Below are 57,671 nucleotides of genomic sequence, written 5' to 3' on the forward strand. Positions count from 1 at the left end.
TTTGCAGGGCCATGTTCTCCCCGATTGTGTAGTCCAACACAAGTCCATGTTTATGGCGATCCTGCGGAATGTGCCCGACGCCTGACTCGGTAATTTTTCTTGTCGGCATGGATGTTAGTTCCTCATTTTTTAATTGGACAGAACCGGATTTTGCTTTTCTCAAACCTGTGATGGCTTCAATCAATTCTGTCTGGCCGTTTCCGTCAACACCGGCGATTCCTACAATTTCCCCTGCACGAACGGCTAAATTTAGCCCATTAATCGCTTTTACTCCGCGGGCATCTTCCACCGTGAGATCTTTAATGACCAGCACATCTTCTGTTGGTCGGGAGTCTGACTTCTTCGTTTTAAAGTGCACTTCCCGTCCGACCATTAGAGCGGCCAGTTCGTCCGGATTTGTTTCGGCCACATTCACCGTACCAATTCCGACTCCCTTACGAATGACCGTACAACGGTCGCAAACCTCCATAATTTCCTTTAATTTATGAGTAATAAGGATAATGGATTTTCCTTCTTGAATCAAACGCTTCATAATCTCAATAAGCTCTTTAATTTCTTGCGGTGTTAAGGCAGCAGTTGGTTCATCAAAAATTAAAATCTCTGCACCGCGATACAGCGTTTTTAAAATCTCAACACGTTGCTGCATTCCAACTGAAATATCTTCGATTTTCGCATATGGATCAACCGCGAGACCATATTGCTTTGATAGTGCTTCAATCGTTTTCGCTGCATCTTTAATATTGATTTTACCGCCCTTTGTCGGTTCGCTTCCTAGAATGATATTTTCCGTGACGGTGAAGTTTTGCACCAACATAAAGTGCTGGTGCACCATTCCGATTCCAAGACGATTGGCCACATTCGGATCAGTAATTTTCACTTCCTGTCCTTTTACTTTTATCTGACCTTTCTCCGGCTGATAAAGACCGAACAATACATTCATTAGCGTAGATTTTCCTGCACCGTTTTCCCCTAACAGTGCATGAATTTCACCTTTTTTTACTTGCAAGGTAATATTGTCATTTGCCACGATTCCCGGAAACTCTTTCCGAATGTTCAGCATTTCGATTACATATTCCAACCTACTCACTCCTCATAGGTTACTTGGCTAAAATAGAAAAAAAGACTCTAACAATAAAAAACTCAGCAGATGCTGAGTCTCTTAAGAAACACTCTTAACTACGTGATAAGCTCAGTCTCCATCAACTATCCATACTGTCCTATTAGAAACAAATGAGCTTTTTATAAGCTAGTTAAAGCCTCTTTACATAAGGGATTGGCAAGCCCCCTTACGGGTTCTTGCCAATCCCTTGGAATTACTTTACTGAAAAGCTTGCAAACTCTTCATCTGTTGCAGGAACTTTCACTTCACCCTTTAAAATTTTTTGTTCCCACTCATCTACTAATTTCAATGCTTCTTCGCTTACGTTCTCAGTTGTAGGAGCAATACCCACGCCATCTTCTTCAAGACCGAATACTACTTCTTTACCTCCCGGGAAGTCACCCTCCATTGCACGTTTTGTTACATCATATACGGCTACGTCTACGCGTTTAACCATTGATGTTAATGTTACGTTTTCCGGCATACCTTCTTCATGCTGATCACGGTCAACCCCGATAACCCATACTTCTTTTCCAGCCTTTTTACGGTTTTTCGCTTCCGTGAATACACCATTACCAGTGCCGCCGGCAGCATGATAAATAATGTCTGCACCTTTGTCATACATCGCAGAAGCAATGGTTGCACCTTTTTCAGGAGCGTTGAAGTTTTCTGCGTATTGGACAAACACTTCAGCTTGAGGATTTACGGCTTTTACACCTGCTTTAAATCCATTTTCAAACTTTTTGATTAATGGAGAGTTAACACCGCCAATGAAGCCGATTTTGTTTGATTTTGTATGCTTCGCAGCTACAACCCCTACAAGGAATGAGCCTTGCTCTTCACGGAATGTGATATTCGTTACGTTATCTAAAAAGACTGGTTGGAATTTGTCATCCATTAATAAGCTGTCCACTAATGCGAAGTGTGCATCTTTATTTTGTTCTGCCACTTTTTGAACCGCATCTTCTAATAAGAAACCAATACCATATGTTAAGTCATATCCAGCATCGGAAAATTTCGCCAAATTCGGTTCATATTCAGCTTGTTCAGTAGATTGAAGGTATTTATACCCTTTTCCTTCTTCCAAGTTATTTTCCTGGCCGAACTTCGTTAAACCTTCCCATGCTGATTGGTTGAATGATTTATCATCAACACCGCCTGTATCTGTTACCATACCGACTTTAAAGTTTGCAGCTTTTTCACTGCCTCCGGATTTCGCTGCCTCTTCGCTTGATCCACATGCACTTAATAATGTGCCTGCTGCTAACACAAGCGATAAGGCTAAGCCAGCTTTACGTTTTTTCATTTGTATGACCCCCAGAAATAGTTGGATTAAGTGTTACAATCATAAAAAAAATGAATCCATTTATTTACTTATGTAACATTCACCTCCTTCAAAGCGCATCCACTTCCAATTATTAATCTTCTGATCATTCTTATTAAAAAAATTAAACTCTTTTTCTTAAAACATGGAAACTAAACTTATCCGCTTTAAAATAGTTTAATGAATACAAAATGGGCTCATCATTTTGATCATAATGCATTTGCTTCAACGCCAGCAATGCCGTTTCCGGTTCACATTCCAGCACTGGCGAAACCTTTTCATGATAACCAAGAGGCTCAATTTGTGCGACCGCATAGGAAATATATTTACCTGACTGATCATTTAAAATATCTAATAAAGATTCTTTTTCATGTGAAAATTGTTTAGGTAAATACTTCTTCAATACTTTGTCAACACAATATACAACAGGCTCTCCGTCGGCTGTTCTCACACGCTCTACGTACAAGATGTCATCATTTTCTGAACAATTAAAGCGGCGCATATCATCTTCAGTGGGCCTTTGAACATGTGACGAGATAAAAACTGTCCCCGGTGTCATCCCAGCCTGCTGAATCATATGTGTAACACTGTTTAATTGCTCAATTCCTGATGTGAAAGTAGGGCGGGTATTCACAAATGTACCGACACCGTGCCTGCGGACTACAATATTTTCTTCTTCCAAAATCCGCAATGCTTCTCTTAAAGTTGCACGGCTTACTCCTAATTGCTTTGATAAATCAAACTCTGAAGGCAACTTTTCTCTTTCTTTATAAGTCCCTTCCTCAATTAATTGTTTAATTCTGTCAATCACTTGCAAATACAAATGTCGACTATCTGCCTTAATAGACATATAGTTTCCCCCACTATCGTTTTATGTCATCAGACCTCTGATGTTTGACTAGTACTTTTAATCGAAAATACTATATCATTTTTCAACACATAAATAAATAGGTTATATTCATTTTGTTAAAAAAACCTTAACAATGTTGCATATTTGTAAAAAGGGTATTTTCTTTTCCTCTAAAAACTTTTATAAAATATCATTTTTTCATATTTTCGACACAAAAGAGGTACGTACATCTATTTTTCGGAAATACAAATCTTAATTAGTATAACACATTTAGATTTCATACTTTCACTATCATTTTGTCGCTTACCCTGTCTTAGTATAAAAAAGGTGTTGAAAAAGAGCAAATCCCTTTGTTCAACACCTTAACCATTATGAGCTCACTTCTTCATTTGATGGAGAAATGAGTACGGAACGCGGCTTGCTGCCCTCATAAGGACCGACGACACCGCGGACTTCCATTGCATCGATAAGTCTTGCAGCCCGGTTATATCCGATTCGGAAGCGGCGCTGCAACATTGAAACAGACGCTGTCTGCATTTCCACGACGAGCTGAACCGCTTCATCGTATAAATCATCCTCAAAGTCATCTTCCGATTCCGGTGTATCTTTCGGAATCATATCTTCTTGGTATTGTGCTTTTTGTTGAGAGATGACAAAATCTACAACTTCTTCCACTTCTTCATCTGATAGAAAGTTTCCCTGCACACGGACGGGTTTGGATGCCCCGACAGGAAGGAACAGCATATCTCCTCGGCCGAGCAGTTTTTCTGCTCCGCCCATATCTAAAATTGTACGTGAATCCGTTTGAGAAGAAACACTAAATGCAATACGCGACGGAATATTCGCTTTAATGACCCCTGTGATCACATCTACAGATGGACGCTGTGTTGCAATAATCAAATGAATCCCGGCAGCGCGTGCCATTTGCGCTAAACGAGTGATTGAGTCTTCTACATCAGAAGAAGCAACCATCATTAAATCGGCGAGCTCATCCACAATCACGACAATATAAGGTAATAATGGCTGTTTGGCTTCCGATTCTTGATTATGTCGTTTCACGTGTTCATTGTATCCCTCAATGTTACGTGTGCCGGTATGGGAAAACAGCTCATATCGTCTCTCCATTTCACTTACCACTCGTTTTAACGCCTGTGACGCTTTCTTTGGATCAGTGACAACCGGAGCTAACAAATGCGGAATGCCATTGTACATGTTCAATTCAACCATCTTCGGATCAATCATCATCAGTTTGACTTCATGAGGTTTTGTTCGCATTAACAAACTGACAATAATCCCATTAATGCACACACTTTTTCCGCTTCCCGTTGCACCAGCCACAAGTAAGTGGGGCATTTTGTTTAGCTCAGCCAACACGGCTTCACCTGAAATATCACGTCCAAGGCCAATGAGGAGCTTTGCATCTGGACGGTTGTTTTCTTTCGATTCCAACACTTCCCGGAGCGAGACCATCGCTACTTCTTCATTTGGCACTTCAATTCCAACTGCAGATTTACCAGGGATCGGAGCCTCAATACGTATGTCTTTTGCCGCGAGCGCCAAGGCTAAATCATCACTTAAATTAACGATTTTACTCACTTTTACCCCTACGTCGGGATATACCTCATATTTCGTAACAGCCGGACCAAGATGAACTTTTGCCACTTTTGCCTTTACTCCAAAGCTTTGAAAAGTTTTTTCCAATTTTTGGGCATTTGAATATATATTTTTATGCTCTTTTGCCTGGTTGCTCTTTTTCGGCATCTTCAATAAGTTTATCGGTGGCAGTTCATACTTGGTGTTCTCCTCTTCGATAAAGCTCATGACTGGGGGTTTCTCTTCCTCCTTCGGCTCTTCATGTTTTGGAACAGTCTTCACTTCTGTTATCTTCTCGGCAGGAAGAGGCTGCAGATCTTCTTCTGTTACAGATTCTTTATCAAAGTGTTCAATGATAGGGGGCTGTGAAACTTCCAACTGCTCATATGCCTCGTCCGTTTCTTCCTCTACCTCCGGCTCTTTAGGAATGGACGGTTTCTTTTTGCGCTTTGGTTTCTTCCGTTTGTTTTTCAGCCGCTGCAGCCAATCTTTTATATCAAGCAAGCCTTCTTTTGTTTCGCTTACAAGAAATGAAAGGACCGGGGATAACAGCTTATAAAGTGTTTCACGCAGCGATCTTCCTGTAACAAGGATAAAACCAATGATTATCATGATAAAGGCAAAAAACTCGGTGCCTAATGAATCAAATAAGTAATAAAAAGCCGCAAACAAAACAGCCCCGATCATTCCTCCTCCAAGATCACGGGGAACAGACTGACCTTTTGCCTCCAGCAAGAACAAATCCCATGTATTTAAAATAACAGACGGATGGGCAAAAGCCCCGTCCCTTGATAAGTTTTCAAACAACTTCACATGGCTTAATAATAAAATAGCGGCGAATATAATATATACGCCTATAAGCTGCCTTGTCACGAGCCTTGGCCAGCGCAGCTTGAAAATGATAAAAATTGATAAAATGAGTAAAGCAAGCAAGCTTACCATGTACCATTCTCCTGTAAATAGGCGGAAGAACAGCGCGAGGGAACGGCCGACAACCCCGAGGTTTGCCATCGCAATACAAGAGATGGCAAACAATAATAAGCCCGTTAATTCAAAGCGAATTATTCGTTTCCATTCCTCTTTCTTTGCTTCACTTCTCTTTTTTTGTTTTGCCATTCTTTCACTCCAATCACTTCATGAGGTTGTCTCATAAATCTAAAACTTCCTATTTTTATTTTCTCGTTATGTATGGAATAGACCTTCCTATTTGAGCCGACAATTTATATACAAAAGAAGGCCCGTCTCATCAGGCAGCCCCATCGTTATCTGGTTTTGAGACAACCGCTTCTTAATAAAGCCATGTTAAGATATGTCGCACGAATGAGCCAAAAATAGCGAACACCTACATGATACTTTAACAAATCCTTTAATAAAAAAAACAGCCACTTAAGGCTGTATAATGAGACTGTTTATATGTTATTATATCATAATTTTCCTCATGTTACATGTAGAGACGATTAGAAAGATGCGTTTATAATCTGTCCAGGATAGTATCGATTATTTAAATAATCCTGCGGGTTTGTGCTCAACAAGCGAACCACTTCATACTGCTTTTGATCATTTTCCATGACAATCATAGACAAACCATTGATATCAATGACTTTTTGCTTGCCATATATACTCATATCCATCGGAAACACCAGTTCTTGAGGCATCATCGTATAAAGTATCATTGTAATAATTGATTCCCTTCTTTCAATTGTCCATGTTGTTCAATTAATTCATTGAGCTTTCGGATGGCTTCACCCACTCCTCCAACTTCATCAATTAATCCATATTCCACCGCATCAGATCCCACAACATTTGTCCCGATGTCCCGTGTTAAATTTCCTTTTGAAAACATTAACTCTTTAAACTTTTCTTCTGAAATATTTGAGTGTTGAACGACGAATTGCACGACACGCTCCTGCATTTTATCTAAATACTCAAACGTTTGAGGTACTCCAATGACTAAACCCGTTAAGCGAACAGGATGAATCGTCATTGTCGCCGTTCTGGCAATGAACGAATAGTCGGTAGAAACCGCTATCGGCACCCCGATGGAATGTCCTCCTCCCAATACAATGGAAACCGTCGGCTTTGATAGAGAAGCAAGCATTTCAGAAATTGCTAAACCAGCCTCCACATCGCCGCCGACGGTATTTAAAATAACAAGCAGTCCCTCGATATTTGGATTTTGTTCAATGGCAACAATTTGTGGAATAACATGCTCATATTTTGTTGTTTTATTTTGAGGCGGTAACTGTACATGGCCTTCGATCTGGCCTACAATCGTTAAGCAGTGAATTTTAGAATCCTGTGACATTTGTGGAACATTCGTCTGTCCAAGCTGCTGAAGCTTTTCTACGACTTCGCTTTTATTTACTTCCTTCTTTTCGGGATTTTCTTGCTGAGGTTGCATATTTGGTTGTTCAGTCATGCTTTTTCCCCTTTCCAATCTTAATATTGTTATTATGGGCTTCAATTACTTTTTCATACTTGTCCCTTTATCGTTAAGATTGATGAAACATGCCGGTTTCCATCCTTTCAATAAGCTAAAGCAAAATGCGCATAACATATCCGTTCATCAAAATGATCCAAAAACAAACGTTGTTCTCTAAAAAACGTATGAAACAATAAAAAAGGGATTTAAAAAGTGTCTGGCTGACACTTTTTAAATCCCTTTTGACTTTGAGCTTTCTTGCTTACACTTCCATAATGATTGGTAGAATCATTGGTTTTCGTTTTGTTTTTTCAAATAAAAATTGATTGAGAATTTCACGCATACTTGACTTTAAAGAAGACCATTCAATCATTTGCTCTTTCATGCATTTATCTAATATTTGTTTCACAATGCCGGTAGCTTCTTCAAGCAATTGTTCCGATTCACGAACATATACAAATCCGCGGGAAAGGATTTCAGGACCAGCTGCAATTTGCTTACGCTGCTTATCAATCGTCACCACGACAATTAAAATTCCATCCTGGGAAAGAAGGCGGCGATCTCTCAACACGATATTCCCTACGTCACCGATACCAAGACCATCAATTAATGTGTTGCCAGCCGGCACTTTCCCTCCTGTATGGACTTGGCCGTTCTTAAATTCTACTACGTCTCCTTTTTCCAGTACAAACACATGGGATGGAGCTATGCCTACCGATTCTGCCAATCTAGCATGTGCTGTTTGCATGCGATACTCCCCATGAACTGGAATAAAATACTTTGGTCGCATTAAATTGAGCATAAGTTTAAGCTCTTCTTGATGGCCATGATCGGAATGCTGCACGAGCTTTTTGCTGTATAGAACATTCGCCCCTGCACGGAAGATTAAATCAATCGTTTTTGAAAAAGAAGTTTCATTACCCGGAACAGGCGTTGCCGCTATTAATACCGTGTCCCCTTCTTCAATATTCACTAATTTATGCACTTGCTTAGCCATTCTCGCCAAAGCAGCAATCGGCTCTCCTTGACTTCCCGTCGTTAAAACAGCCACTTCGTGCTTCGGATATTTCTCGATATCCTGTGGGGAAATGAACATATCTTTTGTTTCCTCTATATGGCCAAGCTCCATTGCAATTTCAATCACACGCCACATGTTTCGGCCAACGACCGCTATTTTACGTTCATGTTTTTTCGCTGCTTCAATTACTTGTTGAATGCGGTTTACATTGGAAGCATGGGTCGCAATAATCATTCGGCCTGTCGCATTATAAAAAGCATCTGAAATCTCTTGTCCCACAATGGCCTCTGAGCTTGAATGGCCGGGACGTTCTGCATTCGTACTATCAGATAACAAGTATAAAACACCTTTATTTCCAATCTCAGCCATCCTGCCGATATCTGCTTTATACGCTCCTACCGGTGTTTGATCGAATTTGAAATCTCCCGTATGTACAATGGCACCTTCCGACGTATGAATACATATTCCAATAGAGTCTGGAATACTGTGATTCGTTCGAAAGAAAGAAACATCCACTCCATCGAAACTTATAACCTCATCCGGATCAATGACACGCAGTAAATGATTTTTCGTGACCCTGTACTCGTCTAACCGCTCTTTTACCAATGCAATCGTCAATTTCGTTCCGTAAATAGGCACGTCCAATCTCTTAAGAATGAAAGGAAGTCCGCCGATATGATCTTCATGGCCATGGGTAAGAAAGATGGCTTTGACCCGCTCTTTACGCTCAATTAAATAGGTAATATCAGGAATGACAATATCAATACCGAGCATCTCATCTTCAGGAAACATCAATCCCGCATCCACAAGAAAAATGTCACCGTCTACTTCAACCCCATACATGTTTTTTCCGACTTCCCCTACTCCACCTAGTGCATATACTTTAATATTTTCTGTCTTTTTCATAATGAATACTTGCCCTCCTAGAATGACATAGCCCGCTCAAAGTCACTTGATATCATTATAACTGATGAAATATTTAGAATACAAGACAATAATCCCCCGTTTTATAAAATGGGGGATTATTGTCTTTTCAGACTTAATGGCCTGATGTATGATGGTAGTCGTTTCGCTATCATTATAAGAAAAGAATGTTTCTAAAAAGAAAGAAACCGTCAAAGAAGCGTATGACACCTGCTTCTTATGACGGTTCCTTTTTAGAAGAACTACTTATTTTAAATGGATTGAAGAATACCTGTTAATACCGTGCGCTCTTCCTCGGATAACGGAACAAGCGGAAGACGGACAGAGCCAACATCTAATCCTTTTAACTGTAAAGCTGTTTTAACAGGCGTTGGGCTAGGTGCCGCAAATAGTGCCTTCATGATCGGCAGCAGCTTTTGATGTGCCTTCGCGGCTTTTGCTAATTCGCCGTTTTCAAAATCTTTGATCATCTCTTGCATTTCATTGCCGATGATATGAGAGGCCACCGATATAATTCCATTACCGCCAATCGCCAATACGGGCAATGTCAAAGCATCATCGCCGCTGTATAACGCAAAATCCTCGTCTGTGTTAGCAATGATTTCAGTCATCGCATCAAGGTCACCGCTTGCTTCTTTAACGGCTACGACATTTGGGAGTTTAGATAGCTTTATAACCGTATCGGCAGCAATATTTGTGACAGCACGCCCCGGAACGTTATAAAGCATGACAGGCAGGGATGTGCTTTCGGCAATCGTTTTAAAGTGTTGATAAAGTCCTTCCTGGTTTGGCTTATTATAGTATGGTGCCACCAGCATAATGGCATCCACACCGGTTTCTTCCGCTTTTTTTGTCAATTCGATGGAGGCATATGTGTTATTGCTTCCCGTACCCGCAATAACAGGTACTCGTCCGTCTACTACCTCTACAACATGGCGAAATAAAGCTAATTTTTCTTCTGTTGATAAAGTAGGAGATTCACCGGTTGTTCCAGCAATCACCAATGAATCGGTGCCGTTTTCAATTAAATAATTGACAAGCTTGGTTGTTTTAGGAAAATCGATATTCCCTTTATGGTCAAAAGGCGTAACCATGGCGGTCGACACTTTCCCGAAGTTAATCATATTTCCACTCCCTCATTATTCGTTTCCTGCCTTTGAGAGTTCAAAAGCAGCGTGAAGGGCATTTACTGCTTCTTTTAAGTCGTCTTCTTTTACCAATACCCAAATCGTTGTATGGCTGTCCGCAGATTGTAAAATTTGAATGCCTCGTTCTGATAAAGCACCTACAATTTTAGCTGCTACTCCGGGCATTCCGGTCATCCCTGCACCCACGGTCGATACTTTCGCACAATGTCTCGTGACAACAGGTTCATAACCAAGTTCTCTTAAAACACCAATTGCCCTATCCGTAACGTCATTGGTAACAGTATACACAACGCCTTTCGGCGAAATGTTGATAAAATCTACACTGATTTGTTCATTTGCCATTGCTTTAAACACTTCTGCCTGCAAGTCATAGTGACCTTCTTTGGCAAACACTTTAATTTGGGTCACGCCTAATACATGAGCGATACCTGTGACCAGTCGTTCTTGAACATCGCTTCCCCTTTGTCTGGCGTTTGCCTGGGATGTCACTAGTGTCCCTTCAGACTCCGAATAAGTAGAGCGTACACGAATCGGCACTTTCGCCTGCATCGCAATCTCTACTGCACGCGGATGAATCACTTTGGCTCCTTGATAAGCCATGTTACAGATTTCATTATAGGTGACGACGGAAAGAGGCCTTGCATCTTCCACAATGCGCGGATCCGCCGTCATCACTCCTTCTACATCTGTAAAAATATCAATAAACTCTGCATTCAAGGCTGCACCAAGCGCTGAAGCAGATGTATCGCTGCCTCCTCGTCCTAGCGTTGTCATATCCCCATTTTCAGTTGCTCCCTGAAAACCGGCGACGACCACAACATCATGGTATTCTAATTCTTCCAATAAACGGCCGCACTTCATCTCAATGATTTTAGCATTGTTGAAATCGCTGTTTGTCAAAAAGCCAGCCTGTGCACCGTTTAAAGCTGCTGCTTTAACCCCGCGACCATTTAGAAGGTTTGTAAACACAACTGAAGAGATTAATTCTCCACACGACATTAACATATCGAGTTCTCGTTTACTTAACAACGCTTGATTTCCGCCTACAAGCGAAAGGAGTGTATCCGTTGCATACGGCTCGCCTTTTCTTCCCATGGCTGATACAACTACGACTACTTTATATCCTTCACTTAGCGCTCTTCGGATGTGCTTATAAGCTAAATCACGTCCTTTTTCGTCGCGAACTGATGTACCACCAAATTTCTGAACGATGATTTTCATACTTGCTTACACCTCGTTAGCCCGCTTCATGTTTTATTATACAAGTCCGAGCTTAATTAATGATTCGGCAATCTGTACAGAGTTCCATGCAGCGCCTTTTAATAAGTTATCAGAAACAACCCACATATGAAAGCCATTATCTTTATTTAGGTCTTTTCGGATACGTCCAACAAATACTTCCCGTTTTCCTACACAGTCAGCAGGCATTGGATATACTTGGTTTGCCGGATCGTCTTGTAATACGATACCCGGCGCGTGGGCAAGCAATTGTTTTACTTGTTCTACCGTTACACCATCTTGCTCTAATTCGATATACACAGACTCGGAGTGGCCCGTCACAACCGGTAAGCGCACGCATGTCGCTGCCACTTCAAGTTCAGGCATATGCATGATTTTTTTCGTTTCATTAATCATTTTCATTTCTTCAAACGTAAAACCGTTATCTTGGAACTTATCAATTTGAGGGATGGCGTTAAAAGCAATTTGATAATGCTTTTCTTCACTCTTCACAGGTAATACTTCCGGAGTAAACGGTTCATCGTTTAAAATTGCTTTTGACTGTTCTTTTAATTCTTCGATTGCTACAGCACCTGCACCTGATACCGCCTGATAAGTGGAAACAATAACTCGTTGTAACCCAAACTCTTGACGAAGCGGTTCTAAGGCCGCTACCATTTGAATGGTTGAGCAGTTCGGATTGGCAATAATGCCGTTATGCTCTTTAATGTCCCCTTCGTTTACTTCGGGCACAACAAGCGGTGTATTTTCATCCATACGGAATGCACTTGTATTATCTACTACAATCGCTCCACGTTTAACGGCTTCCGGCGCTAATTCTTTCGAAATACTGCCGCCTGCGCTAAATAATGCAATATTGACTCCTTCAAAGCTCTCTGGCTTCGCTTCTTGAACTGTTACTTCTTCCCCTTTAAATAAGACTTTCTTTCCTGCTGAACGCGCTGACGATAACAGCGTTAGTTTACCAATAGGAAAATCTCTTTCTTCTAATGTTGCAATCATTTGCTGCCCAACCGCACCTGTTGCTCCTACTACAGCTACATGTAACCCGGATTGTTTTGTCATATCATTCGCCTCCAACTGTTTTCATTCAACAGCAACTAGATTTATTATCATTTAATTTTAAAAATAATATGGACTATTTTATCATACTATTGCGTTAAAAAAGATGTGATTTTATAAATTTCTCTTCTTTAACGCATGGGAAGCCTCCCACATTACAATCATTGTAACACAGGAGGCGTGTATAATCTTACTATATACTATTCTAACAATATGATTTAGCTTTCGCTATCGCGAAATTTTTCAATAATCACCGGTTGAAGTTGTTTACCTTCAAGTGCAGCTATCACTGTATCGGTTAATAAGCTCATACGTGCCACCATTGAGTTTGGCTTTTGTTCAGGGGCATCTTGGCCGAATGGGATGAAATAAATATTTTTGGCGGCCATTAAACGCATAATGTTTACCCCATTTAAACCAAGGGCGTCATTTGTCGATATCCCTAATACAACGGGCTTATGATTTCTCATGGTAGCTTTTGCCGCCATCAATACCGGTGATTCATTCATCGCGTTCGCAAGCTTACTCAATGAATTTCCTGTCATTGGTGCGATAACCATGCAGTCTACTGGAATTTTCGGTCCCATCGGTTCAGCTTTAACGATGGTATCGATTACTTTGTTTCCTGTAATTTCTTCCACTTTTTTAATCCAGTCTTCACCGTTGCCGAAACGTGTATCAGTCGTTTGGACTGTGTAGGAAACGACCGGTACCACTTCGGCCCCCAAATTAACGAGTTTTTCGAGTTCTGGCATTACCTCCTCGTACGTACAATGAGATCCCGTTAACCCGAATCCAATACGCTTTCCTTTTAACATCATGGCTGATTCCCCTTTCTTTTATCTAAATCCTCAGATAATAATTCACAGAGAACATTTGCCACAATTTGGCCGGCTGTCTTTGGTGCTACAATACCAGGTAAGCTTGGAGCAAGCATTGCTTTGATTCCTCGCTTTTCAGCATAACGAAAATCGGTTCCTCCCGGTTTGGAAGCTAAATCAATAATGAGGGAATGGGAAGGCATCTTGGAAATGACATTGGCTGTCAGTACTTGATAAGGGATTGTGTTAATACAAATATCAATGTTTGAAATTTCATTCGCTAACCGGTCCAAATGAAAAGGAGTTAAGGCCATCTCTGTAATCCGAGCAAGGTGCTGAGATTTTCTCGCTCCAACTTTTACGTTGGCTCCAAGAGCTGCAAAAGTGCGGGCTACACTCATTCCAACTCTTCCCAAACCCAATACTGCAACATTTGAGCCGTGAATGGTAAAATCGGTATGTTGAATAGCTAGCATAATAGTTCCTTCAACCGTTGGAATTGAATTGTAGATGGCAACATCATCTCGCTCAAATAATTGAATGAGTTTACGGTTTGTATTTTGAACAAGCATATTTAAATAGTCATTGCTGATGCCAGAATAAACAGTGCAGTATTCAGGTGTTGAGCCTAACATCTCTTCTTTTAAGTACACTTTTTCATTAGAAAAAATGGTATCGATTTGACCCTCATGGTTTACGCCGCGCACAGGCAGAATGATGGCATCGATTTGAGAGAAATCTACTTCATGGATTTGATATTTAGTCGCTCCAGCAAAACCGTGATCAAGTTGGTCAAAACCGACAAGAGAAATTTTGGCGTCCAATTCTATCAATTTTCGAATTACTTCTAGCTGTCTGGCATCACCGCCGATTACTGCGATGTGCATATCCGTCAACATCTTGTTATCCACCTTCTTTTATGATATATGTGAATGTTCACAAGTGCCCAATAGCCTCTGCTACTTCCACATTGTATGTGTAAACAAAAGAATCGGTGAAACGTTGACTAGCCATTATTGAAAATTAAAAAAGGGATACAGCCCAACCATGGAAAAGCATGTGATTGGGCTGTATCCCTTAAAATATACCATCATGTCATATACACTCTGTCAATCCAACTTAAATATTTTGCATGATTCATTCCGCTTGGACCCATATTCCCGCTACTCTGCCATATAATCCTCAATGTCAATGATAATCATATCAGAGCCAATTTTCTTGATATGGCTCCACGGGACACGAATCTCGTTTCCTTGCCGCTTGAATCCAAACCATTTGACGGACGGAATAATAAGAGCATTAATTTGGCCCGTTTGCTCATTAATTTCCAGGTCTGTCTGCCCGAGCACACCGAGCCGTTCCGCTTTTTTCACATCGACGATTTCTTTTCCACTCAATTCGCTTAAGCGCATATTTACACACCCCTTTTGTTCTTTTATTAACTATTTTATAAAAGAGGCTAACATTTTAAGACACCTTAATTTCATTTCAAGGGGCTCTTTTGAAAAAAGAGCCCCTTGAAATGAAACAGGTACTGTCAGCATTGCAGTACCTGTTCATTAGCTCATCATTTTGTTTGAAGTCCTTTTGGCATTTCCCCGCTCGGACTGATCAACGAGAGCGCAAACGTATCTGTAAAAATATCTCTTGCCAGCTTATCTACACTTTCTTTTGTGACATTGTTTACAAGATCAATAATCTCATCCAATGAACGATGCTGCCTCAGAAGAAGTTCATTTTTTCCGTTCCGGCTCATACGGCTGTTGGTGCTTTCCAGGCTAAGCATGAGGTTTCCTTTTAATTGCTCCTTGCTGTTATGCAGCTCTTTTTCTGTAATTCCCTGATCTTTTAACTGGTAGAGTGTCTCTTGAACCGTGTCATACAACATATCGAGTTGATTGCTTCCCGTCCCCCCATAAATCGTTACCATTCCGGTATCACGATATGCAGAGTGATAGGAGAACACGGAATAAGCTAGGCCGCGTTGTTCACGAACATCTTGGAACAAACGGCTGCTCATGCTACCGCCTAAAATATTATTAAGGACAATTAAGCTGTATACATCATCGGCGCCAATTTTTAGTCCTTTGAATCCAAGGCATAAATGAGCCTGCTCTGTTTCTTTTTTACGCGCGAGCTTATTCGGATGAAATTCCGGGGTCACAAATGTTTTAGGCTCATGACCGGTTTCATAAGAACCGAAATATTGTTCCGCTTTTTTAATGAAGCTCTCTTCCACATTTCCAGCTATTGAGATGACAACATTTTCCGGTATGTATGTTTCATTCATATATTGGCGAAGCGTATCTCCGGTAAACGTGTCTAATGTTTTCTCCGTCCCTAAAATCGGATAACCAAGCGGATGAGACTCATAAGCAGCCTTACTTAACAAGTCATGGACAATATCATCCGGCGTATCTTCATACATTTTGATTTCCTCATAGACAACATTTTTCTCACGCTTCAGCTCTTCTTCGTCAAAAACGGAGTTGAAAAACATGTCTGCCAGCACGTCAAGTGCGTGATCGGCATGCTCATCTAGTACTTTGGCATAATAACATGTATACTCCTTAGACGTAAACGCATTCACTTGACCTCCAATTCGGTCAAAGCTTTCCGCAATTTCACGTGCTGAACGCGTTTTCGTTCCCTTAAAAAACATATGCTCCAAAAAGTGGGAAACTCCATTGAGTTCAGGCGTTTCATTGCGGGATCCCGTTCCGATCCAAATTCCAATTGCGACTGAGCGAACAGTTGGGATATTTTCTAATACGATTCTTACACCATTTTGACAAGTATATCGTTTTATCAAGCTAGTGCCTCCTATCTCTTTTGAACAGCTTGTTTTTTAATGATTCGCTCTTCACTTAACAAAGTCGAAACATCCCCCAGGCTGTAGCCTTTTTGTTTAATTTCATTCACCAATTGATCGAGAGCCTTTGCCGTCGATTCTGTCGGGTGCATCAGTACCAGAGCTCCAGGATGAATTTTTGTGATGACACGTTCGATTAGTATGTGAGGCTGGGGCTTTTGCCAGTCAATTGTGTCTACACTCCACATAATTGTTCCCATTTTCATCTGTGATGCAATATCGACCACTTCCTGGCGATAACTTCCGCTTGGAGGAGCAAACCATTTACACGTTTCTCCTGTGACTGATTGAATGACATCATTCGTTTTCTGAAGTTCATCTTTTATTTGGTTTTCGCTTATTATTTTCATGTTCGGATGAGAAAAAGAATGGTTTCCGATTTCATGACCGGCAGCAACAATCATTTTGGCCATATCGGGATTGTTCTTTGCCCATCTTCCTTCCAGGAAAAACGTTGCTTTTACATGATGTTTTTTTAATGTTTCTAATATTTGCGGAATATATTCGTTCCCCCACGCTACATTGATAATGAATGACACCATTGGTTTTTCCGGATGTCCTTTATAAATGGGTGTCGGCGGCAAATCCTTCAAATGGACGGTTGGAGGAACCTGTTTATAGATCAGCTTCGATTCATCAAATGATCCGGTTTTTTTCATGTTGTCATAGGAAGCCTTTATATCCACCTTTAAGCCATTATACCCCGGAATAAGTTTCCACACTCTATCAACTTTAGCATTTTCAGGTTCAATTTCATAGTTTTTTGCTTTTTCTTTAATTTGTTCATATAAATCGCTCGTCTCCCTGGCGACAGGCAGTGCTTCAGCTTTTAAATCATTGATATAATAGGATGTGTAAGGGTTTTGAACGGTACCGTATGTTATAACCAATACAACGCTAAAAGCGAACAGCTGAATTGTCATTCCCTTCATTTATGCTTCCCTCCTCTTACTAAAAAATATGTATGGAGGGGACAAGGTAGAACATGGACAAGGGAGAAACGACTGAAAGACAGGGTGCCGCTTTTTGACTCTGCCCGAAGAAGCAAAATGGCCGTAGAGGCTCATCCGTACAGTCTCCGCCTTTTATGCAGTCAAAAAAAGCCGGGATTTCCCGACTTTTTGTTTATTATTGTTGAGCTTCTTTTTGCTCTTTTTGTTCTTTTAGTACTGCTTTACGCGATAAGTTTACACGTCCTTGCTTATCGATTTCCATAACTTTGACTAAAATTTCATCACCGATGGACACAACATCTTCCACTTTGCCTACTCGTTCTTCAGCCAACTCGGAAATATGCACAAGACCATCTTTTCCACTGAATAGTTCAACGAAAGCACCAAACTTTTCAATTCGTTTCACTTTTCCTAAATACATTTGGCCAACTTCCACTTCACGAACAATATCTTCGATAATTTTTTTCGCTTTTTGATTCATCTCTTGGTTGACAGAAGAAATGAAAATCGTACCATCTTGCTCAATATCAATTTTGACGCCGGTTTCTTCAATAATTTTATTGATTTGTTTACCGCTCGGCCCAATGACATCGCGAATTTTATCAGGGTTAATCGTCATCGTTAAAATTTTCGGTGCGTATACAGAAAGTTCTGTTTTTGGCTTATCAATGATCGTTAACATATGCTCTAAAATATGCATACGGCCTTCTTTTGCCTGTTGCAATGCTTCTTCTAAAATTTCGCGGGATAATCCTTCAATTTTGATATCCATTTGAAGGGCTGTTACACCTTTGGATGTACCCGCTACTTTAAAGTCCATATCTCCTAAATGATCTTCCATTCCTTGGATATCTGTTAAGATCGTGTAATGCTCGCCGGATTTCACAAGACCCATCGCAATACCCGCAACTGGTGCTTTAATCGGCACCCCTGCATCCATCATGGCAAGGGTACTTGCACAAATACTTGCTTGAGAAGTGGAACCATTTGATTCTAATACTTCTGATACAAGGCGGATTGTATACGGGAAGTCTTTTTCGGATGGGATTACAGGCTCAAGGGCACGTTCTCCCAACGCACCATGACCGATTTCACGACGGCCAGGTCCTCTCATTGGTCCTGTTTCCCCTACGCTGAATGAAGGAAAATTATAATGATGCATAAAACGTTTAGACTCTTCGATTCCAAGGCCATCCAAAATTTGAACATCACCTAATGCACCTAACGTACAAATGCTGAGCGCCTGGGTTTGTCCCCGTGTGAATAGCCCGGAGCCGTGCGTGCGAGGCAATAATCCAACTTCTGAAGAAAGAGGACGAATTTGGTTTATTTTACGGCCATCCGGACGTACTTTCTCCACGGTAATTAAGCGGCGCACTTCTTCTTTCACCAGCTTAGACAAAATTTCTTTTACTTGTTTTAGAGTGTCTTCGTCCGCTTCTTGTTCTTCAAATTTTCCAACTATATCTTCTTTTACAGCATTAATGGCTTCTTCACGCGCATGTTTTTCCACAACCTGAACAGCACGGTTAATATCTTGCTCAGCCATTTCACGGATTTGTGCTTCAAGTTCCTTATCCGTTTCGTATAACCGCACTTTCATTTTTTCACGGCCGACTGCCGCTACAATCTCCTCCTGGAATGCAATTAAACGCTTGATTTCTTCATGCCCAAACATGATTGCTTCAAGCATGATTTCTTCCGGTACTTCATCAGCTCCTGCTTCTACCATGTTAATGGCATCTTTTGTTCCTGCTACGACAAGGTGAATGTCACTTTTCTCCATTTGTTCAACAGACGGGTTAACAACGAATTCATTGTCTACACGACCAACGATTACACCGGCAATCGGACCCTGAAATGGGATATCAGAAATGGAGAGAGCAAGTGATGAGCCAAACATCGCCGCTACCTCGGAGGAGTAGTTTTGATCCACGCTCATTACCACACTAACGACTTGAACTTCGTTTCGGAAACCATCCGCGAATAAAGGACGAATCGGCCGATCGATTAGGCGGCTCGCTAAAATCGCTTTTTCACTCGGTCTTCCCTCACGCTTAATAAATCCACCCGGGATTTTACCAACCGCATAGAGTCTCTCTTCATAGTTTACAGTTAACGGGAAAAAGTCTACACTTTTCGGTTCCTTTGACGCAGTGGCTGTGCTTAATACAACCGTATCTCCGTAACGAATTAATGCAGAACCGTTTGCTTGCTTGGCAAGCTGGCCGACTTCAACCGTCAGCGGGTGGCCTGCTAAATTAATGGAAAATACTTGTTTTTCGTGTTCCATATTCACGAGTGCCCCTCTCTACTATATGTATCTAATCTAAAACAACTATTTGTTATTATGGACAAAATCAGAAATCTATTTCACGTTATGTAAAATGTACATACTAAAAAAGCGGGAAAAATCCCGCTTTTTTACAATTATCGACGTAAACCAAGTTTGTTAATTAACTCACGGTAACGAGTTACGTCTTTATTACGTAAGTAGTTAAGTAAGTTACGACGTTTACCGACCATTTTTAAAAGACCACGACGAGAGTGATGATCCTTTTTGTGAGTACGCAAGTGTTCATTTAGCTTATTGATTTCTTCTGTTAGGACAGCGATTTGAACCTCTGGTGAACCAGTGTCGCTCTCATGAGTTTTGAACTGGCTGATGATTTCGTTTTTACGCTCTTTTGTGATTGCCATCCTATTCACCTCCTTAATTTTAAACCCCGGTTACCTAGCATAGCGTTGGTGAATCGCAATGCCAAGAAACGGTTATCTAACATACATTTGATATCATACTATGTTTATTTTATAAATGCAAGTTTTTTATTTATTTTGTACACTTTTTAGCAATGATTTCCTTAAATTCAAAGAAAAATACGTCTCTGCCTGTTGCTTATCAAAAGAAATTTGGTTAACCAGCTCTTCTATACCGGAGAATTTTCTCTCCGTACGGAGCATTTTGTGCCATTTTACCATCACATCTTGATCATAAATATCTTCCTTAAAGGAAAAAAGGTGAACTTCAATCGTTGGTTTATCCAGATGCTGATGAAAAGTGGGCTTATATCCCACATTACAAACCCCTTCATACCATGTATCGTTTACAAGCATTTCAACGGCGTAAACGCCCACTTTTGGAATCAAATATTGATCGCTCAATTCAATGTTTGCCGTCGGAAAGCCAATGGTTCTTCCCCGTTTGTCACCATGGACGACTTTTCCTTTTACTGTATAATGTCTTCCTAATAAGGAAGGGAGTTCTTCTACTTTTCCTTCTTTCAAACAATCGCGAATAAGTGTGGAACTAACCTTTTCATTATGTTTGCTTGTCAATTTTTCTACTATCGTTTGAGTGAATCGATTCCGTGAATGGAACGGCATGGTTTCCATTGTACCTTTTCCAAGCTTACCGTACGTGTAGTCAAAGCCTGCCACAACATGCTGTATATTTAAACCAATGACATACTGGTCTACAAACTCTTGGGGAAGTAAGCCTGCAAAATCTTTATCAAAATGAATCAAATATAAAATATCGATTCCTAACTCTTCAATTTGCTTTATTTTATCAGGCAGCGGCGTAATCATCTCAACATGCTTGACGTCCCTGCCAAGGACTACTGAAGGATGCGGGTAAAAAGTCATAACGGCGCTCGAGAGACCTTTTTGTTCCGCAATCTTTTTCGCCGTTAAAATAACGTGCTGGTGTCCCAAATGAACCCCGTCAAAATATCCTAACGCCACGACTGAAGGAGACATTGCTTCACGGCTGAAATGATGTGGATGCTGAATTTCGATTGTTACCAAAGTTCCCGTCACCTTTCCTCTTCCCAACAATGAAAGTTAAATCGCTAATACTTTTGTTGGTTTAATTAAGCCTTCCTTTTGTGGATGCTTTTCATAGATGGCTAAACATGTTCCGGTCGAATCAATCATTAAAAATGGGCCTTGCTCTATGTCTATATCCATATCCTCAGGCTTAGGCAGCACTGCGCCATTTTTTACTTTCTCTGCTAATTTATCATTTATTTGCAGTTTCGGCAAATGAAAAAGCGCCTTTTCAATAGGAAGGAGATATTGCTGAATCTCATGCTTTTCCACATATTCTTCAATCTCTTCAAACGTCAGGCAATCATCTAAAGTAAAGGGGCCCGAAGCGGTACGGATTAAATCGGACATATGGGCGGGATAGCCTAGTTTTTCTCCAATCATGACTGCAAGCGTTCTTACATACGTTCCTTTACTGCATGTCACTCGAAAGCGAAACGAAATCGTCTCTCCTTCGAACACTTGCCGCCCATCAAGCAATGTCAGTTCATGAATGGTAATGGCTCTTGTCGGGCGTTCCACTTCTATGCCGGCACGCGCATATTCGTATAGCTTCTTCCCGTTTATTTTTACCGCGGAATACATAGGGGGTGTTTGTTCAATCGTGCCGGTCAGAGATTGCAATACACCTAAAATGTCCTCCTTTGTGATAGGAGACGTTACCGCTTTCTTCTCTACCAATTCACCGGAAGCATCTTCTGTTGTTGTAGAGAAACCGATCGTCACGTCTCCTTCATATGTTTTGGTTGCCGCCGTTAAATATTCCACAATTTTTGTCGCCCTTCCAATACAGATGGGAAGCACACCTGTTACATCCGGATCCAATGTACCCGTGTGTCCTACTTTTTTTGTCCTCAACAGTTTACGTACTTTAAACACACAGTCATGGGATGTGAATCCTTTTGGTTTATTCAGCACTAATACGCCTTCCACTCTGCTGCACTCCTTTTTTATGTATGATGTCATGTATGCTGCGACTTTACAAGATGTATGTACCATGTTCTTTCATAGCTTTCGTTTTTGTTATTTATTTGAAAAGGACCTTTCTCTTAAAACCTGTTTTATCAACAAGTCAACGCGAAAGGTCCTTTTCGGATGGATGATCCTCCTATCCTCAAAGAAAGGATGTAGGGACCATTCCTTTATGTCATTTATTGTTCATCTTGCTCATCATTTTTCTCTTTTTGAATTTCATGGAGCAATGATTCAATACGATTTCCATAGTCGATTGACTCATCAAATTCAAAAATGATTTCAGGTGTTTTACGCAGACGGATACGCTGGCCGATTTCAGATCGAATAAAGCCTTTTGCTTTCGCCAATCCTTTCAACGTATTTTGGCGTTGTTCTTCATCTCCTAACACAGAGATGAACACTTTTGCCTGCTGCAAGTCTCCTGTCACTTGTACGTCCGTTACTGTAACGAAGCCGATGCGAGGGTCTTTAATTTTGCGACTGATGATTTCCCCTAATTCTTTTTTCATCTGTTCGCCAACTCTGGTTGGTCTTAACTTCATCCCTATCACCTCACTTATAACCACTCAAACGATGTCGCCGCACGTTCAATTTCGGGAAAAGAATCAATCATGTTCAACGCTTGCTGCAATTCTTTTTCCGTTGTTTGCCGTGCTGATGAAATGGCTACCATTCCAATCTTGGTGCGTTGCCAGGTATCCTGATAATCCAGTTCTGAGACTGATATATTATAGCGCTGCTTCAACCTCATGATGATTCGCTGAAGAACCGCGCGCTTTTCTTTAAGAGACCCTGCATCATAAATGATGCACTCGCACTCAACATATCCAATCATTTGCGCTCAATTTCTTCCATTACGTACGCTTCAATGATATCTCCTTCTTTAATATCATTGAAGTTTTTAATCGTAATACCACATTCATATCCTTGAGAAACTTCTTTTGCATCATCTTTAAAACGTTTCAGCGCGTCCACTTCACCTTCGAAGATAACGATACCGTCACGAATTAAGCGGATGCTGCTGTCACGAGTAATTTTACCTTCTGTCACATAGCTTCCGGCAATCGTACCAACTTTAGATACTTTAAATGTTGTACGTACTTCGACCTGGCCGATGACTTTCTCCTCGAATTCCGGATCAAGCATCCCTTTCATTGCCGCTTCAATTTCTTCAATTACTTTGTAAATAATGCGGTGTAAACGAATGTCTACCTTTTCGGCCTCCGCTACACGTTTAGCATTTACATCCGGACGGACGTTAAAACCAATCACAATGGCATTGGATGCACTTGCCAGCATAATGTCATACTCCGTAATAGCCCCTACGCCTGTATGGATAATTTTAACGTTTACGCCTTCCACTTCAATTTTTTGTAATGATGCCGCTAATGCCTCGACAGAACCTTGTACATCGGCTTTTACGATCACGTTAAGATCTTTCATTTCACCTTGTTTAATTTTTTCGAATAAATCTTCAAGGCTAACGCGAGATTTCTCGCCGCGCTGCTCTTGTAATTGTTTCTGAGCACGTGATTCACCGATTTGACGGGCTTTTTTCTCATCTTCAAATACCATGAAGCGATCGCCTGCATGTGGTACTTCGTTTAATCCTGTAATTTCAACAGGAGTAGAAGGACCTGCTTCTTTCACACGGCGGCCAAGATCATTAACCATGGCGCGAACACGACCGAATGTGTTACCTACAACGATCGGATCCCCAACGCGCAATGTACCGTTTTGCACTAGTAACGTTGCTACAGAACCGCGTCCTTTATCCAATTGCGCTTCAATTACTGTACCCAACGCACGGCGATTTGGATTTGCTTTAAATTCTTCCACTTCACTCACAAGAAGAATCATCTCAAGCAAGTTATCAATACCTTCACCTGTTAGTGCTGAAAGCGGACAGAAAATAGTGTCGCCTCCCCAAGCTTCCGCAACGATTCCATGTTCCGTTAACTCTTGCATGACACGATCAGGATTAGCCGTTTCTTTATCAATTTTGTTTACCGCCACAATAATTGGCACTTCGGCTGCTTTTGCATGGTTGATCGCCTCAATCGTTTGCGGCATAACGCCGTCATCAGCAGCCACAACAAGGATGGTGATATCTGTTACTTGAGCGCCGCGTGCACGCATTGTCGTAAAGGCTGCGTGACCAGGTGTATCAAGGAACGTAATTTTCTTGCCGTTGACTTCTACTTGATATGCCCCAATATGCTGTGTGATTCCGCCCGCTTCGCCTGCTGTTACCTTTGTATTGCGGATAGAATCAAGAAGCGTTGTTTTACCGTGGTCAACGTGACCCATGATTGTCACAACCGGCGGACGTTCGCGAAGGTCTTTTTCATCATCGATGATTTCAATTGTTTCAAATTCTTGTTCATTGATTACAATCTCTTCTTCTACTTCTACTCCGTACTCGCCTGCAATTAGCTCAATCGCATCTTTGTCAAGCTCTTGGTTGATGGTAGCCATGACACCTAAAAGGAAAAGTTTTTTAATGATTTCAGACGGCTCTTTGCCTAATTTCTTTGCTAATTCTGCAACGGTTAAGCTTTCTGAGAAAGTGATTTTCTCTGGAAGCGGCTTTTCTTTTCGTGGTTGAGGCTGGTGTTGTGTTTGCTGATGCTGAGGTCTTTTGCCCTTTTTATTGTTTCGATTGTTGTTGCCTCTGTTGAAAGGCTTTTTATCGTTAGATGCATTCCCTTTTGCTTGAGGTTTCTTTTTACCGAATTTCTCTTCCCCTGCAGCAGGAACATCTTCTTCTTCATAGCTTTTTAGTGTTTGTTTAACCACACCTTGAGCTGCATTGGAATTCCCTGCTTTTTTCTCTTCTTTATCATTTTTCAAGAAAAAAGAATCCAATTTTTTTACCGCATCCGGCTCAACGGTTGCCATATGATTAGATACTTCTACACCATGTTCTTTTAACTTGTTGATCACATCTTTACTTGAAAGATTATGTTTTTTTGCATATTCGTATACACGAACTTTGCTCATACTTTCACCCCCAAAAAAATTAATCGAGCATTGTCATCATTTTTTTCGAAAATCCTTCATCTACGATCGCAACGACCACACGTGCATCCTTGCCGATTGCCTGCCCAAGTGCATAGCGATCCGGTACTTGTTTGAGAGGGACTTTATAAAACAAACATTTGTCGGATATTTTTTTAATCGTATTAGCCGACGCATCTGCTGACACCAAAACCAATTTGGCTTTGTTTTTCCGCACCTCATTGATAACAAGTTCTTCACCTGAAATGACTTTTCGCGCTCGATTTGCTAGTCCCAAAAAAGATTGCCATTGTTCTTGTGTCATTAGTTCGCCTGTTTCTCCTTTTCCACGAGCTCTAACAGCTGTTCGTAAATCTCATCACTAACCTGAGCACCTAAATGGTTAGCTAAGGTGTTTTTCTTCTTCGCAAGCAAAATGGCATCTTTATCTTTGCTTAAATAAGCGCCGCGACCAGACTTTTTGCCAGTTAAATCTATTGAGACTTCGCCTTCCTTCGAGCGAACGATTCGTACAAGCTCTTTTTTAGGCTTCATTTCTTGTGTAGCCACACACTTGCGCATTGGTACTTTTTTACGATTGTTCACCCGGTTTCACCTCTTATTCGATTTCGTTTTCTATTGTATCGAATACTTCATCTTCTTGCTCAGTCAGGTCTTTTTGTTCGAACATTCTTGGATAAATGCCTTCTTGTTCCGCCTCTGATTCACTCTTAATATCAATTTTCCAGCCTGTTAATTTCGCCGCTAAACGAGCATTTTGTCCTTTTTTACCGATTGCCAATGACAACTGATAATCCGGTACAATAACAGTTGTTGCCTTTTCTCCCTCATCCACAATGACATCGAGCACTTTGGAAGGACTTAATGCATTCGCCACGAATTCGACCGGATCTTTTGACCAGCGAACAATGTCAATCTTTTCGCCTTTCAATTCGTTAACAACTGCTTGAACACGCTGGCCTTTCGGCCCAACACATGCACCTACCGGATCTACATCTGCCAAATCAGAATGAACGGAGATTTTCGAACGGTCCCCAGCTTCACGTGATACAGACTTGATTTCTACTGTACCGTCGTAAATTTCCGGCACTTCTTTTTCGAATAAACGTTTTAAAAGACCTGGATGTGTTCTGGACACATAAATTTGCGGCCCTTTTGTCGTTCTTTCTACTTTTGTAATGTATACTTTAATGCGGTCATGCGGCTTATATTGTTCGTTTGGCATTTGCTCGTTTAATGGAAGCAGCGCCTCGATTTTCCCTAAGCTTACATAAATGAAACGTGAATCCTGACGTTGCACAATTCCCGTCATAATATCTTCTTCACGGTCAGCAAACTCGGAATAAATAACACCGCGCTCCGCTTCACGCACGCGCTGAGTCACAACTTGTTTCGCTGTTTGCGCTGCAATACGGCCGAAATCTTTTGGTGTTACCTCGATTTCCACAATGTCATCTACTTGGTAGTTCGGATTGATTCTTTGTGCTTCCTCCACCGAGATTTCCAATCTTGGATCAAACACTTCGTCTACTACATCTTTACGTGCAAACACACGCATGGTTCCTTTTTCTAAATTCAAGTCAACTCGCACGTTTTGTGCCTGGTTGAAATTTCGTTTATAAGCAGAAATTAACGCTGCTTCAATGGCCTCAATAATGACTTCCTTACCAATGCCTTTTTCTCTTTCCAATAAATCCAGGGCATCGAGTAATTCGCTGCTCATATTTATTCCCCCTTTATGTACTTGATTAAGCTTAGAAAACGACCGCCAGCCTTGCAAGGGCTATTTTCTCATAAGGAATTTCAATCGTCTTCTTTCGCGTTTTGATTTTGATTGTAATAGTGATAGTTTGCCCATCAAAAGCCGTGAGCTCGCCTTCAAACTCTTTTTCTCCACCAATTGGTTCATATGTTTTTATGTATACATTCTTGCCAATTGAACGCTCGAAGTCCACTTGCTTTTTTAACGGACGTTCAGCACCAGGCGATGATACTTCTAAAAAATAATTGTGCGGAACCGGGTCATGTTCGTCCATTTTTTCACTAAGACGCTCACTTACCAGGGCACATTCGTCAATATCAATTCCTGTTTCTGAATCAATAAATACGCGCAAGAACCAATCTTTACCTTCTTTTACGTATTCAATATCTACAAGCTCCAAATTCATATCATTTAAAATAGGTGTCACTAATCCTTCAACAATCTCTGTTACTTTACTCATTGTATTCCTCCTTTTAACGACACCCCATATGCCCTTTTTGATAAAAATTCCCTGCCAAATGAGCAGGGAAACATATTAAACGATAACAATAGGAAAGAGTGGGTTTCCCCACTCTTTGGCTTCGTCATTCTTAGCATTTCCATAATTACTATAACATACTCATCCTTTTTATGCAAATTAGAATAACGATAGCTGGTTCTGATCAGGCAAGGATTCCAGGCAGCCATGGTTATCTAAATACTCGAGAATCGTTTTTGAAACCTTACCGCGTTGCTGCAAGTCCTCTTTTGATAAGAACTCTCCTTCTTCCCTTGCTTTTACGATGTTTAATGCCGCATTTGTTCCAAGACCCGGGATGGAATTGAATGGCGGAATCAAGGAGTTGCCATCAATGATAAAGTCTGTTGCACTTGAACGATACAAATCAACTTTCTGGAACGAAAAACCACGCTCACACATTTCAAGAGCCAGCTCCAGAACCGTAAGCAAACTTTTCTCCTTTGGTGAGGCATCAAGGCCTTTTCCGTTAATTTCTTCGATTTTGGCACGAATGGCTGTAGAACCTTTCACCATCGTATCTATATCGAAATCATCTGCACGTACCGTAAAATAAGAAGCGTAATAAAGGAGCGGATGATGCACTTTAAAATACGCAATACGTACAGCCATCAATACATACGCAGCAGCATGGGCTTTCGGGAACATGTATTTAATTTTCTTACAAGAATCTATATACCAATCCGGTACACCATTTTTAATCATTTCCTCTTCAAACTCAGGAGATAACCCTTTCCCTTTACGTACCGACTCCATGATTTTAAAGGCAAGGGACGGCTCAAGTCCCTGGTAAATCAAGTACACCATGATGTCATCACGACATCCGATTACTTCGGACAGTGTACATGTACCATTCTGAATAAGCTCCTGCGCATTTCCCAGCCATACGTCCGTTCCATGCGACAATCCGGAAATTTGCACAAGCTCCGAGAAGGTCGTTGGCTTTGTATCTTCTAACATTTGGCGAACAAACCGAGTCCCAAACTCTGGAATACCGAGCGTTCCGGTTTTACACATAATTTGCTCTTCCGTTACACCGAGTGATTCGGTACCACTGAAAATTTTCATCACTTCCGGATCATCGGTCGGGATCGTTTTTGGATCGATTCCGCTTAAGTCCTGAAGCATGCGAATAACGGTCGGATCATCGTGTCCGAGAATATCAAGCTTTAATAAGTTATCATGAATGGAGTGGAAATCAAAGTGCGTCGTTCTCCATTCTGCGCCAGTCGCATCTGCCGGATATTGAATAGGGGAAAAATCAAAAATATCCATGTAGTCCGGTACAACGATAATTCCACCCGGGTGCTGGCCCGTTGTCCGTTTAACGCCCGTACACCCCGCTACGAGGCGATCCACTTCCGCTCCCCGTAAATGAAGGTTATGGTCACCTGCATAACCTTTTACGTAGCCGTACGCTGTTTTTTCCGCTACTGTACCAATCGTACCTGCTCGATATACATTATCTTCTCCGAACAACACCTTTGTATAGTTATGGGCACGCGGCTGGTATTCACCTGAGAAGTTAAGGTCGATATCAGGAACTTTGTCCCCTTTGAATCCAAGGAATGTTTCAAATGGAATATCATGTCCATCTTTTTTATAAGCCGTACCGCAATTTGGACAGTCTTTATCCGGCAAATCGAACCCTGAGCCGACCGAACCGTCATTAAAGAATTCAGAGTGCTTGCACGCTGGGCAAATATAATGCGGCGGCAGCGGATTGACTTCTGTAATCTCGGTCATCGTGGCAACAAAGGAAGAACCGACCGATCCGCGGGAACCGACCAGATATCCGTCATCGAGTGATTTTTTTACAAGTTTATGGGAGATTAAGTAAATAACGGCAAATCCATGACCGATGATACTTTTCAGCTCTTTTTCAAGTCGTGCTTCCACGATTTCCGGGAGAGGATCACCGTAAATACTTTTTGCCATTGCATAGCTCATTTGACGCATTTCTTCATCCGCGCCCTCGATTTTTGGCGTATATAAATCATCTTTAATCGGTTTGACTTCTTCAATCATTTCAGCTATTTTTTGTGTGTTTGCCACAACAATCTCTTTTGCTTTCTCTTCCCCCAAAAATGAAAAACACTCCAACATTTCATCTGTCGTTCTAAAGTGCACATCCGGGAGTTTATGGCGATTGAGCGGATTGGCCCCGCCTTGTGAGCTAACTAAAATTTTGCGGTAAATCTTGTCTTCTGGGTTTAAGTAGTGAACATTTCCTGTCGCCACCACCGGCTTGTCTAATTTTTCCCCAAGCTTAACAATATTCGTAATAATCTCGCGCAGCGCTTGCTTATCCCGTACAAGTTCCAGCTCAATTAAGTGCTCATAATTAGCAGGAGGCTGTACTTCGATATAATCGTAAAACTCCGCTGTTTGTTCCACTTCCTCAGGCGATTTTTGCATCATGCCCTCAAACACTTCACCTTTGTCGCAAGCCGTTCCAACTAAAAGTCCGTCACGAAGTTTGACAAGCTTTGAACGAGGGATGCGCGGTACACGATAGAAATAATCAATATGAGAAATTGAAACAAGTTTGAATAAATTTTTCAACCCCGTTTCGTTTTTCGCCAAGATTGTCACATGATAAGGTCTTGCACGCTGATATGCATTTCCTTGTCCCATATAATCATTGAACTGGTCATGAGAAGTGATTTCACGTTCCATTGCGTCTTTTAGCATTTTGACAAGCAAGTAACCAGTCGCTTCCGCATCATAAATGGCACGGTGATGCTGTGTTAATTCAACATCAAACTTTTTCGCCAATGTATTTAAACGATGATTTTTCATTTCTGGATATAAAAAGCGGGCTAATTCCAGCGTATCAATGACAGGGTTGGCAGCTTTATCCATGCCTATCTTTTGCAGTCCTACATTTAAAAAACCCATATCAAAGCTTGCGTTGTGAGCTACGAGGATATCGTCACCAATCCAATCATGAAATTTGCGCAGCACTTCTGCTACTTCCGGAGCGTTTTGCACCATATCATCTGTTATGCCCGTTAATTCAATTGTCGTTGCTGACAGCGGATGATGCGGGTTAGCAAACGATTCAAAGCGATCAATAATTTCTCCTTCTTTTACTTTCACTGCAGCCAATTCGATAATCGTATCGTAGACCGCTGACAATCCCGTTGTTTCCACGTCAAATACAACATACGTTGCATCGGCCAAATTTCGTTTCGTTGGATTATAGGCAATCGGAACACCGTCATCCACTAAATTGACCTCAATACCGTATAACACTTTGATTCCATTTTTCTTGGCAGCCGAATACGCTTCTGGAAATGATTGAACCACCGCATGATCGGTTACGGCAACCGCTGAATGTCCCCATTTTTTAGCCTGGCCAATCAGCTTGCTGACGGAAGTTACCGCATCCATTTGGCTCATCGGCGTATGCAAATGAAGCTCGACGCGCTTTTCGCCTTCAGGCGCGGTATCTTCGCGTTCGTCCGGTTTAATTTCATTCACATCGTTGGCAATCATTACTAGATCTCTTACAAACGTATCATTTTGCACACTGCCGCGAACCTTTAGCCACATTCCCTTTTTAACCGCATTCAATAACGGAATGTCTTCTTTATCACGGGAAAACATTTTGACCATAATAGAGTTCGTATAATCGGTAATTTTAAAAGTCAATAATGTTCGACCGCTTCGCAGCTCTCTCGTTTCCGCGTCAAACACATATCCTTGTACCGAAATTCTCTTTTCCTCATCAAAAATAGAATCGATTCGTACCGCTTCGTCTTTGATTAAATAACCGATTGTAAGCGGACCTGACAGTTCAGCAGCTGATTCTCCCGCTTTTTCTTGCTCTTTCGCCTGTATTTCTGTAATAGCGGCTAATACTTTTTCTTGATCTTCTTGTTTTTTTCTTTCCACAAATTGATTGTAGGCTTCTTCGGAATGAACGACTTCTGTTACAAGCTGCAGGGCAGGAAACCCGTATGCACAATATTGATCAATGATTAGTTGTCCATATTTTCTCTTAATGGCTTGGGCTTCTGTATCAATTCTTGTTTGCAGCTGCAATTTTATGCCATTAAGAGTAGGCATTTGATCCTTCAGTAAAGCATGCAGCATCGGAGAAATGCCTTGCAACTCCATCACACAGTGCTGCCAATATGCCTGTATATCTTCTTCACGGCATTCCTTTACAGGTGTTCTGATTGAAAACGATACATTCGCAATGTGGGAGAATTTAGTTCGAAGTCTCGTTAGAAATAACTCATAAACCGAAAAAGGCAGGATTTGTTTTAACACAAACTGAAAATGCCACTGCTTCTGTTCTCTATGAATCACGAGCTTTTCAATTCCCGCTTGTTCAAAGTAAGGCATCATTTCATCACTCGTCAATTCAAGCTGTTGGAGCAGAAGCTGAAATCGTTCTTTTTGTTCACGCGTTAAGCCTTCCATAAGTCTCCCTCCCCAAAAAAATCTTTTTAAATGAAACATTAAAACTTCCTGAAATCATGATAAAGGCTGCTTCAATGAAATGAACCGTCAATGAAACCTTTCATTCACTCGATTTCACACGACGGTTCACTCTCTCTTATTGTTATTTCACTTCTAATAAGGACGATAACGTATTAGTCAGTTCATCAACAGATACTTCCATTGATTCCCCTGTATTGCGTACTTTTACCTCTACGATACCTTCAGCAGCACGTTTACCGATTGTAACACGAACCGGAATTCCAATCAAATCAGAGTCGGCGAATTTAACGCCCGGACGTTCCGCTCGGTCATCCATCAACACTTCATAGCCTTTTCCTAATAAATCTTTATAAAGCTTTTCTCCCAATTCTTTTTGCTCTTCACTTTTCATATTAATTGGAATTAAATGAATATGATAAGGAGCAACAGCAACAGGCCATACAAGACCGTTTTCATCATTGAATTGTTCCGCAATCGCTGCAACTGTACGGGAAACACCAATTCCGTAACAGCCCATGATCATTGGCTGGGTACGTCCGTTTTCATCCAGGTACGTCGCCTCCAGCGCTTCACTATACTTTGTACCAAGTTTGAATACGTGACCTACTTCAATACCTTTAGCAAATTTGATGACACCTTGTCCATCCGGAGATGGATCGCCTTCTTGAATGAAGCGGATATCCGTATAGACAGCATGGAAGTCACGATCGGGGTTTACATTTTTATAATGATATCCCGCCTCGTTAGCTCCTGCCACAGCGTTGACCATTGCCTGCACTGCATGATCGGCAACAATCTCAACTTTCTCTGAAACAGAAATAGGACCTAAAAAGCCCACTTCGCAGCCCATGATTTCTTTTGTTTCTTCCACACTTGCAAGTTCCACCACTGATGCTTCAAAGTAATTTTTCACCTTAATATCATTCACTTCGTGATCACCGCGAACAAGCACAAGAACAAAGCGGTCATCGACTTTGAACAATAGGGACTTAATGCATTTTGATGCTTCTACATTTAAGAAAGCAGATACTTCTTCAATCGATTTTTGTGTCGGTGTTTCAACTTTTTCCAACGTTTCCGCAGGAACATTTTCCTTATTATACGTTGCGGTGACAGCTGCCATTTCAATGTTGGCTGCATATGAAGACGTATCGGAATAGGCGATTGTGTCTTCCCCTACATCCGAAAGCACCATGAATTCATGCGTATCCTTACCGCCTATCGCTCCCGAGTCAGCAATAACGGCACGGAAGTCCAAGCCGCAGCGTTCAAAAATACGGCTGTACGCCTCGTACATTTTGTTATACGTATCATCCAAGCTCTCTTTTGAGGCGTGGAATGAATACGCATCCTTCATGACAAACTCGCGCCCGCGTAACAATCCAAATCGAGGGCGTTTTTCATCACGGAATTTTGTTTGAATTTGGTATAAATTTAACGGAAGACGCTTATATGACTTGACCTCATCACGCACTAGGCTCGTAATGACTTCCTCATGTGTCGGCCCTAATGCAAACTCACGGTTATGACGGTCTCTCATTCTCATCAATTCAGGACCATATGAGTACCAGCGGCCGGACTCTTGCCATAATTCTGCTTGCTGCAAAGCAGGCATCAACAACTCTACAGAACCTGCGCGGTCCATTTCCTCACGTACAATCTGTTCTACTTTGCGAAGAACACGATAACCAAGCGGTAAAAAGCTGTAAATACCGCTTGCATTTTGACGCATGAAGCCGGCACGAAGCAACAATTGATGGCTCTTAAGCTCAGCATCAGCCGGCACTTCGCGTAATGTTGGAATTAAATTAGAACTTTGTCTCATTTATGTGCACCTCTTCAACTCTCCAAATATCTCTCTGTTACATTGTTTAAGTAAGGTAATTGCTTCACATTCATTTTGAATGATGCATAGAAAAAATCAAGCTTTTTTTATTTCTGCCATATTAAAGTTTATTATTGATTTTTGGCTCATTGGTGCGAAATGGCTGATTTCCACCAATGAGCCGATCATACAGCCCTCTACACGGCTCTTTAACAAGTCCCTTCATTTTATCCCCCATTAACGGGCAGTAAAATCCCCGCTGATGGAAGTTTCCTTTATAAGAAGAAACGCTGAATATCATTCCATGTTACAACAAGCATCAGCAGCATTAATAAAGCAAAACCGATGAAATGAACCATTCCTTCCTTTTGACGGTCAATCGGTTTGCCGCGAACTGCCTCAACTGCAAAGAACGTCAAGCGTCCCCCATCAAGTGCCGGAACCGGCAGCAAATTAACAATTCCAAGATTAATACTTAATACCGCAGCCCATTTCATTAAATAATAAATGCCGGATTGAGCTACTTGCTCGGTCGAAACATAAATTCCTACAGGACCAGAAAGCATATCGATCGAGAATTGACCAGTAATCAACTTCCCTAGCCCTACCACGATTTCTTTGGACCAAGTATACGTTTCAAGTGCTCCATTTTTCACTGCTCCAAAGAACGACTTCTCCATTGGCGGATAAACACCGATTAAGCCGATCGTTTGTTCTCCCACTTTTTTCTCTTCAGGGGTAACAGAGATGTCCAATGTTTCGTTATCTCTTGTTACAGTAAAAATTAGTTCTTCATTCGGATGGTTTTGAATGGTCTCAACTACTTTTTTCCATGAATGAACACTTTCACCGTCAATTGCCTGTACAATATCTCCTTGTCTTAAGCCTGCTTCAATAGCAGAGCCGTTTTTTGTCAATTGACCGATAATGGGCTTATCTACGGTGTAGCCTTGCATAAGGCCAATCACCAAAAAGATAAAAAAGGCAAGGACGAAGTTCATCAGCGGACCTGCAAAGATGGCCATTGTCCGCTGCCCTAACGTTTTAGAAGCAAACTGGCGGTTATAAGGAGCGATTTGGGTTTCCTCACCATCCATGATGAAAAAAGATTCCTCGCTCACTTCAAAACGCTGGAGGCGTTCATCTTCATCAGCCTCATATCCTGAAATATACATTTGATGCTCTAAATCCGCTTGTTCAACTTCTATGATTTTTGCATCCGGATATTGCTCTTTGCAATTAATAATCACTCTATTTACTTGTCCTTCTTTATTAAACAAGAGACCTACCATTTGCCCTGGCTTCACATCAATCATTTCCGGGTCTTCACCCGCCATTCGCACAAATCCCCCAAGCGGCAAAAGGCGAATCGTATAGACCGTTTCGTTTTTGCGGAATGAAAAGATTTTCGGTCCAAATCCAATGGCAAACTCCCGGCATAAAATACCAGCTCGTTTAGCAAATACTAAATGCCCCAATTCATGAAAAAATACGAGAGCACCAAAGATGACAATAAATGCAATAACTGTATCCAACGGGCGTTACCCCCTTTTTAAGATTAGAGATTTAACAAAATCTCTTGTTTTTGAATCTACCTCTTTAATTGTATCCAAGCAAGGATTTTGAACGATAGTATGGCTTTCCAACGCTTCCTGCAGTACATCCTCGATTTGTAAAAAGGTTAATTTCTCTTTTAAAAACGCATCTACAGCTTCTTCGTTTGCTGCATTCAAAACAGTAGGCATGGTCCCTCCCTGCTTTCCGGCTTCAAATGCAAAGGCTAAGCAGCGAAAACGCTCAAAATCCATTCTTGAAAAATGCAGCGTGCCTATTTCCCATAAATTCAAACGTTTTGTTTGCGGAAACGCCATGCGTTCTGGATACGTTAAAGCATATTGGATGGGCACTCTCATATCAGGGGTTCCCAGTTGGGCAATCACACTTGTGTCCTGAAATTCCACCATAGAATGAATGATGCTTTCTTTATGTAATACAACGTCTATTTTTTCGTATGGCATTTGAAATAACCAGTGTGCTTCGATGACTTCCAATCCCTTATTCATCATCGTTGCCGAGTCGATGGTAATTTTAGCTCCCATTGACCAATTCGGATGGTTGAGTGCCTGCGAAACTGTTACACCTTCTAACTCTTCCCGCCGTTTATCACGAAAACTTCCACCGGAAGCAGTTAAAATGATACGTTCAATCGCCTTTTCTCGTTCCCCCTGCAAACATTGATAAATGGCAGAATGTTCACTGTCTACAGGCAAAATGGAAACTTCGTATTTTGACGCGGTTTCCATCACGATATGGCCAGCGGTTACAAGCGTCTCCTTATTGGCTAAGGCGATCGTTTTCCCAAGCTTAATAGCTTCAAGCGTCGGAACTAATCCCACACTCCCAACGACTGCCGTGACGACTATATCGGCATCTGGATGGGAAACCACTTCTATTAATCCCTCTTCGTCATATACAAAACTAATATGGTCAAACTCCAAATTTAATGCATCTCTATCTTCTTTTTTTAAAACAGAAACGACCTTCGGCGAAAACTCTTTGATAATCTTTTTAGCTTCCTCGATATTTTGTCCAATAGACATGGATACTAACTGAAACTGTTCAGGGTGCAATCGAATAACATCCAATGTTTGCTGTCCAATGGACCCTGTGGCACCTAATAAAGCAATACGTTTCAATCTCTTTCACTCCTATTAACATTCAGCGACTTTAAAACATCATCAAGAAATACAGAATAGGCCACACAAACAGTAAACTGTCGAAGCGATCTAAAATACCGCCGTGTCCAGGTAAGATTCTCCCTGAGTCTTTGACCCCGTAATGACGTTTGAAGGCTGATTCAACTAAATCCCCCACTTGTCCAAATACAGATAGCACAACTGCTATAATCAGCAGTTGTATGATGGACTCTTCGACCGGGGCGAACAGTTGGAATATAACGGCAACTAAAATGGCACATCCCACACCACCAAGAGAACCTTCTATTGTTTTATTGGGACTAATCTCAGGCCAAAGTTTGTTTTTTCCCATAGCGCGGCCGATAAAATAAGCACCAGAGTCAGTCGCCCAAATGATAAACAGAGCAAAAAACACATAGACCAGACCAATCTGACGTATTTCAATGAAATAGTAAAAACCCATTCCGACATAAATGGTGGCCAGCATAACGAAGGCCGCGTCATCAAACGTAAACTTATTTTTAATCAATACTGTATACGTGAGCAGCAGCAATACCGCAAATAGAGCGATTTCCACCTTGTAATCGCTAAACATGATTAAGACTGAATCACTTCTTCTCGGAATAAGAAAAACCCATAAAAGGACAAGACTTAAAAAGCCAGGAAAAGAAAATAAATCAATTTTTTTCATCCTCAACAGCTCAAGGACTCCTATCGTTCCGAGGAGATAAACAAGCAAAGTAAACGGTAGTCTACCGTAAAAAACAATTGGTAAAAAGACCGCTGCCGCGACGACAGCCGTTATAATCCTTTGTTTCATCTTCTATTCAACATCCTTTTATCCGGCTCTAAGAGGCGGTAAACATTTGTTTTTTCAAGTGGAGATAACCGCCCGTAAGAGCCGATTAGTTCAACTAACTATCAATAGGCAACAAGACTCCCTACTAATAGAAGTTTCACTTTATATCCCTCCAAAACGACGACCTCTGTTTTGAAAATCTTCAATCGCTTCCACAAAGTCCTCTTCTCCAAAATCCGGCCATAAGGTATCTGTGAACCAAAACTCTGTATAAGCCAGCTGCCAAAGCATAAAGTTACTTAATCTCAGTTCGCCGCTCGTGCGAATTAAAAGATCCGGATCAGGCAGCTCCTTGCTCATTAAATAGGACGAGAAGCAATCTTCATTGATATCATCGAGCTTAAGATTATTTTGCTCATAATCGGCTATTATTTTTTTTATGCCTTCTACCATTTCGTAACGGCTTCCATAATTCAAGGCAAAATTTAAAATCAAGCCGGTATTATTCTTTGTTTCGTTCATTGCCTTTTCTACGGCACGCAGTGTGTGAGACGGAAGCTCATCTTTATTTCCCATGATACGCACTTGAACATTTTCTTCAATGAGTTCAGGCAGAAATGTTCCTAAAAATTCCTCCGGCAGCTTCATAAGAAAATCGACCTCCATTTTCGGCCTTTTCCAGTTCTCTGTCGAAAATGCGTATAGAGTCAATGCTTTCACGCCAAGTTCGTTCGCCACTTTTGTGATACGGCGAACAACTTTCATGCCCTCATGATGTCCCATTATTCTAGGAAGGGAGCGTTTTTGGGCCCAGCGCCCGTTTCCATCCATAATGATGGCGATATGATTGGGAATTTCGTAATTAAGCAATTCTTTTTTTCTGTCGCTTAAAGGCCTCTCACCTATTTGTTCCTCTTTCTTCCAACGTTGAAATTTTTTTAGCATCTAAAGGTCCCCCGTTATGCAACTATCGTAAATTCAGAAAAAGATTCCTTCAACACACAGGACGTGCTTACGAAGACTCGGGATTTACAGAATGCATCATCAAAGACGCTCCCGCAAGATGCCTAGGGCTGCGGCGTTCCTGACAGGACGTCGCATTCTTAGCCTTCGACCTTTAACTATCCGTTATGTGATGAGCATCGTTCTTTTTCTTACTTTACATTATTAACAAAAAAACCCCCTGTAAACAATAGAGGGTCTTTTACATAATATTTTACAGTGAAAAAGATTAAACTTCCATGATTTCTTTTTCTTTATCTTTTGTAATGCTGTCGATTTTCGCAATATGCTCGTCAGTCAGCTTTTGCACATCTTCACCGTAGCCTTTAACATCATCTGCCGTAATTTCACCGTTTTTCTCTAATTTTTTCAAATCATCGTTTGCATCACGACGGATGTTACGAACAGCTACTTTTGCATCTTCAGAATACTTTTTAACAACTTTCACAAGCTCACGGCGGCGTTCTTCTGTTAACGCTGGAATGGCAATGCGGATAACTGAGCCGTCATTTGTAGGATTAAGGCCAAGGTCAGATTTTAAGATTGCCTTTTCAACTTCGCCTAATTGAGACTTATCGTAAGGCTGAACCACTAATAAGCGAGCTTCAGGAACGCTGATCGATGCTAATTGGTTAATTGGAGTTGGAGCACCGTAATAATCAACTGTTACCCTTTCAAGTAAAGATGGATTAGCACGACCGGCACGCACTGTTGATAATTCACGTGTATATGCTTTGATCGCTTTTTCCATTTTTTCTTTTGCGCTTTGTAATACTTGTTTTGGCATGTTTATTTCCCCCTTACAATTGTTCCGATATTTTCGCCTAAAACAGCGCGTTTAATGTTTCCTTCTTCCATAATGGAGAAGACAATTAAAGGAATATGATTATCCATACATAATGAAGAAGCTGTAGAATCCATGACAGCCAACCCTTCTTTTAATACATCAATATAAGATAATGAGTCGTATTTCACTGCATCAGGCACTTTAGCCGGGTCAGCGTTGTAAACGCCGTCTACATTATTTTTCGCCATTAAAATCACATCGGCTTCAATTTCCGCGGCACGAAGAGCCGCAGTTGTATCCGTAGAAAAATAAGGATTCCCTGTACCAGCCGCAAAAATGACCACGCGTTTTTTCTCCAAATGACGAATTGCTTTGCGTCTTATGTATGGCTCTGCTACCTGGCGCATTTCAATCGATGTTTGCACGCGAGATTCCACACCGAAATTCTCTAAGCTGTCTTGAAGAGCCAATGAGTTCATGACTGTTGCGAGCATTCCCATATAGTCCGCTGTTGCACGATCCATACCCATTTCACTGCCGATTTTGCCGCGCCAAATGTTACCGCCGCCTACAACAACTGCTACTTCAACGCCAAGCTCTTGAATCTCCTTTACTTGCTTTGCGATTGATTTAATGATTTCCGGATTGATTCCAAAGCCTTGTTTTCCCGCTAGCGCTTCCCCGCTCAGCTTTAACACGATTCGTTTGTACTTAGCATTACTCATGAATAAACCTCCATCGTCATGAATGCAAAACGCATTTTTTCAAAAACAGGGAACACATGGTCAAACACTGTGTTCCCTGTTTTATTAAGCTATGTTAGTCTTATTTTTTAACCTGGCTCATTACTTCTTCAGCGAAGTTGTCTTGACGTTTTTCGATACCTTCACCTACTTCGTAACGAACGAAAGTTTTAACAGTTGCGCCTTTAGATTCAACGAATTGACGAACTTTTTGGTCTGGGTTTTTAACGAAAGATTGGTCTAGTAAGCAAATGTCTTCGAAGAATTTGCTTAAACGGCCTTCTACCATTTTCGCAACGATGTTTTCAGGTTTACCTTCGTTAAGAGCTTGTTGAGTTAATACTTCACGCTCACGCTGTGTTTCTTCTGCAGAAACTTGGTCACGGGAAACGTATTTAGGGTTGATTGCTGCGATATGCATTGATACATCTTTAGCAGCGGCTTCATCAGTTGTACCTTCTAGTACAGTTAATACTGCGATACGGCCGCCCATGTGTAAGTAAGCGCCAAATGCATCAGCATCTGTTTTTGATAGAATTTCGAAGCGACGAAGAGATAACTTCTCACCAATTTTTGCGATTGCGTTGTTGATGTGCTCTTGAACAGTTGAACCGTTGTCCATTTTTTGTTCTAACGCTTCTTCAACAGTAGCAGGCTTGTGTGCTAAAAGATGAGCAGCTAATTCTTTTGTTAATTGTACGAAACCTTCGTTTTTCGCAACGAAGTCGGTCTCAGAGTTTACTTCCAAGATAACAGCGTCGTTGCCGGAAACTTCGATAACCGCTAAACCTTCCGCAGCGATACGGTCAGCTTTTTTTGCAGCTTTTGCGATACCTTTTTCACGAAGGTAGTCAATAGCTTTTTCCATGTCACCGTTAGTTTCAGTTAATGCTTTTTTGCAATCCATCATACCAGCGCCAGTTTTTTCACGTAACTCTTTTACCATTTGTGCAGTAATTGCCATGTTTAAGTTCCTCCTTAGTGGATTATGTATATAAAAGTGATGAATCTTTCTTAAAAAAAGGTGATAAAAGGCTATCCCCTCTTATCACCTTTCGTTCATTAAGCAGTAGTTGTTTCAGTTGCTGCTGTTTCTTCACCTTGTTTAGCTTCCAAAATTGCATCGGCGATTTTAGAAGTTAAAAGCTTAACAGCGCGGATTGCATCATCGTTTGCAGGGATAACATAATCGATTTCGTCTGGATCGCAGTTTGTATCAACGATACCAACGATAGGAATGTTTAATTTTTTCGCTTCAGCCACTGCAATGCGCTCTTTGCGAGGGTCGATGATGAATAATGCATCTGGAAGCTGCTTCATATCTTTGATACCGCCTAAGAACTTCTCAAGACGCTCTAATTCTTTCTTAAGCTGAACAACTTCTTTTTTAGGTAAAACATCAAAAGTGCCGTCTTCTTGCATTTTTTCAATGTCTTTTAGACGTTTGATACGCTTTTGAATGGTTTCGAAGTTTGTTAAAGTACCACCTAACCAGCGTTGGTTTACAAAGTACATACCTGAACGCTCAGCTTCTTCTTTAACAGAATCTTGAGCTTGTTTTTTCGTACCAACGAAAAGCATAGTGCCGTTGTTAGCAGCGAGCTCTTTTACGAAGTTGTACGCTTCTTCTACTTTTTTCACAGTTTTTTGAAGGTCAATGATGTAGATACCATTGCGCTCTGTGAAAATGTATTTTTTCATTTTTGGGTTCCAACGGCGTGTTTGGTGACCGAAGTGAACACCAGCTTCAAGTAATTGTTTCATTGAAATTACTGACATGATTCTTCCTCCTAAAATGGTTTTGATTATCCTCCGCTCATTTCATTTTCAGCCAAGACTGCACAGGCAGCACCGTTGTCTGAATCCATGAACGTGTGTATTAACACCATGAACAAATATAGCATACTCAAAATTCACAAGCAAGTTAAAATTAACGATTCTTGTTGAAAACAAGCAATAATTCGATTTCTGTTTTCCCTCTATGTAAATATTTAGCAATTTCTTCTATTGTTAAACCTTCTTTTTGCAACGAAATGGCCATTTTTTTTATTTGCTGTGGTGTGAGGTCTTTAATGTTTATTTGTTCCAAAAGCAAATGATCATTTTCTTGAATCTTGTTATTCCGAATAAGCGGCCGGCCGTGATTGGCCTCCGATTGATTTTCCTGCACCTGTGCTCTCAACAAATGCTGAAAATCTTGATCTGTCGGTATACTCACATCTTCAAAGGCCGATCTTTCCTTTTCGGGTGTTTTTTTTATTTTCAGTTTTGGGGATTGACTCCGTTTTATTTGTTGAAATTTTTGAATGAATTCATCATTTTGTTCTTTCATTTCCATCAAATAAGATGAAACAACCTCTTCTATTTCCTTCATCATCGCCGATTGTTTTTGTTCCATTTCTTTTAAGCGTGAAAGGCGTGTATACAAGACGACGATAGATAAAAGAGATAAACCGTGTAACACAAAACTGCCAATCAGGATCCATGCCAACATGTTTTTACCCTCTTACAATTGATCTTCCTTACATGATTTTCCCTAAAATGTTCCGCATTTTAAACAATGCCTTTGAATGAATTTGAGAGATGCGGGAAGTCGACAATCCAAGTACTTGTCCAATCTCTGTAAAAGTCAATTCCTCTTTATAAAACAGAGAAATAACGAGCTGTTCTTTTTCATTTAATTGGTTGATCACCTCAATGAGCTCACGATACAACTCTTCTCTTAATATGTCTTCTTCTGGTGTTAACGTTTTCTCATCCTTCAACGAGAAGGATTGGTTTTCATGGTCTTCCAAATCCTTGGGCTGCTCTTCCATGGACAATATATTTGCAAAAAAACCTTCATTCATCGTTTGAATGACTTCATCTTCCGACAAACCCAACTCTCCTGCAATCTCTTTTGTTGTCACACTTCGCAAATATTTCTGCTCTAATCGCTCTGAAGCGGCTTCGATTTTTTTTGCTTTTTCTCTCGCGCTTCTTGACAGCCAATCTTCTTTACGCAACCCGTCTAAAATCGCGCCGCGTATTCGAAATGAAGCATATGTATCAAACTTTAGTTCTCGTTCATGGTCGAATTTTTCAAGTGCATCGTATAATCCGACTAACCCTAGGCTGACTAAATCGTCCCGATTTACGCTTTTAGGTAACCCAACCGAAATTCGCTGAACATGATAATGGACAAGCGGCATGTATGTTTGAACTAATGCGTTGCCTGCATGAGAATCGCGTGAGTGTATCCATTTTTGCCAATATTGTTGTTCATCAGTCGTTGACATACGTGACATAAACTCTCTCCTTCCTCATGCTGACGAATGATGGCTTCCGCCTTAACCATTTCTTATTATAACAAACGATCGTTTGTTGAATAAGCACAGATTTGATTTCTTGATAATTATAGTTCCATCGACCCGCGATTTACTGTACGTATTTGCAACATCCCTGTTTTCGGGTTAAATTCAATGGTACGGCCGTTATTGCCCCCCACGTCTTTTGCTACAAGGGGGATACCCTGCTTTTTCAATTCTTGCTCCACCGCTTCTACGTTTCGGGGTCCTATTCTCATGAAGTCATTCGATGAAGTGAATTGAAACATTTGGGCTCCCCCCGCCATTTTTGCCTTCAAGTGACGTTTTTGGGCTCCCATTTTCAACAAATGGCGGATGAGAACTACAACGCCGGTGTCCGCATACTTTGCTTCATTTATCGTACCCGTTTTAGCCAAAGTTGAATCCGGAAGCATCACATGCACCAATCCGGCAAGTTCGCCCGGCAAATCATAGATGATTACCCCGACGCAAGAACCCAATCCTGATGTTCGAATAAGATTAGGCGCTTTTACAACGCCCATCTCCGCGATTCCCACCTTTACGACTTGTATACGATTATCCATGGTCAGCAACTCCTAGTGCTGAAAAAATGGCAGTAAACGAATCAGGATCCGGAATAAGCAAAAAATGGCCCTTAAAGGAGGCAGTGCATTCTTCATCGTCATACATTACCGTATCAATCATAATCGCGTAATCACTTGTATGGGACACTTCCACCAATCCATTGCCGATAACAGCCCCGGCCATATCGATACAAAGACTTGGAATTGATGGCATCATCTGAAGATTCGTGAAATCGGAAAGAGAAGATAAATAAGAGCCGGCCAAAATATTTCCAATCTCCTTCAATGCCGACAAAGCAAGATTTGAAAAAGGAGGAGCCAAAAATGAAACGGTTCGATCTTGCATGATTTCCTGAACAAAACGATCCGCTTCTTCTAAGGGTAAAATGACAAACATACTGCCCGGCACATCTCCCGTTATACGGAAAAATATACTGACCACCACATGTTCGACCCCTCCTGCCACTTCCATCATTTCATTGAAACTAATAATTTTCACATCCGGTACTTTCATATCAATACGACGATTTAATAACCGGGAAAGGGCAGTAGCAGAATGGCCCGCTCCTATATTGCCGATCTCCTTCAACACATCGAGATGGGTTGAGTTTAAAGGATGAAATAGTGTCATTCTTATCCCTTCTATCATCTATTATTCTTTTATCTCCGCAATCTCCAGTACTTGTGATAAATTCAATAAGATTAGCAAGCGGCGGTCAATTTTAATGACCCCTTTTAAATAATCTGCCTCAATCCCACCGACTACTTCCGGAGGAGGTTCAATCATTGCTGAATCGATGTCAATCACATCATTTGCCGCATCTACAACCAGACCGACTTCCATGTCTTGCAACGCTACGATAATAATACGGGTATTCTCATTATAGGAAATGCTCCCTAAATGAAAACGCGTCCGCAAATCAATAATGGGAGTAACGACGCCCCTTAGGTTAATGACTCCCTTTACATAAGGAGCGGTCCTTGGCACGCGCGTAATATGCTGTAGTTTTTCAATAGAACGCACATCATTGACCGGAATGCAATATTCTTCATCGTTTAATTGAAACACAATCACTTTCATCTCCATACACTCTCTCCCTTTCTCTTCGAATAGAATTTAGCTAGTTGGTCATGTAATAGAACCAGTGATGTCATACTCCCGACTCGTTGATGTGAACGGTTTTTGGCATACACTCAGCACGAGCCGAAAGTTTACGACTTAAATACCGCCCCGCTATTTAATTAAAGCGTTACAATCCACAATCAGGGCTACTTGGCCATCGCCTAAAATCGTAGCGCCCGAAATGGCAAACACACTATTTAAATAGTTTCCTAGCGATTTTAAGACTACTTCCTGCTGCCCAATGAAAGAATCAACAACAAGCCCTGCCATTTTTTCACCCTTTCGGACAATGACAACAGAATGATAACTCTCTTCTTCAGCCAATGCTGGTACTTCAAATATTTCTTTTAAATAAACTAGCGGCACAATTTTCCCGCGGAAATCGATGACTTTCTGATTATGGGCATGTAAAATATCCTCTTTTCTAACAATGGCTGTCTCAATAATCGATGAAAGAGGGATAGCGTACTTTTCCTGAACTATCTCAACCAGAAGAACGGAAATAATGGATAATGTCAGCGGAAGCTGAATAGAGAAAACGGATCCTGCTCCTTCTATAGAATCGATCGAAACAGATCCCCCAAGTGATTCAATCGTATTTTTCACAACATCTAACCCAACACCGCGTCCTGATACGTCTGAAATTTTATCCGCAGTTGAAAAACCTGATGAAAAAATGAGTTCGTATACTTGTTTATTGGAAAGAGAAGAAGCTGCTTGTTCAGTAACAATTCCATTTTTGATTGCTTTTTTCAATACTTTTTCACGGCTAATTCCCGCTCCGTCATCTTCTAAATCAATAAATACATGGTTTCCGCTGTGATAAGCTTTTAGGAGGACCGTTCCTTCCTCCTGTTTTCCTTGATTGCGGCGTACTTCAGGTGTTTCAATGCCGTGATCAATCGCATTTCGCAGTAAATGGACAAGCGGATCACCAATCTCGTCAATGACCGTGCGATCAAGTTCCGTTTCTGCACCGATAATTTCAAGATGAATCTGCTTTCCTAAATCCCGGGCGAGTTGGCGCACCATACGCGGAAAGCGATTAAAAACGGTTTCCACTGGCACCATCCGCATATTTAAAATGATATTTTGCAGATCCCCTGATATGCGCGACATTCTCTCAACCGTTTCATGGAGCTCATTGTTGTCTAACTCTTTTGAAATTTGTTCTAAACGGCCCCGATCGATAACAAGCTCTTCAAACAAATTCATGAGAATATCCAGGCGCTCGATATTCACACGGATCGTTTTTTGAGAATGCTGTGCTTTGACACTTGTTTGTTCAGACTTTGCAGCAGCATTTTTCTCAGAAGAAGGTTCTCGCACATTTTGCCGGGATGAAGCAGTTGATGAAATTTGTTCTTCATTTAGGGTTTCAGCAACTGGCAGCTCGATGGTTTTTATCTCTATACTTGCAACCTCTGAAACTTTCATAATACGCTGTCTCACTTCATCTCTGTCTGCTTGGGTCACAACGCTTACTGTAAAAGAAGAATCAAACTGTTCCTCTTCCAACTTTTGAGTATCAGGGACAGATTTAATGACTTCCCCAATCTGTTCGATCACTTCAAAGACCATATATACACGCGCAGCTTTTAATAGACAGTCATCATTTAGTGTGACCGTAACCTCGTACGGGTAAAAACCTTTTTCTTTTGATTGAACAAGAACGGTAGTTTCAAACTCATCATATTCGATGGTCTGGACATCTAGTAAACTACGTGTTGTCTCCGCCGCTGCAGCTACTGGCGATGGAGTGTCGGGAGCATAACCGTTCTCAATCATTTTCAGCTGGGCGACTACCTGGGCTACATCTCTCGTTCCGTCCCCGCCGCTTGCAATGGATTGGACCATCGCTTCTAAATCGTCTACAGATTGAAATACGACATCCAGTACTCCCGTTGTGACGGAAATCTGTTTATTTCGGATTCCATCTAACACATTTTCCATCTGATGAGTCAAACTAGCCAAATCTTCATAACCCATCGTTGCAGACATCCCTTTTAATGTATGGGCTGAACGAAAAATTTCATTAACAATTGTTAAATCTTCCGGATTTTTCTCAAGTTCTAATAACTGATCATTGATATTCTGGAGATGCTCTTTACTTTCTTCAATAAACACTTCTAAGTATTGTGCCATTTCCATTTGGCTTAGACCCCCTAAGTCTGTAAATATTGAGAAATCGTATTTGATATGAAAGTAAGCGGTTGAACCTCATCTACTAAGCCCGTACCAATCGCAGATTTAGGCATTCCATATACAATGGATGTTTCTTCAGATTCAGCAATTGCAACCGTGTTGCCAACTGATTTTAAAGTTTTAAGCCCTTCTGTTCCATCAGCTCCCATTCCGGTTAATATCACGGCTATTTTTTTATAATCCTTTAATTGACTGATTGATTCAAATAACACATCCACTGATGGGCGATGTCCTTTTCGCGGTTCCGATTCATTCAGATGTGCTGTCAGCGCTGTACCCATTTTTCGCACAGTCAAATGATAGCCGCCGGGCGCTATATAGGCTGTATCTCTTTGAAAAATCTCTCCATCCTCCGCTTCTTTAACGTTCAAATCTGACAGAGAATTTAGGCGGCTGGCCAATGATTTCGTGAAACCCGGAGGCATATGCTGCACAATTAAAATCGGTGCACCCAATCCTTTTGGCAAGTGCGTCAAAACTTCCTGCAATGCTTTTGGGCCGCCGGTTGACGTTCCGATACACACAATACTTTTGGCCACTTTCACTGGAATAACCCTGTTATCACTAGATGGATATAGTTCTATACTACTATTTTTATCAGACAAAAAACTAGTAGTCTGAGAAAAACTAAGACTTTCATCCATTCTGAAGGCATGTAAATTCGCCTTACTTGCTAACACCACTTTTTTAACCAGCTGTTCTTTTACTTTATGTAAATCCAATGATATGGCACCGGAGGGCTTGGCAATAAAATCCACGGCACCATATTGCATTGCCAATACCGTATTATAAGCTCCCCCGTATGTTGTGCTTGATAACATGACAACAGGAATCGGATTTGTTTTCATGATGCGCTTCAACGTTTCAAGTCCATTCATCACTGGCATTTCGACATCTAATGTCACTACATCAGGATGGAGCTCTTCTATTTTCTTTAAAGCGTCTTGTCCGTTTCTGGCTGTACCGATAACTTGTATACGATCGTCCTCTTCAAGAAAATCCATAATCAATTTACGCATAAAAGCAGAATCATCCACTATCAGAACATTTATTTTTTTCACCCAAACACACTCCTACCTTTCAAGGAAATGTTTTCGTAACCTCTCAATAAAGCTTAGCGGTTTTGTTTCTGGAAGTTTCACTGATGTATTTAAAAGGTAGCGGCTCGTAACATCGCCAATTGCTTTGCTTGCTGCGCTTTTAGGATCAAATAAGATAAAAGGGACCTGTCTAACAACGGCACGGCCAACCGATTTATCATCCGGTATGACCCCGAGCAAGTGAGATTCCTTATGTAAAAAGCGTTTGATGACACTATTCAACCGTTCATAAACCGATATCCCTTCTTGATAGGAATCCGCTTTATTAATGACAAGTGAATGTTTTACGGAAATATCATTCATGCTTAAAAACTTTATCGCTGCATAAGCGTCCGTTATGGAAGTAGGTTCAGGAGTGGTAATAATCACAATTTCGTTTACAGCTTTCAAAAACTGTACCATTCCTTCTGACATACCCGCTCCCATATCAAAAATAACATAATCATACGATTGAAGAATGGTACTGAACTCAGTGATTAACCGTTCTACTCTTTCCGATGATAATTCAAAGATAGAAGCAATCCCGGTCCCCCCGGCGATATAAGATAAATCGCCAGGCCCTTTCTGAATAACCTTATGAATCGGCAGTTGTTTTTCAAACATATCAACAAGGGTATGAGAGGTGGATAGCCCCATTAAAATATCAATATTGCCCATTCCTATATCCATATCACATAGTAACACGCCGTAGCCTTTTTTAGATAACCGCAAGGAGAAATTCAACGAAAAATTGGATTTTCCAACCCCGCCTTTCCCGCTTAGAACCGCAATGGCTTTCGCATCCCTTTGTTGTTGTAGATGTTGAAGCTGCATACGCAGTGATTCAGCTTGATCTTTCATTCTCATCCTACATTTCTCCAAACATTAAATTCACAATTTGCTCCTGTGAGGCTTCTGCTAGATCATCCGGTACATTTTGCCCGTTCGTCATATAACCGACTCCTTTTTCGTATGCAAAAATCATATTCAGAATCGCTCCATATGTGGAAGTCTCATCAAGCTTTGTAAAAATGAAGGCATCGATTGGAGCGGACGAGAACTGCTCACAAATGGCTTTCATATCCTGCATTTTCGTTGTTAAAGATAAAACAAGAAATGTGCAAATCTCCTCATCTACAGAAAACATTTCTTTCAACTCTTCTACATATTGCTGTTCTTTAAAATTCCGTCCCGCTGTATCAATTAAAACGACATCGCAGTGTGCAAGAGAGTGGATAGCCGCTTGAACATCTTCTTTGCTATAGCAAACTTCGATCGGTACATTTAAGATATTGGCATATGTTTTCAACTGATCGATAGCCGAAATCCGATATGTATCAGTTGTAATGAAAGCCACCTTTTTTTGATACTGTATCATGCATTTGGCTGCAATTTTAGCTAACGTCGTTGTTTTTCCCACTCCTGTCGGGCCTATTACATTAATATATTTTTTGGTGAAGTCAATTCCCCCGAATGGCTCAATGGGAGAAAGCTTTTCAAACATCCATTTTTTCGTCCAGTTAATGAGGTCCTCTTCCGTAGCACTCGCTTTGTTTAAATAATAAAACTCCAATAAAGCCGGAACGATACGATCGATGATGTTTTGATCGATTTCTTGCAATTGCAGCTTTTTGATGATTTGATCCACCCTTACAGGAAGCTTAGTATTCACTGAATGTTTCATGATTGTCAATTGTTCCAGCATTTTTTTTAAATCATTGATTTCGTGGACAATCTCATCATTACTTTTTTGCACGGGAGGATGTAAAGGGAGAGAAGCGGACCGCTGCTCCTTCGGCCGCTTCTTCTCAACCGTTGCTGGCCGCGAATCAACAGCAGCAATCACCTCCATGCTTTTTTTCCTGAAGAGACCAAACAGGCCGCCCGTCTGCACAACTCTCGAATTTAAGATCACAGCATCATTGCCAAGCTCTTTCCGAATCATGCTCATTGCTTCAGGCATAGATGAAGCCATATATTTTTTCACCTTCATTCGATGTTCACCACTCCTACGCTTTGTACTTCAACATTTGATTCCAATTCGTTATAAGATAAAACGGGTACTTGCGGCAAATGTCTTTCAATTAATTGCCTTACATACATTCGAACAGCAGGCGAGCATAACAAAACGGGTGTTTGCTCAAGCATGGACATTTGTTCCGCTTGCTGGGCAATGTTTTCAATGATCGCTTGAGAAGTTTGCGGATCTAAAGATAAATAATTTCCATGCTCTGTTTGCTGTACACCTTCTGCCAGCGCTTTTTCAATACGCCCTGATAGGGTCATTACTTTTAATGATTCACCTTCCACTGTATACTGGTTCGTGATTTGGCGGGCCAGCCCTTGACGTACATACTCTGTCAACAAGTCTGTATCAGATGTCATTTTTCCAAAATCAGCAAGCGTTTCAAAGATGACCGGCAAATTTCGGATTGACACTTTTTCCTTTAATAAATTTGCTAACACCTTTTGAACCTCTCCTATGGAAAGCGGATTCGGTGTCACTTCCTCCACTAAAATCGGGTACGAGTCTTTTAGATGATCGATCAATTGCTTCGTCTCTTGTCGTCCGAGCAGTTCATGGGCATTTAATTTAATAACTTCCGTAATATGGGTAGATACAACAGAAGGCGGATCTACGACCGTGTATCCAAACATTTCAGCTTGTTCTTTGATGGCTTCACTGATCCATTTGGCCGGCATACCAAATGCAGGTTCGATTGTGTCAATTCCATCCAATGAATCGTCTTCAATTCCCGGACTGATGGCTAAATAATGGTCTAGAAGCAGCTCGCCCCTTGCCATTTCGTTTCCTTTTATTTTTAAACGGTACTCGTTTGGTTGCAGTTGAATGTTATCGCGTATACGGACAACGGGAATCACAATTCCAAGCTCAAGGGCAAGCTGACGGCGAATCATGACGATTCGATCTAACAAATCGCCCCCCTGGTTCGTATCTGCAAGAGGAATTAATCCGTAGCCAAATTCAAACTCAATCGGATCTACACTCAATAAGTTAACGACACTTTCAGGGCTTTTCATCTCATCGGCTTGTGATTCTTCTTCTTCAAAAATCCCCTGGGCTTGCGCTTCTGTTGTTTGTGCACGGGAAATATAATATCCTCCTCCTGCTAAGAGGAAAGCGATCGGCAGTGTAATAATATCGTTGATCGGTGTTATGAGACCTAAAGCGGCAATTGTTCCACCCGTCACATACAACATGGTAGGGAAAGAAAAAAGCTGCCCCGTAATATCTTGACTTAAATTTCCATTCGATGCAGCCCTTGTCACGATAATCCCGGTGGCCGTTGAAATCATGAGCGCCGGAATTTGGCTAACAAGCCCATCCCCGACAGTTAACAAAGTAAACTTTTGGGATGCTTCCCCAATAGACATCCCCATTTGCAGCATGCCGATGATAATGCCAAAGATAATATTGATAATGGTGATGATGATTCCTGCAATCGCATCTCCTTTTACAAATTTACTCGCACCGTCCATCGCTCCATAAAAGTCTGCTTCCCGCTGAATTTTTTCTCTTCGTTCAATGGCTTGCTGTTCTGAAATCATCCCTGCATTTAAATCGGCATCAATACTCATTTGTTTACCGGGCATTGCATCGAGCGTGAAGCGTGCAGCCACTTCGGACACACGCTCTGCCCCTTTTGTAATGACAATAAATTGAATGATAATCAAAATTAAGAACACGACAAATCCCACAAGCGGCTTTCCGCCAATTACAAAATGTCCGAACGTCTCAACGACTCCCCCGCCTTCACCCGTTCCCAGAATAGAACGAGTAGTCGATACATTTAATCCAAGGCGAAATAATGTCAAAATGAGCAACAAAGAAGGAAACACAGAAAGCTCAAGCGGCTCTTTCATGTTCATGGATACTAATAAAACTAAAAGGGCAAGAGATATATTGATCATGATCAAAAAACTAAGCAACCATGTTGGAAGGGGAATAACAAGCATAACAATAATAAGAACAACACCTAAAATAACGGGCAAATCTCTTGCTGACATTCACTATTCTCTCCTTACTATAAAGAAAACTTGGCTAACGCCAAGCCTTTAGGCGCCGGCGATCGCCTAGTTGCACTTATGCAGTTAAGAAAGATGGATCTTTCTTAACTTTTATTTTTGATTCGATAAACGTAGGCTAAAATTTCCGCCACCGCTTTAAAGAATTCTTCCGGAATCGGGTCCCCTATATCTGTTTGTTCATATAACGCTCTTGCGAGAGGACGGTTTTCTACCATGACAATGTCATGATTTTGAGCAACGCTTTTAATTTTTTGGGCTAAATGATCAACCCCCATCGCTATGACGAAAGGTGCATCCATTTTTCCCTCATCATATTTAAGAGCTATGGCATAATGGGTTGGGTTTGTGATCACGACATCTGCCTTAGGTACTTCTTGCATCATTCGTGACATTGCCATTTCTCGTTGTCTTTGTTTGATTTTCGATTTGATCTGAGGATCTCCCTCGATGTTCTTATATTCATCTTTAATGTCTTGCTTTGACATACGGATGCTTTTTTCAAAATCATACTTTTGATACAAATAATCAAAAAGAGATAAGAAAAGCAAAACAATAGAGGCCGCTATCCCCATTTGAAACACGAGCTTTGCAAGCACAACAAGGCTGTCCATCAGCCCTTTTTGTGAAAGTAAGAGTACTTCGCTCCGGTTTGTCCATAAAATAGCGAACGTGACCGTTCCCACCAATGTAATTTTCAAAATGGATTTCAACAATTCCACAAGGGCGCGAATCGAAAAGATTCGTTTAACTCCATGAATGGGATTAATTTTATTTAAATTCGGTTTTAATGTTTCAGTAGAAAATAAAAAACCGATTTGTATATAATTTGTTGCAATTCCACCTATTAACGCAACCAACATAATAGGTCCAACTGCAACTGCAATCTCCGGCAATAAGTCAAACAAGATGGACATAATATTCTCTTCTGTCACATCAAGCAATAGGTAATGTTCATAACTATGTGTGATAAGATGCATAAACTGTTTTAATAAAGATTTCGCTCCAAATGAGAAATACAAAAAAATAAGCAAGAGAACAAGCGCTGTACTAACATCCTGGCTTTTGGCTACCTGCCCTTTTTTTCGAGACTCCTGTCTCTTTTTCGGGGTCGCTTTTTCTGTTTTTTCACCAGCAAAAAATTGTAGATCTAAGCGTAACATCAACAACGCTATCCTCCTAAAATGTTCATTAACGCTCTCATGGCATAAAGCATTTGCTCAAAAATACGTTGAACAACCATAAACATGCTGCCCATTGCTACAATCAGCAACACAAATGAGATGATGATCTTAACAGGAAAACCTACCACAAAAATATTTAACTGCGGAACAGTACGTGCAATAATGCCTAATGCAACATCGACTAAAAAAATTGAACCGACGATAGGAAGAGACATTTGGACCGCAATCAAAAACATTGTCGTAAAGGTCTTGGTAACGAGCTGAACGAAAGACTCTTCCCCCAGGGCAATTGACAGATCCTCTATTTTAATAACTTGATAGCTATGATAAATTCCATCTATTAAAAGATGGTGCCCGTCAATGGAGAGTAGAAACAGCAATGACAATATATTCAAATATTGTCCTAACAGCGGGCTTTGCCCCCCTGTTTGGGGATCAATCACACTGGCGATGGCAAATCCCATCTGAAAATCGATAAGCCCTCCTGCTATTTGAATGCCCATCATCACCATATAAGCGATTAACCCAAGTGTTAAGCCCACGATACATTCTTTTAAAACAAGCAAAATAAACTCATCATTGATTTCAATTTCAGGCACTTTCATCGTGGATAAAAGAATGAACGATAATATAACAGACAAACCGACTTTATGGGAAGTTGGGATGTTTCGATATGAGAATACAGGTACCGTTACAAAAAAAGATGCAATACGAACCAAAACAAGCAAAAAAGCCGGGAAATATGAAAGTAAATCGTTCATTGTCATCCTACATAATGATGAAGATTCGCTAGTATATCATGGGTAAATGTTAGTATTCTCGATAACATCCACGGACCAAAAAAAACGATGCCTAAAAACACGGCCACAATCTTTGGGACAAAAGCTAACGTCTGTTCTTGAATTTGGGTAGTTGCCTGAAAGATACTGACAATTAAACCCACGGCGAGTGCCAGTAATAAAAGCGGACCACACACGATTAAAATCGTGTAGATCCCTTTTTCTGCTAATGATATTACAAATTCACTATTCATTTCTCTCACCTATTGAAAGCTTAACAGTAAAGATTTAATGACTAAATTCCATCCGTCTACCAATACGAACAACAATATTTTAAAAGGCAAGGCAATCATCACAGGCGGAAGCATCATCATCCCCATGGACATTAACACGCTTGCTACAATCATATCAATCACTAAAAACGGAATAAAAATCATAAATCCAATTTGAAAAGCTGTTTTCATTTCACTAATTGCGTATGCCGGAACAAGGGCAGTTAACGGAATATCCTTCACCGATTCGGGTTTTGGTGCATTTGTATATTCCAAAAACAGAGCTAAATCCTTTTGACGTGTATTTTTGCTCATAAACTCCTTCATTGGTACGGCTGCTTTTTCATATGCCTCTTCTAACGTGATCTTTTCTTCGAATAAAGGCTCCAGCGCTTCTTTATGCACTTGCGAAAATACCGGTGCCATAATAAAAAAAGTTAAGAATAAAGACAAACCTATAATGACCTGGTTAGGCGGCATTTGCTGTGTCCCTAATGAAGTTCGAACAAAAGACAAGACAATGACAATTCGGGTAAAACATGTTGTTAAGATTAAAATGCTTGGAGCAAGTGAAAGAACCGTTAAAAGTAAAAGTAACTTAACAGAGGTTGACACATTTGCAGGGTCACTTGCATTGAAAATTTCCATAAACTCATTCATTGCCTCGGTCGGTCCTTTCAAGTTCATTCATTAAAGCGTTACGTTCCTTGGAGATTTCCCTCGTTTTCTCTTTCAGTACTTGTACAAAATCCCCCTTGGCTGTTTCAGTTTGATTTTTCCTTTTATCGAATAGTCCAGGAAAAATCACTTTAAAATCACCTTGTAATTGATTTGATTCACTCAGCGACCGCAACAGCCGCTCTTTTTCCTGTTCATCCTGCACCTCTGTCAATAGCTGGACAGATTCCCCTACTCCCAGTACTAAAACCCGTTCCCCAATTTTAATGATTTGGACGGAACGATGGCTGCCCAAAGAAGTTCCTCCTAAATTTTGAATGACGCGATTCGCTTGAAACAAGCGGTTTCGCTTATTCAATATTTTCAGAAGAGCATACAATAAACCCAATACAAATAGAAAAGCGGAGAACATTTTAACAAAATCCCATACTGAGACGATGCTCCCAGACTCGCTATTTGCAGTGTTCTCTTCGTCTGGCTCAGTCTTGGTTGTTTCTTTACATTTTTCAGGATGATCAATACATTCTTTGACAGATAGCGGCGATTGCTCCGCCAACACCCTGGTTTGCGGAGCAATCACTAAAATGAATGACAGGATGAGATATACAACCATTCTTTGCAGCAAAGTTTCTGTCACTCTCTTCTTATGAATTTAGGCCAACGTTTTTGAAATAGCTTCTAATACTCGGTCTGCCTGGAACGGCTTTACAATAAAGTCTTTCGCACCTGCTTGGATCGCATCGATAACCATCGCTTGCTGCCCCATGGCTGAACACATAATAACCTTCGCAGCCGGATTCATTTTTTTTATTTCTTTCAACGCCGTAATTCCATCCATTTCCGGCATCGTGATATCCATTGTTACCAAATCCGGCTGGTGTTCCTTGTATTTTTCAATCGCTTGCATGCCGTCCGCTGCTTCAGCAACAACTTCGTAACCGTTTTTCGTTAAAATATCTTTAATCATCATGCGCATAAACGCTGCATCATCCACGATTAAAATACGTTTTGACATTCTATTGTCCCCCTCTTATATATGTTAACGCAACTTATTAATACGATCTTTTTGGCTGACAATGTCCGTTACTCGAACTCCGAAGTTTTCTTCAATGACCACTACTTCGCCTTTGGCAATCAGCTTATTGTTTAATAAAATATCAACAGGCTCACCTGCTAATTTATCCAATTCAATAATGGAACCCGATGAAAGTTCTAAAATTTCTTTTACTGTTCTTTTTGTTCTGCCGAGTTCCACCGTCACCTGAAGAGGAATATCCAATAACATATCTAAATTTCGTATTTCCTGTTCAGGTAATGAAGTATTGTCAAAACTAGAAAACGCCGCTGGGTGTACATCTACAGGATAAGACGGCCGGTTAATATGCTGTGGTCCCTGAGCCGCCTGAAGTGTTGGCTGTCTTGGCGGCTCCGCATTGTTATAAACCGGCGGAGCCGTTTGGGACGCCTCTTGTCCCATGCGGTAAGGCATTTGCGGTTCTGACGGCCTTTCTTGTTTAGGAAACGGATCATAATTCACTGTTGGATCATTGCCAGGCTGCGCATTCACGCTAGGGTTGAGCAAATCATCTACCAGTTGTTTGGCGAAAGGCAGCGGCAATAACTGCATTAAGTCAGAATCAATCAAATCTCCAATTTTCAAGCGAAAGGATACTTGCACTAAAATATCATCAGGCGGTATTTTTTCTGTTCCCTCACCTTCAAGGAGATTAAGCAGTTCCAAGCTTGGCGGAGAAATATCAACTTTTTTGTTAAAGACCGTTGACATGGAGGTAGCGGCAGAACCCATCATTTGATTCATCGCTTCTTGAACGGCACTAAGTTGAATTTCACCCATCAGTTCGGAAGCATTTCTCCCATCTCCCCCAAGCATTAAATCGGCAATAACAGCGGCATCGCTTTGTTTAATGACAAGGAGATTGGCTCCGGAAAAACCCGTTGTATATTTTACTTCAATCGCAACATACGGCTTTGGAAAGGCCGAAGCCAAATCGTTGCGTAAAACAAGTTCCACCTTTGGAGTTGTAATTTCCACTTTTTGATTCAGTAAGGTAGAAAGAGCCGTTGCGGAACTCCCAAATGAAATATTTCCTATTTCCCCAAGGGCATCTTTTTCCATTTCAGAAAAATAATCATCCACCGGGGGCACGTCTGTCTCCCTTGAGGTTAAATCCTCATCAAGTGCACTTCCTCTTAACAGCGCATCAATTTCATCTTGTGAAAGCATGTTGTCACTCATTATCGCTGTCCCCCCCTTTTACTTCGTCCAAAATTTGAACCGAAAGCTTTCTCTTTACTTTTCCTGGCTGTGCTTTAAATTTAGGAATATCCCCAATTTTTATTGTTAAAGGCCGATCGACGGCTTGATTCAATCGAATTACATCTCCAATATCTAACATCAAAAATTCTTGAACAGAAATGTCAGCTGAACCAAGCTCTGCAATAATAGGTAAATCAGCAACTTGAATTTTCTTTTGTAACATTTCCAATTCATACGGCGCCGGTTCTTTTTTCGTTGACTGCATCCAATAATGCATAGAAAGCTTGGGCATGATTGACTCTAGCACAACATGCGGGATACAAATGTTAATCATACCTGTTGTTTCAGCAATTTGTGTATTTAAGGCAATGACCACGACGGTTTCATTCGGTGAAATCA

The 57,671-nt window shown here is 41.0% G+C and carries 54 protein-coding genes (1 of these 54 running past the window's edge); all 54 read right to left on the reverse strand.

Annotation, left to right across the window (positions count from 1 at the left end):
* Positions 1–1,078: ABC transporter ATP-binding protein (locus tag ACFOU2_RS03020; protein WP_377912060.1), on the reverse strand; the 1,078-nt coding region annotated here is incomplete at its 3' end.
* Between the two features lie 235 nt (positions 1,079–1,313).
* The gene (locus ACFOU2_RS03025; RefSeq protein WP_377912062.1) at positions 1,314–2,405 is read right to left on the reverse strand and encodes a BMP family lipoprotein; all 1,092 of its coding nucleotides are present in this window, start codon (positions 2,403–2,405) and stop codon (positions 1,314–1,316) included.
* Between the two features lie 142 nt (positions 2,406–2,547).
* On the reverse strand, positions 2,548–3,273 hold the full coding sequence (locus ACFOU2_RS03030; RefSeq protein ID WP_377912064.1) for a GntR family transcriptional regulator: 726 nt from the start codon (positions 3,271–3,273) through the stop codon (positions 2,548–2,550).
* Between the two features lie 369 nt (positions 3,274–3,642).
* Positions 3,643–5,982, reverse strand: a complete 2,340-nt coding sequence (locus ACFOU2_RS03035; RefSeq protein ID WP_377912066.1) for a DNA translocase FtsK — start codon at positions 5,980–5,982, stop codon at positions 3,643–3,645.
* Between the two features lie 341 nt (positions 5,983–6,323).
* Complete coding sequence (locus ACFOU2_RS03040) at positions 6,324–6,539, reverse strand: YlzJ-like family protein (protein ID WP_377912068.1); 216 nt, start codon at positions 6,537–6,539, stop codon at positions 6,324–6,326.
* Entirely contained in the window at positions 6,536–7,267 is a 732-nt protein-coding gene (locus tag ACFOU2_RS03045; protein WP_377913544.1) for a ClpP family protease, read from the reverse strand. The genes ACFOU2_RS03040 and ACFOU2_RS03045 overlap by 4 nt, the downstream gene beginning before the upstream one ends.
* Positions 7,268–7,550: 283 nt before the next feature.
* Positions 7,551–9,212 carry a ribonuclease J gene (locus ACFOU2_RS03050; protein WP_377912070.1) on the reverse strand — a complete coding sequence of 554 codons (1,662 nt, stop codon included), beginning with the start codon at positions 9,210–9,212 and terminating at the stop codon, positions 7,551–7,553.
* 269 nt (positions 9,213–9,481) lie between these two features.
* Positions 9,482–10,354 carry a 4-hydroxy-tetrahydrodipicolinate synthase gene (gene dapA / locus ACFOU2_RS03055; protein WP_377912072.1) on the reverse strand — a complete coding sequence of 291 codons (873 nt, stop codon included), beginning with the start codon at positions 10,352–10,354 and terminating at the stop codon, positions 9,482–9,484.
* 15 nt (positions 10,355–10,369) lie between these two features.
* Positions 10,370–11,599: an aspartate kinase gene (gene dapG, locus ACFOU2_RS03060; RefSeq protein ID WP_377912074.1), complete on the reverse strand. Its 1,230-nt coding sequence runs from the start codon at positions 11,597–11,599 to the stop codon at positions 10,370–10,372.
* A 36-nt stretch (positions 11,600–11,635) separates the two neighbouring features.
* Positions 11,636–12,682: an aspartate-semialdehyde dehydrogenase gene (gene asd, locus ACFOU2_RS03065; RefSeq protein WP_377912076.1), complete on the reverse strand. Its 1,047-nt coding sequence runs from the start codon at positions 12,680–12,682 to the stop codon at positions 11,636–11,638.
* A gap of 215 nt (positions 12,683–12,897) precedes the next feature.
* Positions 12,898–13,500: a dipicolinate synthase subunit B gene (locus tag ACFOU2_RS03070; protein WP_377912078.1), complete on the reverse strand. Its 603-nt coding sequence runs from the start codon at positions 13,498–13,500 to the stop codon at positions 12,898–12,900.
* Positions 13,497–14,399, reverse strand: a complete 903-nt coding sequence (gene dpaA / locus ACFOU2_RS03075; RefSeq protein WP_377912080.1) for a dipicolinic acid synthetase subunit A — start codon at positions 14,397–14,399, stop codon at positions 13,497–13,499. Before dpaA ends, ACFOU2_RS03070 begins: the two co-directional genes overlap by 4 nt.
* A 264-nt stretch (positions 14,400–14,663) precedes the next feature.
* Complete coding sequence (locus tag ACFOU2_RS03080; RefSeq protein ID WP_377912082.1) at positions 14,664–14,912, reverse strand: YlmC/YmxH family sporulation protein; 249 nt, start codon at positions 14,910–14,912, stop codon at positions 14,664–14,666.
* 155 nt (positions 14,913–15,067) lie between these two features.
* Positions 15,068–16,312, reverse strand: a complete 1,245-nt coding sequence (locus ACFOU2_RS03085) for a M16 family metallopeptidase (protein ID WP_377912084.1) — start codon at positions 16,310–16,312, stop codon at positions 15,068–15,070.
* An 11-nt stretch (positions 16,313–16,323) separates the two neighbouring features.
* A complete protein-coding gene (locus tag ACFOU2_RS03090) occupies positions 16,324–17,304 on the reverse strand; it encodes a polysaccharide deacetylase family protein (protein WP_377912086.1) in 981 nt (326 codons plus the stop codon).
* A 196-nt stretch (positions 17,305–17,500) separates the two neighbouring features.
* Positions 17,501–19,618, reverse strand: a complete 2,118-nt coding sequence (gene pnp / locus ACFOU2_RS03095) for a polyribonucleotide nucleotidyltransferase (protein WP_377912088.1) — start codon at positions 19,616–19,618, stop codon at positions 17,501–17,503.
* 137 nt (positions 19,619–19,755) lie between these two features.
* A complete protein-coding gene (rpsO, locus tag ACFOU2_RS03100; RefSeq protein ID WP_377912090.1) occupies positions 19,756–20,025 on the reverse strand; it encodes a 30S ribosomal protein S15 in 270 nt (89 codons plus the stop codon).
* A 126-nt stretch (positions 20,026–20,151) separates the two neighbouring features.
* Entirely contained in the window at positions 20,152–21,132 is a 981-nt protein-coding gene (gene ribF / locus ACFOU2_RS03105) for a bifunctional riboflavin kinase/FAD synthetase (protein ID WP_377913546.1), read from the reverse strand.
* Positions 21,133–21,168: 36 nt separating this feature from the next.
* Positions 21,169–22,086 carry a tRNA pseudouridine(55) synthase TruB gene (gene truB / locus ACFOU2_RS03110; protein ID WP_377912092.1) on the reverse strand — a complete coding sequence of 306 codons (918 nt, stop codon included), beginning with the start codon at positions 22,084–22,086 and terminating at the stop codon, positions 21,169–21,171.
* 218 nt (positions 22,087–22,304) lie between these two features.
* On the reverse strand, positions 22,305–22,670 hold the full coding sequence (gene rbfA / locus ACFOU2_RS03115) for a 30S ribosome-binding factor RbfA (RefSeq protein WP_377912094.1): 366 nt from the start codon (positions 22,668–22,670) through the stop codon (positions 22,305–22,307).
* A gap of 14 nt (positions 22,671–22,684) precedes the next feature.
* Positions 22,685–22,963, reverse strand: a complete 279-nt coding sequence (locus ACFOU2_RS03120; protein ID WP_377912096.1) for a DUF503 domain-containing protein — start codon at positions 22,961–22,963, stop codon at positions 22,685–22,687.
* Complete coding sequence (gene infB / locus ACFOU2_RS03125; protein WP_377912098.1) at positions 22,960–25,131, reverse strand: translation initiation factor IF-2; 2,172 nt, start codon at positions 25,129–25,131, stop codon at positions 22,960–22,962. The genes ACFOU2_RS03120 and infB overlap by 4 nt, the downstream gene beginning before the upstream one ends.
* A gap of 19 nt (positions 25,132–25,150) precedes the next feature.
* Positions 25,151–25,453 carry a YlxQ family RNA-binding protein gene (locus tag ACFOU2_RS03130; RefSeq protein ID WP_377912100.1) on the reverse strand — a complete coding sequence of 101 codons (303 nt, stop codon included), beginning with the start codon at positions 25,451–25,453 and terminating at the stop codon, positions 25,151–25,153.
* A complete protein-coding gene (rnpM, locus tag ACFOU2_RS03135) occupies positions 25,453–25,734 on the reverse strand; it encodes an RNase P modulator RnpM (RefSeq protein ID WP_377912102.1) in 282 nt (93 codons plus the stop codon). Before rnpM ends, ACFOU2_RS03130 begins: the two co-directional genes overlap by 1 nt.
* A 13-nt stretch (positions 25,735–25,747) precedes the next feature.
* Positions 25,748–26,872, reverse strand: coding sequence for a transcription termination factor NusA (gene nusA, locus ACFOU2_RS03140; protein ID WP_377912104.1), 1,125 nt, complete (start codon positions 26,870–26,872; stop codon positions 25,748–25,750).
* A 31-nt stretch (positions 26,873–26,903) separates the two neighbouring features.
* Entirely contained in the window at positions 26,904–27,371 is a 468-nt protein-coding gene (rimP, locus tag ACFOU2_RS03145; RefSeq protein WP_377912106.1) for a ribosome maturation factor RimP, read from the reverse strand.
* A 177-nt stretch (positions 27,372–27,548) separates the two neighbouring features.
* Complete coding sequence (locus ACFOU2_RS03150; RefSeq protein ID WP_377912108.1) at positions 27,549–31,862, reverse strand: PolC-type DNA polymerase III; 4,314 nt, start codon at positions 31,860–31,862, stop codon at positions 27,549–27,551.
* 142 nt (positions 31,863–32,004) lie between these two features.
* Positions 32,005–33,708: a proline--tRNA ligase gene (locus ACFOU2_RS03155; RefSeq protein WP_377912110.1), complete on the reverse strand. Its 1,704-nt coding sequence runs from the start codon at positions 33,706–33,708 to the stop codon at positions 32,005–32,007.
* Between the two features lie 275 nt (positions 33,709–33,983).
* Positions 33,984–35,243, reverse strand: a complete 1,260-nt coding sequence (rseP, locus tag ACFOU2_RS03160; protein WP_377912112.1) for an RIP metalloprotease RseP — start codon at positions 35,241–35,243, stop codon at positions 33,984–33,986.
* A gap of 6 nt (positions 35,244–35,249) precedes the next feature.
* Positions 35,250–36,404, reverse strand: coding sequence for a 1-deoxy-D-xylulose-5-phosphate reductoisomerase (gene dxr, locus ACFOU2_RS03165; protein ID WP_377912114.1), 1,155 nt, complete (start codon positions 36,402–36,404; stop codon positions 35,250–35,252).
* Positions 36,405–36,435: 31 nt separating this feature from the next.
* The gene (locus ACFOU2_RS03170; RefSeq protein WP_377912116.1) at positions 36,436–37,224 is read right to left on the reverse strand and encodes a phosphatidate cytidylyltransferase; all 789 of its coding nucleotides are present in this window, start codon (positions 37,222–37,224) and stop codon (positions 36,436–36,438) included.
* Positions 37,225–37,365: 141 nt separating this feature from the next.
* Entirely contained in the window at positions 37,366–38,148 is a 783-nt protein-coding gene (locus ACFOU2_RS03175) for an isoprenyl transferase (protein ID WP_377912118.1), read from the reverse strand.
* Positions 38,149–38,434: 286 nt separating this feature from the next.
* Positions 38,435–38,992, reverse strand: a complete 558-nt coding sequence (gene frr / locus ACFOU2_RS03180; protein ID WP_377912120.1) for a ribosome recycling factor — start codon at positions 38,990–38,992, stop codon at positions 38,435–38,437.
* Between the two features lie 2 nt (positions 38,993–38,994).
* Positions 38,995–39,717, reverse strand: a complete 723-nt coding sequence (gene pyrH, locus ACFOU2_RS03185; RefSeq protein WP_377912122.1) for a UMP kinase — start codon at positions 39,715–39,717, stop codon at positions 38,995–38,997.
* Between the two features lie 100 nt (positions 39,718–39,817).
* Entirely contained in the window at positions 39,818–40,699 is an 882-nt protein-coding gene (gene tsf, locus ACFOU2_RS03190) for a translation elongation factor Ts (protein ID WP_377912124.1), read from the reverse strand.
* Between the two features lie 98 nt (positions 40,700–40,797).
* Positions 40,798–41,514 (reverse strand): 30S ribosomal protein S2, encoded by a 717-nt coding sequence (gene rpsB / locus ACFOU2_RS03195; RefSeq protein WP_377912126.1) that lies wholly within the window; start codon positions 41,512–41,514, stop codon positions 40,798–40,800.
* 151 nt (positions 41,515–41,665) lie between these two features.
* Complete coding sequence (locus ACFOU2_RS03200; RefSeq protein WP_377912128.1) at positions 41,666–42,229, reverse strand: hypothetical protein; 564 nt, start codon at positions 42,227–42,229, stop codon at positions 41,666–41,668.
* Between the two features lie 28 nt (positions 42,230–42,257).
* The gene (locus ACFOU2_RS03205; RefSeq protein ID WP_377912130.1) at positions 42,258–43,022 is read right to left on the reverse strand and encodes a FliA/WhiG family RNA polymerase sigma factor; all 765 of its coding nucleotides are present in this window, start codon (positions 43,020–43,022) and stop codon (positions 42,258–42,260) included.
* A gap of 107 nt (positions 43,023–43,129) precedes the next feature.
* Positions 43,130–43,627: a chemotaxis protein CheD gene (locus ACFOU2_RS03210; protein WP_377912132.1), complete on the reverse strand. Its 498-nt coding sequence runs from the start codon at positions 43,625–43,627 to the stop codon at positions 43,130–43,132.
* Positions 43,620–44,258: a chemotaxis protein CheC gene (locus tag ACFOU2_RS03215; protein ID WP_377912134.1), complete on the reverse strand. Its 639-nt coding sequence runs from the start codon at positions 44,256–44,258 to the stop codon at positions 43,620–43,622. Before ACFOU2_RS03215 ends, ACFOU2_RS03210 begins: the two co-directional genes overlap by 8 nt.
* Before the next feature lie 21 nt (positions 44,259–44,279).
* The gene (locus ACFOU2_RS03220) at positions 44,280–44,714 is read right to left on the reverse strand and encodes a chemotaxis protein CheW (RefSeq protein ID WP_377912136.1); all 435 of its coding nucleotides are present in this window, start codon (positions 44,712–44,714) and stop codon (positions 44,280–44,282) included.
* A gap of 147 nt (positions 44,715–44,861) precedes the next feature.
* Complete coding sequence (locus ACFOU2_RS03225) at positions 44,862–46,901, reverse strand: chemotaxis protein CheW (protein WP_377912138.1); 2,040 nt, start codon at positions 46,899–46,901, stop codon at positions 44,862–44,864.
* 14 nt (positions 46,902–46,915) lie between these two features.
* Positions 46,916–48,016: a protein-glutamate methylesterase/protein-glutamine glutaminase gene (locus ACFOU2_RS03230; RefSeq protein WP_377912140.1), complete on the reverse strand. Its 1,101-nt coding sequence runs from the start codon at positions 48,014–48,016 to the stop codon at positions 46,916–46,918.
* A 12-nt stretch (positions 48,017–48,028) separates the two neighbouring features.
* Positions 48,029–48,895, reverse strand: a complete 867-nt coding sequence (locus ACFOU2_RS03235) for a MinD/ParA family protein (protein WP_377913548.1) — start codon at positions 48,893–48,895, stop codon at positions 48,029–48,031.
* Positions 48,896–48,902: 7 nt separating this feature from the next.
* Positions 48,903–50,027, reverse strand: a complete 1,125-nt coding sequence (flhF, locus tag ACFOU2_RS03240; protein WP_377912142.1) for a flagellar biosynthesis protein FlhF — start codon at positions 50,025–50,027, stop codon at positions 48,903–48,905.
* Entirely contained in the window at positions 50,024–52,063 is a 2,040-nt protein-coding gene (flhA, locus tag ACFOU2_RS03245) for a flagellar biosynthesis protein FlhA (protein WP_377912144.1), read from the reverse strand. The genes flhF and flhA overlap by 4 nt, the downstream gene beginning before the upstream one ends.
* A gap of 104 nt (positions 52,064–52,167) precedes the next feature.
* Positions 52,168–53,244, reverse strand: a complete 1,077-nt coding sequence (gene flhB / locus ACFOU2_RS03250; protein WP_377913550.1) for a flagellar biosynthesis protein FlhB — start codon at positions 53,242–53,244, stop codon at positions 52,168–52,170.
* An 8-nt stretch (positions 53,245–53,252) separates the two neighbouring features.
* Positions 53,253–54,026, reverse strand: coding sequence for a flagellar biosynthetic protein FliR (fliR, locus tag ACFOU2_RS03255; RefSeq protein ID WP_377912146.1), 774 nt, complete (start codon positions 54,024–54,026; stop codon positions 53,253–53,255).
* Between the two features lie 2 nt (positions 54,027–54,028).
* A complete protein-coding gene (fliQ, locus tag ACFOU2_RS03260) occupies positions 54,029–54,298 on the reverse strand; it encodes a flagellar biosynthesis protein FliQ (protein WP_377912148.1) in 270 nt (89 codons plus the stop codon).
* A 9-nt stretch (positions 54,299–54,307) separates the two neighbouring features.
* Positions 54,308–54,976: a flagellar type III secretion system pore protein FliP gene (gene fliP / locus ACFOU2_RS03265; protein ID WP_377912150.1), complete on the reverse strand. Its 669-nt coding sequence runs from the start codon at positions 54,974–54,976 to the stop codon at positions 54,308–54,310.
* The gene (locus tag ACFOU2_RS03270) at positions 54,969–55,631 is read right to left on the reverse strand and encodes a flagellar biosynthetic protein FliO (protein ID WP_377912152.1); all 663 of its coding nucleotides are present in this window, start codon (positions 55,629–55,631) and stop codon (positions 54,969–54,971) included. Before ACFOU2_RS03270 ends, fliP begins: the two co-directional genes overlap by 8 nt.
* A 15-nt stretch (positions 55,632–55,646) precedes the next feature.
* Positions 55,647–56,009 carry a response regulator gene (locus ACFOU2_RS03275; protein ID WP_377912154.1) on the reverse strand — a complete coding sequence of 121 codons (363 nt, stop codon included), beginning with the start codon at positions 56,007–56,009 and terminating at the stop codon, positions 55,647–55,649.
* Positions 56,010–56,033: 24 nt separating this feature from the next.
* Positions 56,034–57,254 (reverse strand): flagellar motor switch phosphatase FliY, encoded by a 1,221-nt coding sequence (gene fliY, locus ACFOU2_RS03280; protein ID WP_377913552.1) that lies wholly within the window; start codon positions 57,252–57,254, stop codon positions 56,034–56,036.
* Positions 57,244–57,671 carry the end of a flagellar motor switch protein FliM gene (gene fliM / locus ACFOU2_RS03285; RefSeq protein WP_377912156.1) on the reverse strand. Its footprint extends 571 nt past the window's final position, so only the last 428 of its 999 coding nucleotides appear in the window; its start codon lies off the right edge, out of view; the stop codon is at positions 57,244–57,246. Before fliM ends, fliY begins: the two co-directional genes overlap by 11 nt.

The sequence above is a fragment of the Bacillus songklensis genome (genome assembly GCF_042649685.1).
Taxonomy (GTDB): domain Bacteria; phylum Bacillota; class Bacilli; order Bacillales; family Bacillaceae_H; genus Bacillus_BA; species Bacillus_BA songklensis.

Coding starts and splice junctions, on each gene's coding strand:
- ACFOU2_RS03025 (WP_377912062.1), bottom strand. CDS start 2,405: ATGAAAAAACGTAAAGCTGGCTTAGCCTTATCGCTTGTGTTAGCAGCA.
- ACFOU2_RS03030 (WP_377912064.1), bottom strand. CDS start 3,273: ATGTCTATTAAGGCAGATAGTCGACATTTGTATTTGCAAGTGATTGAC.
- ACFOU2_RS03035 (WP_377912066.1), bottom strand. CDS start 5,982: ATGGCAAAACAAAAAAAGAGAAGTGAAGCAAAGAAAGAGGAATGGAAA.
- ACFOU2_RS03040 (WP_377912068.1), bottom strand. CDS start 6,539: ATGATACTTTATACGATGATGCCTCAAGAACTGGTGTTTCCGATGGAT.
- ACFOU2_RS03045 (WP_377913544.1), bottom strand. CDS start 7,267: ATGCAACCTCAGCAAGAAAATCCCGAAAAGAAGGAAGTAAATAAAAGC.
- ACFOU2_RS03050 (WP_377912070.1), bottom strand. CDS start 9,212: ATGAAAAAGACAGAAAATATTAAAGTATATGCACTAGGTGGAGTAGGG.
- dapA (WP_377912072.1), bottom strand. CDS start 10,354: ATGATTAACTTCGGGAAAGTGTCGACCGCCATGGTTACGCCTTTTGAC.
- dapG (WP_377912074.1), bottom strand. CDS start 11,599: ATGAAAATCATCGTTCAGAAATTTGGTGGTACATCAGTTCGCGACGAA.
- asd (WP_377912076.1), bottom strand. CDS start 12,682: ATGACAAAACAATCCGGGTTACATGTAGCTGTAGTAGGAGCAACAGGT.
- ACFOU2_RS03070 (WP_377912078.1), bottom strand. CDS start 13,500: ATGATGTTAAAAGGAAAGCGTATTGGATTCGGGTTAACGGGATCTCAT.
- dpaA (WP_377912080.1), bottom strand. CDS start 14,399: ATGTTGACGGATATGCACATCGCAGTAATCGGCGGTGATGCCAGACAG.
- ACFOU2_RS03080 (WP_377912082.1), bottom strand. CDS start 14,912: ATGCGCTTAAGCGAATTGAGTGGAAAAGAAATCGTCGATGTGAAAAAA.
- ACFOU2_RS03090 (WP_377912086.1), bottom strand. CDS start 17,304: ATGAAGGGAATGACAATTCAGCTGTTCGCTTTTAGCGTTGTATTGGTT.
- pnp (WP_377912088.1), bottom strand. CDS start 19,618: ATGGAACACGAAAAACAAGTATTTTCCATTAATTTAGCAGGCCACCCG.
- rpsO (WP_377912090.1), bottom strand. CDS start 20,025: ATGGCAATCACAAAAGAGCGTAAAAACGAAATCATCAGCCAGTTCAAA.
- rbfA (WP_377912094.1), bottom strand. CDS start 22,670: ATGAAGTTAAGACCAACCAGAGTTGGCGAACAGATGAAAAAAGAATTA.
- ACFOU2_RS03120 (WP_377912096.1), bottom strand. CDS start 22,963: ATGATTGGATATGTTGAGTGCGAGTGCATCATTTATGATGCAGGGTCT.
- infB (WP_377912098.1), bottom strand. CDS start 25,131: ATGAGCAAAGTTCGTGTATACGAATATGCAAAAAAACATAATCTTTCA.
- ACFOU2_RS03130 (WP_377912100.1), bottom strand. CDS start 25,453: ATGACACAAGAACAATGGCAATCTTTTTTGGGACTAGCAAATCGAGCG.
- nusA (WP_377912104.1), bottom strand. CDS start 26,872: ATGAGCAGCGAATTACTCGATGCCCTGGATTTATTGGAAAGAGAAAAA.
- rimP (WP_377912106.1), bottom strand. CDS start 27,371: ATGAGTAAAGTAACAGAGATTGTTGAAGGATTAGTGACACCTATTTTA.
- ACFOU2_RS03150 (WP_377912108.1), bottom strand. CDS start 31,862: ATGGAAGGCTTAACGCGTGAACAAAAAGAACGATTTCAGCTTCTGCTC.
- ACFOU2_RS03155 (WP_377912110.1), bottom strand. CDS start 33,708: ATGAGACAAAGTTCTAATTTAATTCCAACATTACGCGAAGTGCCGGCT.
- ACFOU2_RS03170 (WP_377912116.1), bottom strand. CDS start 37,224: ATGAAACAAAGGATTATAACGGCTGTCGTCGCGGCAGCGGTCTTTTTA.
- ACFOU2_RS03175 (WP_377912118.1), bottom strand. CDS start 38,148: ATGCTAAAAAAATTTCAACGTTGGAAGAAAGAGGAACAAATAGGTGAG.
- frr (WP_377912120.1), bottom strand. CDS start 38,992: ATGCCAAAACAAGTATTACAAAGCGCAAAAGAAAAAATGGAAAAAGCG.
- pyrH (WP_377912122.1), bottom strand. CDS start 39,717: ATGAGTAATGCTAAGTACAAACGAATCGTGTTAAAGCTGAGCGGGGAA.
- tsf (WP_377912124.1), bottom strand. CDS start 40,699: ATGGCAATTACTGCACAAATGGTAAAAGAGTTACGTGAAAAAACTGGC.
- rpsB (WP_377912126.1), bottom strand. CDS start 41,514: ATGTCAGTAATTTCAATGAAACAATTACTTGAAGCTGGTGTTCACTTC.
- ACFOU2_RS03200 (WP_377912128.1), bottom strand. CDS start 42,229: ATGTTGGCATGGATCCTGATTGGCAGTTTTGTGTTACACGGTTTATCT.
- ACFOU2_RS03205 (WP_377912130.1), bottom strand. CDS start 43,022: ATGTCACGTATGTCAACGACTGATGAACAACAATATTGGCAAAAATGG.
- ACFOU2_RS03210 (WP_377912132.1), bottom strand. CDS start 43,627: ATGGATAATCGTATACAAGTCGTAAAGGTGGGAATCGCGGAGATGGGC.
- ACFOU2_RS03215 (WP_377912134.1), bottom strand. CDS start 44,258: ATGACACTATTTCATCCTTTAAACTCAACCCATCTCGATGTGTTGAAG.
- ACFOU2_RS03220 (WP_377912136.1), bottom strand. CDS start 44,714: ATGGAGATGAAAGTGATTGTGTTTCAATTAAACGATGAAGAATATTGC.
- ACFOU2_RS03225 (WP_377912138.1), bottom strand. CDS start 46,901: ATGGAAATGGCACAATACTTAGAAGTGTTTATTGAAGAAAGTAAAGAG.
- ACFOU2_RS03235 (WP_377913548.1), bottom strand. CDS start 48,895: ATGAAAGATCAAGCTGAATCACTGCGTATGCAGCTTCAACATCTACAA.
- flhF (WP_377912142.1), bottom strand. CDS start 50,027: ATGAAGGTGAAAAAATATATGGCTTCATCTATGCCTGAAGCAATGAGC.
- flhA (WP_377912144.1), bottom strand. CDS start 52,063: ATGTCAGCAAGAGATTTGCCCGTTATTTTAGGTGTTGTTCTTATTATT.
- flhB (WP_377913550.1), bottom strand. CDS start 53,244: ATGTTACGCTTAGATCTACAATTTTTTGCTGGTGAAAAAACAGAAAAA.
- fliR (WP_377912146.1), bottom strand. CDS start 54,026: ATGAACGATTTACTTTCATATTTCCCGGCTTTTTTGCTTGTTTTGGTT.
- fliQ (WP_377912148.1), bottom strand. CDS start 54,298: ATGAATAGTGAATTTGTAATATCATTAGCAGAAAAAGGGATCTACACG.
- fliP (WP_377912150.1), bottom strand. CDS start 54,976: ATGAATGAGTTTATGGAAATTTTCAATGCAAGTGACCCTGCAAATGTG.
- ACFOU2_RS03275 (WP_377912154.1), bottom strand. CDS start 56,009: ATGTCAAAACGTATTTTAATCGTGGATGATGCAGCGTTTATGCGCATG.